At 67.8% G+C, this 56,678-nt stretch carries 56 protein-coding genes and 3 tRNA genes (1 of these 59 running past the window's edge); 23 read left to right on the top strand and 36 right to left on the bottom strand.

The window, feature by feature from the left end; genetic code table 11:
- The 3 genes from RWO82_RS04000 to pdhA form a co-directional block, all read right to left on the bottom strand.
- On the bottom strand, positions 1–343 hold a 343-nt coding region (locus tag RWO82_RS04000; protein WP_314423662.1), incomplete at its 3' end, for a biotin/lipoyl-containing protein.
- The gene (locus RWO82_RS04005; RefSeq protein ID WP_314423665.1) at positions 340–1,350 is read right to left on the bottom strand and encodes an alpha-ketoacid dehydrogenase subunit beta; all 1,011 of its coding nucleotides are present in this window, start codon (positions 1,348–1,350) and stop codon (positions 340–342) included. The genes RWO82_RS04005 and RWO82_RS04000, both read right to left, overlap by 4 nt.
- Before the next feature lies 1 nt (position 1,351).
- Positions 1,352–2,467, bottom strand: a complete 1,116-nt coding sequence (pdhA, locus tag RWO82_RS04010) for a pyruvate dehydrogenase (acetyl-transferring) E1 component subunit alpha (protein ID WP_399540711.1) — start codon at positions 2,465–2,467, stop codon at positions 1,352–1,354.
- 170 nt (positions 2,468–2,637) lie between these two features.
- Between pdhA and RWO82_RS04015 the strand changes: the two genes are divergently transcribed.
- Positions 2,638–3,111 (top strand): Lrp/AsnC family transcriptional regulator, encoded by a 474-nt coding sequence (locus RWO82_RS04015; RefSeq protein WP_314423670.1) that lies wholly within the window; start codon positions 2,638–2,640, stop codon positions 3,109–3,111.
- Here the strand turns inward: RWO82_RS04015 and RWO82_RS04020 are convergent.
- The gene (locus tag RWO82_RS04020) at positions 3,083–3,982 is read right to left on the bottom strand and encodes an alpha/beta hydrolase (protein WP_314423674.1); all 900 of its coding nucleotides are present in this window, start codon (positions 3,980–3,982) and stop codon (positions 3,083–3,085) included. The genes RWO82_RS04015 and RWO82_RS04020 overlap by 29 nt on opposite strands.
- A gap of 80 nt (positions 3,983–4,062) precedes the next feature.
- On the opposite strand from RWO82_RS04020, the gene RWO82_RS04025 reads away from it, so the two are divergent.
- The 3 genes from RWO82_RS04025 to RWO82_RS04035 all read left to right on the top strand — a co-directional run bounded on the left by RWO82_RS04025 (position 4,063) and on the right by RWO82_RS04035 (position 6,141).
- Positions 4,063–4,800: an exonuclease domain-containing protein gene (locus RWO82_RS04025; RefSeq protein WP_314423677.1), complete on the top strand. Its 738-nt coding sequence runs from the start codon at positions 4,063–4,065 to the stop codon at positions 4,798–4,800.
- Positions 4,797–5,726: an AraC family transcriptional regulator gene (locus RWO82_RS04030; RefSeq protein WP_314423680.1), complete on the top strand. Its 930-nt coding sequence runs from the start codon at positions 4,797–4,799 to the stop codon at positions 5,724–5,726. Before RWO82_RS04025 ends, RWO82_RS04030 begins: the two co-directional genes overlap by 4 nt.
- Before the next feature lie 85 nt (positions 5,727–5,811).
- Positions 5,812–6,141 carry a hypothetical protein gene (locus RWO82_RS04035; protein WP_314423682.1) on the top strand — a complete coding sequence of 110 codons (330 nt, stop codon included), beginning with the start codon at positions 5,812–5,814 and terminating at the stop codon, positions 6,139–6,141.
- 83 nt (positions 6,142–6,224) lie between these two features.
- Here RWO82_RS04035 and RWO82_RS04040 read toward each other — a convergent pair.
- Positions 6,225–6,298: transfer RNA gene (locus RWO82_RS04040), tRNA-Ile, on the bottom strand.
- A 32-nt stretch (positions 6,299–6,330) separates the two neighbouring features.
- A complete protein-coding gene (locus RWO82_RS04045) occupies positions 6,331–6,867 on the bottom strand; it encodes a gamma carbonic anhydrase family protein (RefSeq protein ID WP_314423684.1) in 537 nt (178 codons plus the stop codon).
- Between the two features lie 140 nt (positions 6,868–7,007).
- On the opposite strand from RWO82_RS04045, the gene RWO82_RS04050 reads away from it, so the two are divergent.
- Positions 7,008–7,493, top strand: a complete 486-nt coding sequence (locus RWO82_RS04050) for a DNA starvation/stationary phase protection protein (RefSeq protein ID WP_314423687.1) — start codon at positions 7,008–7,010, stop codon at positions 7,491–7,493.
- A 66-nt stretch (positions 7,494–7,559) separates the two neighbouring features.
- Here the strand turns inward: RWO82_RS04050 and RWO82_RS04055 are convergent, their stop codons facing one another.
- The 5 genes from RWO82_RS04055 to RWO82_RS04075 all read right to left on the bottom strand — a co-directional run bounded on the left by RWO82_RS04055 (position 7,560) and on the right by RWO82_RS04075 (position 12,424).
- The gene (locus tag RWO82_RS04055) at positions 7,560–8,984 is read right to left on the bottom strand and encodes an amidohydrolase family protein (protein WP_314423813.1); all 1,425 of its coding nucleotides are present in this window, start codon (positions 8,982–8,984) and stop codon (positions 7,560–7,562) included.
- A 68-nt stretch (positions 8,985–9,052) separates the two neighbouring features.
- The gene (locus RWO82_RS04060) at positions 9,053–9,694 is read right to left on the bottom strand and encodes an FMN-binding negative transcriptional regulator (RefSeq protein WP_314423690.1); all 642 of its coding nucleotides are present in this window, start codon (positions 9,692–9,694) and stop codon (positions 9,053–9,055) included.
- A 23-nt stretch (positions 9,695–9,717) separates the two neighbouring features.
- On the bottom strand, positions 9,718–10,716 hold the full coding sequence (locus RWO82_RS04065; RefSeq protein ID WP_314423693.1) for a DNA-formamidopyrimidine glycosylase family protein: 999 nt from the start codon (positions 10,714–10,716) through the stop codon (positions 9,718–9,720).
- 1 nt (position 10,717) lies between these two features.
- Positions 10,718–11,203, bottom strand: a complete 486-nt coding sequence (locus RWO82_RS04070) for a ribose-5-phosphate isomerase (RefSeq protein WP_314423696.1) — start codon at positions 11,201–11,203, stop codon at positions 10,718–10,720.
- A 36-nt stretch (positions 11,204–11,239) separates the two neighbouring features.
- Positions 11,240–12,424 carry a ferrochelatase gene (locus RWO82_RS04075; RefSeq protein WP_314423699.1) on the bottom strand — a complete coding sequence of 395 codons (1,185 nt, stop codon included), beginning with the start codon at positions 12,422–12,424 and terminating at the stop codon, positions 11,240–11,242.
- Between the two features lie 124 nt (positions 12,425–12,548).
- Between RWO82_RS04075 and pepN the strand changes: the two genes are divergently transcribed.
- The 4 genes from pepN (at position 12,549) to RWO82_RS04095 (ending at position 18,352) form a co-directional block, all read left to right on the top strand.
- The gene (gene pepN, locus RWO82_RS04080) at positions 12,549–15,101 is read left to right on the top strand and encodes an aminopeptidase N (RefSeq protein ID WP_314423702.1); all 2,553 of its coding nucleotides are present in this window, start codon (positions 12,549–12,551) and stop codon (positions 15,099–15,101) included.
- Positions 15,102–15,174: 73 nt separating this feature from the next.
- Positions 15,175–16,251: a mechanosensitive ion channel family protein gene (locus RWO82_RS04085; protein WP_399540710.1), complete on the top strand. Its 1,077-nt coding sequence runs from the start codon at positions 15,175–15,177 to the stop codon at positions 16,249–16,251.
- Positions 16,248–16,697 (top strand): globin, encoded by a 450-nt coding sequence (locus tag RWO82_RS04090; protein WP_314423705.1) that lies wholly within the window; start codon positions 16,248–16,250, stop codon positions 16,695–16,697. Before RWO82_RS04085 ends, RWO82_RS04090 begins: the two co-directional genes overlap by 4 nt.
- Positions 16,694–18,352 (top strand): FAD-binding dehydrogenase, encoded by a 1,659-nt coding sequence (locus RWO82_RS04095; RefSeq protein WP_314423708.1) that lies wholly within the window; start codon positions 16,694–16,696, stop codon positions 18,350–18,352. The genes RWO82_RS04090 and RWO82_RS04095 overlap by 4 nt, the downstream gene beginning before the upstream one ends.
- A 7-nt stretch (positions 18,353–18,359) precedes the next feature.
- Here RWO82_RS04095 and RWO82_RS04100 read toward each other — a convergent pair whose 3' ends face one another.
- Complete coding sequence (locus tag RWO82_RS04100) at positions 18,360–19,025, bottom strand: hypothetical protein (RefSeq protein ID WP_314423711.1); 666 nt, start codon at positions 19,023–19,025, stop codon at positions 18,360–18,362.
- A 51-nt stretch (positions 19,026–19,076) separates the two neighbouring features.
- Between RWO82_RS04100 and RWO82_RS04105 the strand changes: the two genes are divergently transcribed.
- Positions 19,077–19,964, top strand: a complete 888-nt coding sequence (locus RWO82_RS04105) for an acyl-CoA thioesterase II (RefSeq protein ID WP_314423714.1) — start codon at positions 19,077–19,079, stop codon at positions 19,962–19,964.
- Positions 19,965–19,980: 16 nt separating this feature from the next.
- Here the strand turns inward: RWO82_RS04105 and RWO82_RS04110 are convergent, their stop codons facing one another.
- The 4 genes from RWO82_RS04110 to RWO82_RS04125 all read right to left on the bottom strand — a co-directional run bounded on the left by RWO82_RS04110 (position 19,981) and on the right by RWO82_RS04125 (position 23,367).
- Complete coding sequence (locus RWO82_RS04110; protein ID WP_314423715.1) at positions 19,981–20,469, bottom strand: thioesterase family protein; 489 nt, start codon at positions 20,467–20,469, stop codon at positions 19,981–19,983.
- Positions 20,470–20,477: 8 nt separating this feature from the next.
- Positions 20,478–22,157, bottom strand: coding sequence for an energy-dependent translational throttle protein EttA (ettA, locus tag RWO82_RS04115; RefSeq protein WP_314423718.1), 1,680 nt, complete (start codon positions 22,155–22,157; stop codon positions 20,478–20,480).
- Positions 22,158–22,258: 101 nt separating this feature from the next.
- Positions 22,259–22,762 carry a DUF6993 domain-containing protein gene (locus tag RWO82_RS04120; RefSeq protein ID WP_314423720.1) on the bottom strand — a complete coding sequence of 168 codons (504 nt, stop codon included), beginning with the start codon at positions 22,760–22,762 and terminating at the stop codon, positions 22,259–22,261.
- A gap of 71 nt (positions 22,763–22,833) precedes the next feature.
- Entirely contained in the window at positions 22,834–23,367 is a 534-nt protein-coding gene (locus RWO82_RS04125; RefSeq protein ID WP_314423723.1) for a single-stranded DNA-binding protein, read from the bottom strand.
- 195 nt (positions 23,368–23,562) lie between these two features.
- Here RWO82_RS04125 and RWO82_RS04130 point away from each other — a divergent pair, with 195 nt between their 5' ends.
- A complete protein-coding gene (locus RWO82_RS04130) occupies positions 23,563–23,832 on the top strand; it encodes a hypothetical protein (RefSeq protein ID WP_314423725.1) in 270 nt (89 codons plus the stop codon).
- Positions 23,833–23,860: 28 nt separating this feature from the next.
- Here RWO82_RS04130 and RWO82_RS04135 read toward each other — a convergent pair.
- Positions 23,861–23,936, bottom strand: a tRNA-Arg gene (locus RWO82_RS04135).
- A 60-nt stretch (positions 23,937–23,996) separates the two neighbouring features.
- On the opposite strand from RWO82_RS04135, the gene orn reads away from it, so the two are divergent.
- The 6 genes from orn (at position 23,997) to RWO82_RS04165 (ending at position 26,621) form a co-directional block, all read left to right on the top strand.
- Positions 23,997–24,623, top strand: coding sequence for an oligoribonuclease (orn, locus tag RWO82_RS04140; protein ID WP_314423728.1), 627 nt, complete (start codon positions 23,997–23,999; stop codon positions 24,621–24,623).
- Between the two features lie 36 nt (positions 24,624–24,659).
- Positions 24,660–24,735 (top strand) — tRNA-His (locus tag RWO82_RS04145).
- Between the two features lie 94 nt (positions 24,736–24,829).
- Positions 24,830–25,459 (top strand): LysE family transporter, encoded by a 630-nt coding sequence (locus RWO82_RS04150; RefSeq protein WP_314423730.1) that lies wholly within the window; start codon positions 24,830–24,832, stop codon positions 25,457–25,459.
- A gap of 36 nt (positions 25,460–25,495) precedes the next feature.
- The gene (locus RWO82_RS04155) at positions 25,496–25,843 is read left to right on the top strand and encodes a metallopeptidase family protein (RefSeq protein WP_314423732.1); all 348 of its coding nucleotides are present in this window, start codon (positions 25,496–25,498) and stop codon (positions 25,841–25,843) included.
- Positions 25,840–26,133 carry an ATP-dependent Clp protease adapter ClpS gene (gene clpS / locus RWO82_RS04160; protein WP_314423735.1) on the top strand — a complete coding sequence of 98 codons (294 nt, stop codon included), beginning with the start codon at positions 25,840–25,842 and terminating at the stop codon, positions 26,131–26,133. The genes RWO82_RS04155 and clpS overlap by 4 nt, the downstream gene beginning before the upstream one ends.
- Positions 26,130–26,621: a DUF2017 family protein gene (locus RWO82_RS04165; RefSeq protein ID WP_314423738.1), complete on the top strand. Its 492-nt coding sequence runs from the start codon at positions 26,130–26,132 to the stop codon at positions 26,619–26,621. The genes clpS and RWO82_RS04165 overlap by 4 nt, the downstream gene beginning before the upstream one ends.
- A 4-nt stretch (positions 26,622–26,625) precedes the next feature.
- Here the strand turns inward: RWO82_RS04165 and RWO82_RS04170 are convergent, their stop codons facing one another.
- The 6 genes from RWO82_RS04170 to gatC are packed head-to-tail and all read right to left on the bottom strand — an operon-like array spanning position 26,626 to position 32,177.
- Positions 26,626–27,207, bottom strand: a complete 582-nt coding sequence (locus RWO82_RS04170) for a hypothetical protein (RefSeq protein WP_314423741.1) — start codon at positions 27,205–27,207, stop codon at positions 26,626–26,628.
- Positions 27,191–27,508: a hypothetical protein gene (locus tag RWO82_RS04175; protein WP_314423743.1), complete on the bottom strand. Its 318-nt coding sequence runs from the start codon at positions 27,506–27,508 to the stop codon at positions 27,191–27,193. The genes RWO82_RS04170 and RWO82_RS04175 overlap by 17 nt, the downstream gene beginning before the upstream one ends.
- A gap of 37 nt (positions 27,509–27,545) precedes the next feature.
- The gene (dinB, locus tag RWO82_RS04180; protein WP_314423746.1) at positions 27,546–28,802 is read right to left on the bottom strand and encodes a DNA polymerase IV; all 1,257 of its coding nucleotides are present in this window, start codon (positions 28,800–28,802) and stop codon (positions 27,546–27,548) included.
- Between the two features lie 47 nt (positions 28,803–28,849).
- Positions 28,850–30,364, bottom strand: a complete 1,515-nt coding sequence (gatB, locus tag RWO82_RS04185) for an Asp-tRNA(Asn)/Glu-tRNA(Gln) amidotransferase subunit GatB (protein WP_314423748.1) — start codon at positions 30,362–30,364, stop codon at positions 28,850–28,852.
- Positions 30,364–31,881: an Asp-tRNA(Asn)/Glu-tRNA(Gln) amidotransferase subunit GatA gene (gatA, locus tag RWO82_RS04190; protein WP_314423751.1), complete on the bottom strand. Its 1,518-nt coding sequence runs from the start codon at positions 31,879–31,881 to the stop codon at positions 30,364–30,366. The genes gatB and gatA overlap by 1 nt, the downstream gene beginning before the upstream one ends.
- Complete coding sequence (gatC, locus tag RWO82_RS04195; protein WP_201469672.1) at positions 31,878–32,177, bottom strand: Asp-tRNA(Asn)/Glu-tRNA(Gln) amidotransferase subunit GatC; 300 nt, start codon at positions 32,175–32,177, stop codon at positions 31,878–31,880. Before gatC ends, gatA begins: the two co-directional genes overlap by 4 nt.
- A gap of 68 nt (positions 32,178–32,245) precedes the next feature.
- Here gatC and RWO82_RS04200 point away from each other — a divergent pair, with 68 nt between their 5' ends.
- Positions 32,246–33,946 (top strand): long-chain-fatty-acid--CoA ligase, encoded by a 1,701-nt coding sequence (locus tag RWO82_RS04200; RefSeq protein ID WP_314423755.1) that lies wholly within the window; start codon positions 32,246–32,248, stop codon positions 33,944–33,946.
- Positions 33,947–33,993: 47 nt separating this feature from the next.
- Positions 33,994–35,826: a DEAD/DEAH box helicase gene (locus RWO82_RS04205; RefSeq protein WP_314423757.1), complete on the top strand. Its 1,833-nt coding sequence runs from the start codon at positions 33,994–33,996 to the stop codon at positions 35,824–35,826.
- 178 nt (positions 35,827–36,004) lie between these two features.
- Here the strand turns inward: RWO82_RS04205 and ligA are convergent, their stop codons facing one another.
- From ligA to RWO82_RS04220, 3 genes are read right to left on the bottom strand one after another with little or no spacing between them, the layout of a single operon-like run.
- A complete protein-coding gene (gene ligA, locus RWO82_RS04210) occupies positions 36,005–38,320 on the bottom strand; it encodes an NAD-dependent DNA ligase LigA (protein ID WP_314423759.1) in 2,316 nt (771 codons plus the stop codon).
- Between the two features lie 42 nt (positions 38,321–38,362).
- A complete protein-coding gene (gene mnmA, locus RWO82_RS04215; RefSeq protein ID WP_314423761.1) occupies positions 38,363–39,460 on the bottom strand; it encodes a tRNA 2-thiouridine(34) synthase MnmA in 1,098 nt (365 codons plus the stop codon).
- A 9-nt stretch (positions 39,461–39,469) separates the two neighbouring features.
- Complete coding sequence (locus RWO82_RS04220) at positions 39,470–40,645, bottom strand: cysteine desulfurase family protein (RefSeq protein WP_314423763.1); 1,176 nt, start codon at positions 40,643–40,645, stop codon at positions 39,470–39,472.
- A gap of 94 nt (positions 40,646–40,739) precedes the next feature.
- Between RWO82_RS04220 and glgX the strand changes: the two genes are divergently transcribed.
- The 3 genes from glgX (at position 40,740) to glgB (ending at position 47,153) form a co-directional block, all read left to right on the top strand.
- Positions 40,740–42,812 carry a glycogen debranching protein GlgX gene (gene glgX, locus RWO82_RS04225; RefSeq protein ID WP_314423766.1) on the top strand — a complete coding sequence of 691 codons (2,073 nt, stop codon included), beginning with the start codon at positions 40,740–40,742 and terminating at the stop codon, positions 42,810–42,812.
- Between the two features lie 76 nt (positions 42,813–42,888).
- A complete protein-coding gene (locus tag RWO82_RS04230) occupies positions 42,889–44,952 on the top strand; it encodes an alpha-1,4-glucan--maltose-1-phosphate maltosyltransferase (protein WP_314423769.1) in 2,064 nt (687 codons plus the stop codon).
- Positions 44,949–47,153, top strand: coding sequence for a 1,4-alpha-glucan branching protein GlgB (gene glgB, locus RWO82_RS04235; protein WP_314423771.1), 2,205 nt, complete (start codon positions 44,949–44,951; stop codon positions 47,151–47,153). The genes RWO82_RS04230 and glgB overlap by 4 nt, the downstream gene beginning before the upstream one ends.
- A gap of 64 nt (positions 47,154–47,217) precedes the next feature.
- On the opposite strand, the gene RWO82_RS04240 is transcribed toward glgB, so the two are convergent.
- Positions 47,218–48,144 (bottom strand): tetratricopeptide repeat protein, encoded by a 927-nt coding sequence (locus tag RWO82_RS04240; RefSeq protein WP_314423774.1) that lies wholly within the window; start codon positions 48,142–48,144, stop codon positions 47,218–47,220.
- Positions 48,141–50,108, bottom strand: coding sequence for a glycosyl transferase (locus tag RWO82_RS04245; protein WP_314423777.1), 1,968 nt, complete (start codon positions 50,106–50,108; stop codon positions 48,141–48,143). Before RWO82_RS04245 ends, RWO82_RS04240 begins: the two co-directional genes overlap by 4 nt.
- Positions 50,109–50,282: 174 nt before the next feature.
- Between RWO82_RS04245 and RWO82_RS04250 the strand changes: the two genes are divergently transcribed.
- Positions 50,283–51,344, top strand: a complete 1,062-nt coding sequence (locus tag RWO82_RS04250; protein ID WP_314423778.1) for an AI-2E family transporter — start codon at positions 50,283–50,285, stop codon at positions 51,342–51,344.
- Here the strand turns inward: RWO82_RS04250 and RWO82_RS04255 are convergent.
- From RWO82_RS04255 to tsf, 8 genes are all read right to left on the bottom strand, one after another.
- Positions 51,341–52,060 carry an alpha/beta hydrolase gene (locus RWO82_RS04255; RefSeq protein ID WP_314423781.1) on the bottom strand — a complete coding sequence of 240 codons (720 nt, stop codon included), beginning with the start codon at positions 52,058–52,060 and terminating at the stop codon, positions 51,341–51,343. The genes RWO82_RS04250 and RWO82_RS04255 overlap by 4 nt on opposite strands.
- Positions 52,057–52,344, bottom strand: coding sequence for a hypothetical protein (locus RWO82_RS04260; protein WP_314423784.1), 288 nt, complete (start codon positions 52,342–52,344; stop codon positions 52,057–52,059). The genes RWO82_RS04255 and RWO82_RS04260 overlap by 4 nt, the downstream gene beginning before the upstream one ends.
- 9 nt (positions 52,345–52,353) lie before the next feature.
- The gene (locus RWO82_RS04265) at positions 52,354–53,034 is read right to left on the bottom strand and encodes a transglycosylase SLT domain-containing protein (protein ID WP_314423787.1); all 681 of its coding nucleotides are present in this window, start codon (positions 53,032–53,034) and stop codon (positions 52,354–52,356) included.
- Between the two features lie 49 nt (positions 53,035–53,083).
- Positions 53,084–53,668 (bottom strand): DivIVA domain-containing protein, encoded by a 585-nt coding sequence (locus tag RWO82_RS04270; RefSeq protein WP_314423790.1) that lies wholly within the window; start codon positions 53,666–53,668, stop codon positions 53,084–53,086.
- Positions 53,668–54,807: a phosphatidate cytidylyltransferase gene (locus RWO82_RS04275; RefSeq protein ID WP_314423793.1), complete on the bottom strand. Its 1,140-nt coding sequence runs from the start codon at positions 54,805–54,807 to the stop codon at positions 53,668–53,670. The genes RWO82_RS04270 and RWO82_RS04275 overlap by 1 nt, the downstream gene beginning before the upstream one ends.
- Positions 54,808–54,812: 5 nt before the next feature.
- On the bottom strand, positions 54,813–55,367 hold the full coding sequence (frr, locus tag RWO82_RS04280) for a ribosome recycling factor (protein WP_314423795.1): 555 nt from the start codon (positions 55,365–55,367) through the stop codon (positions 54,813–54,815).
- A 66-nt stretch (positions 55,368–55,433) separates the two neighbouring features.
- Entirely contained in the window at positions 55,434–56,150 is a 717-nt protein-coding gene (gene pyrH / locus RWO82_RS04285; RefSeq protein WP_314423797.1) for a UMP kinase, read from the bottom strand.
- Between the two features lie 91 nt (positions 56,151–56,241).
- A protein-coding gene (gene tsf, locus RWO82_RS04290; protein ID WP_314423800.1) for a translation elongation factor Ts crosses the window boundary here: on the bottom strand, positions 56,242–56,678 show its 3' portion. 391 nt of this gene lie beyond the right edge of the window; 437 of the gene's 828 nt are visible here — the last part of the coding sequence; the start codon falls outside the window, past its right edge; the stop codon is at positions 56,242–56,244.

The raw sequence follows: 56,678 nt of genomic DNA on the forward strand, positions 1-56,678 counted from the left end.
GGGCGGGGCGGCCTGTGGCTGCCGGAGCAGCCCCGTAGCCGACGAGGTTGGGCTCACTGGCGCCACTGCTCCCACTCGCCGAGTCCGGCGCGGCCGAGCCCGCGTCGTCGACATCGAACGCGATCAGCGGCGCCCCCACCGCCACGGTCTCGCCTGCCGCGGCATGCAGCGTGGAGACGGTGCCCTCGAAGGGTGAGGGGAGCTCGACGATCGCTTTGGCGGTCTCCACTTCGGCGAGCGTCTGATTGAGCGAGACGCTGTCGCCCGGCGAGACCAGCCACTGAACGACCTCCGCCTCCATGAGGCCCTCGCCGAGGTCGGGAAGGCGGAACTCGGCGATCATGCGTCCGCTCCGGTGAGGCTGTTCGGTCGGTCGAGCACACGGTCGACCGCATCCAGGATCCGATCGAGATCGGGCAGATGGTATCTCTCGAGCTTCGCGGGCGGATAGGGCACGTCGTGCCCCGTCACGCGCAGCGGCGCGGCCTCCAGGTACTCGAAGCAGAGCTCGGTGAGACTCGCGATGACCTCGGCCGCCACACCGGCCTCGCGCGAGGCCTCGTGGGCGACGACGACTCGACCGGTCTTGCGGACCGACGCTGCGACGGAGCCGTAATCGACGGGCGAGAGGGAGCGCAGGTCGATCACCTCGATCGAGATCCCCTCGTCCTCGGCGGCCTCCGCCGCATCGAGGGCCGTCGTCGTCATGGCACCGTAGGTGATGAGTGTCACGTCGCTCCCCTGGCGCACCGTGCGTGCGAGACCCATGGGCGGTGCATCGGCGAGCGGTGCCTGGAGGTCGACCTCGCCCTTGTGGTGATAGAGCCGCTTCGGTTCGAAGAAGATCACCGGATCGTCCGATGCGATGGCCTGACGAAGGCTCCGATAGGCGTCTTCCGCGTTGGAGACGGCGATCACACGCAGTCCCGCGGTGTGCACGAAGTAGGCTTCCGGCGACTCGGAGTGATGCTCTGCCGCGCCGATCCCACCCGCCCACGGGATCCTGATCGTGATCGGCATCTTCACCCGACCCTGGGTTCGATAGTGCAGCTTGGCCACCTGAGCCACGATCTGGTCGAAGGCCGGATACACGAAGCCGTCGAACTGGATCTCCACCACGGGGCGATAGCCGCGGAATGCGAGCCCCACCGCGGTGCCGACGATCCCCGACTCCGCGAGCGGCGTGTCGATCACGCGCTGCGCGCCGAACTCGTCGAGGAGCCCATCGGTGATCCTGAACACGCCGCCCAGACGGCCGATGTCCTCGCCCAGCAGCACGACGCGGTCGTCGTCTCGCATCGCCTGTCGGAGTCCTGCTCCGAGAGCTTTGCCCACCGTCAGTTCGGTCATCTCAGCGCTCCCCGTCGAAGGATGCGAGGTAGGTCGCGTACTCGGAGCGCTGACGCTCGATGCCCGAGTGCGGTTCGGCGTAGACGCCGTCGAACACGGCGAGGGGCGGACGCGTGACCATCCCCAGGCACTGCGATCGCATCTCCTTCGCCATCGCGTCCGCCGCGGCCTGCACCTCGGACATGTGCTCGTCGCTGAGTTCACCGAGGGAGCGCAGGTGCGCCTCGACGCGCGCGATCGGATCGCGACGTCGCCAGGCGTCCAGTTCTTCGTCTGCGCGGTACCTGGTCGGGTCGTCGGCCGTCGTGTGCGGGCCCATGCGATACGTCACCGCCTCGATGTACGCCGGGCCCTTGCCAGACCGCGCATGTTCCAGGGCCCAGCGCATCGCCGCCATGCATGCGAGCACGTCGTTGCCGTCGACCCTCAGGCTGGGGATGCCGAACCCCGGAGCGCGTCCGGCGATCGGGAACTGCGACTGCACCGCGACGGGTTCCGAGATGGCCCAGTGATTGTTCTGGCAGACGAACACCACGGGCGCACGATAGGACGAGGCGAAGACCATCGCCTCATTGACATCGCCCTGACTGGTCGCGCCGTCTCCGAAATACGTGACGGCGACCTCGTCGGCTCCGTCGTGCCGGATGCCGAGCGCGTAGCCCACCGCGTGCAGGGTCTGGGCGCCGATGATTATCTGGAGCGGGGCGACGCGGAGGGCCGCGGGATCATGCCCTGCCCCCTCCTCACCGCGCCACATCCTGACGAAGTCGGCGGGCTGAGCGCCCCGCGCGTAGATGACTCCCGTCTCGCGATAACTCGGGAAGACGTAGTCCCGAGGGGCAAGGGCCCGGGCGGTGCCGATCTGAGTGGCTTCCTGGCCCTGACACGGTGCCCACAGCCCGAGCTGGCCCTGACGCTGCAGGGCGACGCCCTCTGCATCGATCCGCCGCAGGATGATCATGTCGCGCAGCAGGCTCCTCAACATCGCTGCATCGACGTCCGCGACGTAGGGGTCGAGCTCCGGGTGCGCGACCCGCGCGCCGTCCGGTGCCAGGATCCGCTCGGTGAGCTCGAGATCCTGAGCGGTATCGACTGTCGGAGTGCTCTGCGGTGACATCATCGTCCTCCTCGTTCGTGGACGCCCTCGTGAGGCGACGCACGCGTCCGCCGGCGTCATCGCCGGGCACTTCGAGAGTACGTCCGGTCAGCAGCCCGCTCAAGCAATGGGCATGCCATTGAGCATGTTGCCAAATCAACGAGCTCAGAGCGCTGCTACTCTTTGGCACTATGGCCGGACTAGACCGCATCGATCTGGAATTGCTCGCCGCGCTCGCGGACGATCCGCGAATCACGATAGTCGCGCTCGCCGAGAACCTCGGCCTCTCGCGCAACACCATCCAGGCGCGAATGGCGCGTCTCGAGGAGACGGGCATCTTCCTCTCCTACGAGAGATCCTTCTCGCCCGATGTCCTCGGTTTCCCACTCCAGGCCTTCGTGAGCATCGGTGTGCGGCAGACCGAGCTGCCGCGCATCATCAACGAGCTCGCCCGGATCCCCGAGATCGTGCAGGCGCACGGCCTCAGCGGATCAGTCGATCTGCTCGCACGAGTGGCGTGCCGCGACGCTCGTCACCTGTTCGACACCGATGCGCGGATCCTCTCGGTCGACGGGGTCGAGCGCACCGAGACGTCTCTCGCGATGGGCGAGGTCATCCCGTTCCGCGTGGCCGGTCTCATGGGTGTCGCTCGACGGGAATCCTGAGGAAACGGCGGATCGCACCGGCGGCCTCAGCCGGCGTCTCGTAGTGGATCAGGTGGCCGACATGGGCGATCTCCACGAGGGAGGCATCCGAGAAACGCGTCGCGAGCACGCGCTCGACCTCGATCGGCGTGATGTCGTCGCGCTGCGCGGCGATGAGCAGAGTCGGCACATCTATGGCGTCGGCCACTTCGCTCACGTCGTGCGACACACTCGCCACGAAGGCGTCGCGCAGCACATCCCGATCCGAGAACCGCGAGAAGTAGGTGTCGTGCTGGTCGTGGATGAAGCGCCGAAGCTCGGGGTCCGTGGTCTTGGCCATGGTGATGCTCATCACGCGGACGATCAGCCGGTTCCGCAGCAGAGCGGTGCCCACCCTCTCGGGAAGTCGTGCGCCGAGTGCGTAGTACAGCACGGCGAGCTTCGTCATGATCCCCTTGGGGCCTTCGAGAGCGGGCGCGCCTATCGGGTTGATCAGGATCAGTCGCGGCGTCTCCAGTCCGCGAGCGACAGCCGCCGAGGTGACGATGGATCCGAAGGAGTGCCCGAGGATCACGGCTCCCGGCGCCGCTTCGGCTGCGAACTCGGAGAGCCACGCGACGTACTCGTCGAGATCGTAGGTGCGTCCCGGTACGGGCTCCGACTCGCCGAAACCGGGCAGATCGGGCGCGAGCACCCTGACCTCGGGGAGGAAGGCGAGAACGGGCTCGAGGCCGTGATGATCCCCTCGGAATCCATGGACGGCGATCACCGTGGTCTCGGCGTCGGCCGGTCCGTACTCCCAGAACGCGGTCTTGCCCCCGCGCACCTCGACCTCGCGGCGGACGACCGGCAGGCGGCTCAGGCGGTCGGCATACGGCGAGGGCACGGTCATGCCTCCAGTGTAGGAGCGCTCGATCGACGATCACCGTGAGCCTGCGCGCACATGTCGGAAGGTGACTCTAGCCTGAACCCATGACCGCGGTTTCCGACGCTCCCCCATGGACACGACGAGTGGGCGTCTTCGATCTCGAGACGACGGGAGTGGACGTCGAGACGGATCGGATCGTCTCCGCACACGTCGGTCTTCTCGACGGCGACGGGCGGGAGATCGTCTCCAAGACCTGGCTGGTGGATCCGGGAGTGGACATTCCGGAAGGCGCGACCGCCATCCACGGGATCACCACCGAGCATGCCCGGCGCAACGGCCGTCCATCCGTCCTCGCGGTCACCGAGATCATCGCCGCGCTGCGCGCTCTCCTGACGCAGGGCGTCCCCGTCGTCGCCTACAACGCCTCGTACGATTTCTCCCTCCTCGCGCACGAGGCGCGCCGCTGCGGCATCGTCCCTCTGCTCGACCCCCAGCCGATCATCGATCCGCTCGTGATCGACAAGGCTTACGATCGATACCGTCCAGGCAAACGCACGCTGGCGGTCGTCGCCGCGTTGTACGCGGTCACCCTCGATGCCGCGCACGACGCCTCCGCAGATGCCGTCGCAGCGGGGCGGATCGCACAGGCGCTCGCCCGGCAGTTCGCGCTGCCGGAGAGGCTGACCGATCTGCACACCCGTCAGATCGGTTGGGCACGTTCCCAAGCGGCGAGCCTGACAGAGTATTTCATCAGAGTCGGGCGCTTGGATCCCGAAGAGCGACTCGACGGGAGCTGGCCTGTGCGCTCCCCCCGTGTACAAGGAGACAGTCAGAGCAGATGAGGTTCCGTACTCGCGACGTGGCTCGAGTCGAGAGCACCTGGAAGCAGTTCGTGGCAGGGGCGGTGCTGCACGATGTGGATCCCGAACGCTTCCACTTCGACTGGCATTCGACGGATTTCGACGGCGTCAGTCTCGTGCGATACGACATGGCAGCCGAGATCCTCTCCACCGCCATCCCCTCCGACCAGTTCCTCGCCTGCAGGGTGGAGGGGCCGGATGCCTCGGTGTGGTCCGACCGCCACGACCTCGACCCGACGCGGCCGTGGATCTCCGACGGACCGAGCGTGCACGCCCGGTGGCATGACGGCGCGCGGGTGACCGCCCTGATCTTCGAACGCGATCGGCTCCAGCGTCTCGCGCAGCAGATCAGCGGGCTGGACACGATGTCGCTGCATGTCGAGGAGTTCTCCGCCCGCTCCGCCGATGCGGCCGCGCGCTGGATGCGGACATTCGCGTACCTCGAGCAGAACGCCGGGTCCCTGAGCGACGATGATGCGCTCCTCAGGGCAGAGCTCGCACGACACGCGGGCGTGACGACCCTGTCGACCTTTGCGACGTCCATGTCCCAGGTGCCCCACAGGGCGGCGCAGTCGACCCCGGCTCCGGCGACCGTGCGGCGGGCACTCGCCTACATCGCCGAGAATGCGCATCGCCCCATCACGGTCGACGACGTCGCGGCGTCCGTGCACATCTCGACCAGGGGACTCCAATACGCCTTCCGGCGCGCTCTCGATGTGACTCCCGCCGAGTGCCTCCGTCAAGCGCGCCTCGATGGCGCACACCGCGAACTGCGGTCGGGAGCACCGACGTCCGTCGCTGCGGTCGCCCGCCGGTGGGGCTTCTCCCACCCCTCGCGCTTCGCCGCGGTGTACCGGGACGCATTCGGCGTCCTGCCCTCCGTCACGGCCGCCAGACACCGCAGATGACACCACGCGCACAGGATGTTCGCACCGAGCGCGCGTCGCGTGCGGGTGGCGCGGCGACATGATCCGAACGCCGTAGATTCCGATCATGGGTTCCCTGTATTACGGCGCCTCCGCGCCGATCTCGATAGAGGATCGTGCGCTCGCGCACCTCAAGGTGGTCGTCGCCACCAAGTTGCGTCGCAACGAGAGCTTCACGCTCTCGTGGCAGCACGACGACGGTGACCAGCAGGGGCGTTCCACCGTGTGGCTGCACCCCTCGATCCCGCTGCGCTTCGTCTTCGACGAGCCCGAAGCACCGGAGCTGAGCCGACGCTGGATCGAGGAGCTCGCACACTCGGCGAACTCGAGCGGCGGGATCACCCTCATCGCCGAACACGTGGAATCGTCCGTTCCGGCCGACTCAGCCACCCCCTGAGCGTCGAGCACGTCCCCGCACGCGGCGGACTGCTGGATTCGATCGATACGCGCCGGGGCCGGCCGTGACCGGAAGAGTTCGAGTAGGGCGGGCGGGACTTGAACCCGCGATCGTTGGGTTATGAGCCCACTGCCTTAACCAGCTTGGCCACCGCCCCGTGGAACCAGCCTAGCGCGAGCCCGTCGAGCCTCAGAGCGGACGCGCCTGGGTGTGAGTCTCCAAGTGGGCCAGATACGTGTCCGCGTTCCTGATCAGTCCCGCACGCTCCTCCTCGGTCAGCGCGCGACGCACCGTGGCGGGAACGCCGGCGACGAGAGAACCGTCGGGGATCACCGATCCCCCCAGCACCACGGCGCCGCCGGCGACGAGGCAACCCGCTCCGATCACTGCCCCGCTGAGAATCACTGCCCCCATTCCGATGAGCGATCCATCGCCGATCGAGCATCCGTGCACCACGGCGTTATGGCCGATGGAGACCTTGGTCCCGACGACGACAGGGTGCCCTGCGTCGACATGGATCGACACATTGTCCTGGACGTTGCTGTGCGGTCCGATCCGAATGCCCGCCGAGTCCGCCCGCAGCACGGCGTTGTACCAGACGCTCGATCCTTCCGCCAGCGTCACGTCGCCGACGATCCTCGCACCGTCGGCGACGTAGGCGTGGTCGTCGATCGACGGCACGGCTGCAGGAAGGGCCAACAGGGATGCTCCGGGTGCGATCGGCATGACGCGAGACTACCCTGCAATCGCCGTTCAGCCGCGTGATTCCGCGGGACTAAGCCGAGCCTTCGCTTGCTTGCGGAATGTTTCACGCTGAGTAACGTTGTCATCATCAGGCACGAAGCACACCACTCGGAGGAGCCAAGATGAGCAAGGCACACATCGTTTCCACCACCGCCAGCGACCCGACCGTCGCAGCCGCAGCGGCCCAGTTCCTCTCCCCCGTCGTCCTCGGTCTCCAGGCGCTGACGATCGATGGCAAGCAGGCGCACTGGCATGTCCGCGGCGCCAACTTCGTCGGGGTTCACGAGTTGCTCGACACCATCGTGGCGCACGCCGGCGACTTCGCCGACACCGCAGCCGAGCGGATCGTGGCCCTGGGCCTTCCGATCGACGCTCGCATCAGCGCCGTGGCGGCGAAGGGCGGATCGACCTCGGTCCCGGCCGGCTTCACTCAGTCGGACGAGCTCGTTCGCGCCGTCATCTCCGACATCGACGCGATCCTCGTCGACGTGAAGGCTGCGATCGACGGCCTCGACGAGGTCGACCTCACCAGCCAGGACGTCGCGATCGAGATCATGCGCGGACTCGAGAAGGACCGCTGGTTCCTCGTCTCCCACATCGCCGCCTGATCCACCACCGCGATCTCGCAGAAGGGCACCGGGTCATCCCGGTGCCCTTCTCTGCGTCCCCGACGATCAGACGCCGTGGGTGAGACGCCCCGCGAGCAGGGTGGCCACGACCGGCGTCCCGCGTAACTCGGGCCCGGCGGCGACGAGCGGGTCCAGACCGCACAGCGCGATGTCGGCCGGTTCTCCCGGTCGCAGAGCCGTGCGCACGCTGGCCCGCAGCGCCTGCTCGCGCGTGAGCCGCTCCTCGGGATGCCATGGCTCCCGCTCGTCATCCGTCCGCGTGACAGCCGCAGAGATGGCCTGCCACGGATCCAGCGGCGCCACCGGTGCGTCGGATCCGAACCGCAGCTCCACTCCGGCGTCGCGCAGGGCCCCGAGCGGATAGCCGATCGAGGTCTGTCCCGCCCAGTGGCGTCCCACCAGGTCGCGGTCGTCGAGGGCGTGCTGCGGCTGCACACTCGCCACCACGCCTAGCCGCCCGAAGCGGGCGAGATCCGCGTGCCGCACGAGCTGCGCGTGTTCGATCGTGCCCACTGCGCCCGACGTCGTGAAGGCGTCGAGTGCGCCCGTCACCGCGCGGTCGCCGATGGCGTGGACGGCGACCGCCAGGCCCGCACCGGTCGCGATGGTCAGCAGCTCGCTGAGCTCCGCCGGCGGGACGGTCAGGACACCGAAGTTGCCGGGGTCGCCGGGGTACGAGTGAGAGCACGCTGCTGTCCTCGTGCCGAGGGACCCGTCACTGATGATCTTCAGCGGCCCGACCCGGATGAGCCCGGCGGCCGCCGTCGGAACGTCCGGGGCTTCGTGGAGGTCTCCCGTCTGCAGTCCTGCGCCGATCGCACGGTCGAGATCGAACGGATAGATCGCGAACTCCACGCGGTGCGCCGCGAAGCCCGCCGCGACTCGCCGGGGCCACGCGTCAGCGTTCCACGCCATGTCGAAGTCGACGAGACCGGTGACGCCGCGTGAGGCTGCGCGCTCCCCCGCTGCTCGCACTGCGATGTCGCCGCGTTCCGGATCGACGGCGTTGAGGCGACGAGAGATCTCGAACGCGTCCTCCTCCCTCAGCATGCCGTCCACACTGTCGAACCCCTCCAGCCGCAGGGCTGCGGAGTTCAGCCAGGTGCTGTGGACGTCGGCGTTGATGAGGTACGTCGGCACGCCACCCGTCGCCGCATCGAGCAGCTCGAGGCTCGGGGCGTCCGGCCACATCGCATCGCGGAACCCGCTGCCGACCCTGCGCCCGTCCGGCAGTGGTGCCGCAGCGGCCATGATCGCCGCCGCCTCGCTCGCGGAGGAGGCGCTCCCGAGCGTCACCCGCTCGGTCGCGAGCGCCCACTGCACCGTGTGCACGTGGTTGTCCCAGAGACCGGGCACCGCCCAGGTGCCGCCGCCATCGAGCACCTCGCCTCTCGGTGCGAGCGCGCCCGCGGGTGCGATGTCGACGATGCGACCGTCATCGATGAAGATGTCGACCGGCTCGTCGTCCATGAGGAACTCGCACCCCGGACCCGACACGCGAACGCCCGCGACTGTGCCGATCCGGGTTCCGACGGCGGTCACGGGGTCGCTCCGGCTCGCTGCTGCTGTGCGCGACGCATCTCCGCCGCCAGCTCGGGCTGCGCGTACGGCCCTTCTCCCTCGAGCTCTGCGATCACGGCATCCACCGTCTCACCCGGCTTGTTCTGACTCAGCTTCCGCTTAGCGACCACGCGGCTCGGGGTGAGTCGGAAGCCGACTGTCCCCGCCGCGAGCCGCGCGATGAACGCCGGGTCGTTGGGTCGCTCCCACATGCGGCGGGGTTCGGGCATGCGCCCCTCGAAGCGGTCGACCAGCCTGTCGAGCACAGCGAGGTTCTCCTCGTCGGTGAGGATCTCGGGAACACCCGCGAGGTGCACCGCGGTGTAGTTCCACGTGGGGACCGAGGGCACGTCACCGTACCAGCCGGGAGAGATGTAGCCGTGCGGACCCTGGAAGACGACCAGGAGTTCCCGCTCGCCCAGGCCGTGGATCAGGTCGTCCGGGCGGCCGACATGACCGACCACAGTGAGGTCGTCTCGCTCGTCGTCGAGCAGCACGACGTAGTGCGAGGACACAAGACCCTCGGGGCCGTGGCTCGTGATGGTCGCCCAGGGATTCGCATCGACGACCCGGCGGATCTCGGCGACATCAGCGAGCGTGAAACTGGGGTTCTGACGCATCCTCTTAGCCTAGGGTCGACCGATCACGCCTGACAGCGCGGGCACCAGTACAACTTGCGGGCGCCGATCTCCTCCAGAGCGATCTCGGTTCCGCAGACACGACAGGGAAGCCCGGCGCGGTGGTAGACCCAGTGCCGATCGTCGCGGCTGGCCATCGCGGCCCGATACGCGTCGGGCGCGAGGTCGTCCATGGTCATCATCTGACCGGTCTCCACGCCGATCGCGAGCAGCCGGACCCAGTCGTGCCACAGAGCCCGCACGATCTCCTCGGGGATCTCGCGACCGGGCGTGTGCGGGTTCAGCCGCTGCCGGAACAGCATCTCGGCCCGGTACACGTTGCCGATGCCGCTCACCACAGCCTGGTCCATGAGCAGCAGTGCGATCACCGTCTGCTTCTTGCGGACCGCCGCGACGAACCGCTCCTCGTTCTGCACGGGATCCCCCACCAGCGGGTCGGGTCCGAGCCGTGCGACGCTCGCGAGCATCTCCTCGGGGGTCTGCAGCACGCACGCCGTCGGGCCGCGCAGGTCTGCAGCGGTGATGTCGGTCATCAGACGGAGCCTGACCTGCCCGACCACGGGCGGAGGCCACTCGAGCCCCTCGTCGGCGAGTCCCTTCGTCTGTTCTGACATGCGCACGTGCACGCGCGTGCGACGCGGCGCGCCGATCGAGGCGAGCGAGTTCTCTCCGGCGTCGTCGAGGATCTCCTCGTCGACCACGGTGCCCCGCTGATTCGTCTGTCCCATGCGCCCGTTCGCCGAGGCGATCGTGGGGTCCACCAGGATCTCCCCGGCGAAGTCCCACGCACCGTAGAGACCGAGGTGAACGCGCAGCCAGACATCGCCCTCGGCCTCGAGGAACATCTGCTTCCCCACGGCCTGCACGCTGACGGCCTCGCGTCCGTCCAGCACTGCCGCGCCCTCGGCGAATCGTCCCTGCGGGCTCGAGGCCGACATGGTCTTGCCGACGAAGTTCCGATCGAACTGCCGGGCGATGCGATGGACGGAGTGGCCCTCGGGCATGTCAGGCCCGAGGATCCGGGAGGAGCGAGCCGTCGCGCTCGTAGTCCGCGATCTGACCGATACGACGGACATGGCGCTCGTCGTGCGAGAACGGCGTCGCGATGAACGTGTCGATGAACGAGGTGACCTCGTCGAACGTGTGCTGACGCGCCCCGATCGAGATGACGTTCGCATCGTTGTGCTCGCGGGCGAGTTGCGCCGTCGAGATGTTCCACACCAGTGCCGCGCGCACGCCGCGGACCTTGTTCGCGGCGATCTGCTCTCCGTTCCCGGAGCCCCCGAACACCACGCCCAGCGTCTCGACGCCGGACGCCTGATCCGCGACAACGGCCTGCGCCGCACGGATGCAGAACGCGGGGTAATCGTCGAGGGCGTCGTACTCCACCGGCCCGTGATCGACGACCTCATGGCCTGCGCTGCGCAGATGGTCCTGCAGCTGGGTCGAGAAATCGAGACCGGCGTGATCGGTGGCGATATGGATGCGCATGGCATCCATCCTAGAAGCGACGGGGTGAGCGAATGCTCACGGAGCGACACCCGCCGCTGCGGGCTTGAAACCGGCACGCACGTTCTCGCAGCAACCGGGACGGCACACGTCGAACGCGCCGGGGAGGGACGTCACATGGGGACGCTCCTCGTTGGGGCGCCCCTCGAGCCGCTCGACGATGAGGTCGACGATCCCTGTGACGAAGGACGGCGCCACCCCGGGGGTCGGCGTGCGTGTGAACGCGAGCCCGGCCTCCTCTGCGGCCTCCGCCGCTTCGGTGTCGAGATCCCAGAGCACTTCCATGTGGTCGCTCATGAACCCGACCGGGACCACCGCCACTGCCCGGCGGCCGCGCTCGGGGAGCTCGGCGATGACGTCGCACACGTCCGGCTCGAGCCACGGCTGAGAGGCCGGGCCCGAACGCGACTGGTAGACGAGCTCCCACGAGATCTCGGCGGCCTCGGGGATGCTCGCGCGCACCCGATCCATCACCCAGGCGGCGACGGCGAGGTGCTGAGCGGCATACGCTCCGCCCTCGCCCCACTCGATGTCTCGCGCCCCCGAGCGCTCGGCGTCCGCCGTGGGGATGCTGTGGGTCGAGAACAGGATCTGGATCTCGGCCGGGGCGATCCCCTCGCTCAGGAAGTTCTGAACGGCCTCACGGACGCCGGTCTCGAACGACTCGACGAAGCCCGGGTGATCGTAGAAGGGGCGGATCTTGTCGATCGTGACCGTGTCGCCCAGCTTCGTCTCCTCGAGCACGCGAGCGAAGTCCTCCCGGTACTGCCTGCAGCTGGAGAAGGAGCTGTACGCACTCGTGGCGAACGCGAGCAACGTCGTGTTGCCGTCCGCGGCCGCCTCGGTGACGACCTCTTCGAGGTAGGGGCTCCAGTTGCGGTTGCCCCAGTACACGGGAAGGTCGATCCCGCGACGCGCGAGCTCGCCCTCCAGCGCCTCCTTGAGGATCCGGTTCTGACCGTTGATCGGGCTCACACCCCCGAAGTGGCGGTAGTGATGGGCGACCTCCTCGAGGCGTTCATCGGGGATCCCTCGCCCGCGCGTCACGTTGCGCAGGAACGGGATGACGTCGTCCTGCCCCTCCGGGCCTCCGAACCCGGCGAGAAGGATCGCGTCATATGCCGTGGGCGCCGTCACATAGGGCACGCCGGTGGCGGCAGCCGGAGAGGCGAAGAGGACGTGGTTCGGCTCGATTGCGGTCACGACTCCATCCTTTCACCTTCCGGACGTGAGACAGGCCGCATGGCTGGCGTAGGCTGTCATGGTTGCCGTGGGCGCCAACTGCGCCGGGTTGCGGCAACATCCCCTCACCCCTGGGAGTACCGCTGTGCCTGGAGAGAACCTCACCCGCATCGAAGCGCAGGAGCGCCGTGACGTCGTCGACACCCAGTCGTACGAGGTCTCGCTCGACCTGACGAAGGGTGCGGAGGTCTTCGGCTCCCGCAGCGTCGTGCGATTCACCGCGACGCCGGAGAGCACCACCTTCATCGACCTCATCGCACGCGACGTGCGCGAGATCTCGTTGAACGGCGAACAGCTCGACCCCGATGACGTCTTCGCGGACTCGCGCATCGCACTGCACGGCCTGCACGCCGAGAACGTCCTCGTGGTGGATGCCGACTGCGAGTACACGAACACCGGCGAGGGGCTGCACCGCTTCGTCGACCCCGTCGACGGCGAGGTCTATCTGTACTCCCAGTTCGAGGTGCCCGATTCCCGACGGGTGTTCGCTGTGTTCGAGCAGCCCGACCTCAAGGCCACGTTCCAGTTCACGGTCACGGCACCGGCCTCGTGGAAGGTGATCTCGAACTCCCCCACTCCCGAGCCGATCGTCCACGACGACGACACGGTCGCGACGTGGGGATTCGACCCCACGCCTCGCATCTCCTCGTACATCACTGCTCTGGTCGCCGGCCCCTACGAATCGACCTTCTCGGAGCTCACCAGCGCCTCGGGCCGTGTGATCCCCCTCGGGGTCTACGGCCGCAAGAGCCTCTGGCAGCACCTCGACGCCGACTACATCTTCGACAAGACGCGTGAGGGCTTCGCCTACTACGAGGCGAAGTTCGGCGTTCCCTATCCGTTCGCGAAGTACGACCAGCTCTTCGTCCCCGAGTTCAACGCGGGGGCCATGGAGAACGCGGGCGCCGTGACCTTCACCGAGACCTACGTGTTCCGCAGCAAGGTCACCGACGCGGTCAAGGAGCGCCGCGTGGTCACGATCCTCCACGAGCTCGCGCACATGTGGTTCGGCGACCTCGTCACCATGAAGTGGTGGAACGACCTGTGGCTGAACGAATCGTTCGCCGAGTGGGCGTCCACGATCGCCACCGCGGAGGCCACCGAGTGGACCGAGGCGTGGACGACGTTCAATGCGATGGAGAAGACCTGGGCGTACCGTCAGGACCAGCTCCCCTCGACCCACCCGATCGTCGCCGAGATCAACGACCTCGAAGACGTGCAGGTGAACTTCGACGGCATCACCTACGCCAAGGGCGGCTCGGTCCTCAAGCAGCTCGCTGCCTGGGTCGGCATCGAGGCGTTCTTCGCCGGTGTGTCGCAGTACTTCCAGAAGCACTCCTGGGGCAACACCGAGCTCAGCGACCTGCTCACGGAGCTCGAAGCCACCAGTGGCCGGGATCTGAGCACCTGGTCGAAGAAGTGGCTCGAGACAGCAGGCGTCAACACCCTCGAGCCGGTGATCGCCGACGACGCGGACGGCACCATCACGCGCTTCGCCGTGACCCAGACCGCTCCGGCCGACTACCCGACGATCCGTCCCCACCGCCTCGGCATCGGCTTCTACGACCTGAAGGACGGCGCACTCGTCCGCTCGCACTACGCCGAGGTCGATGTCGACGGAGACCGCACCGAGGTCCCCGAGCTGCACGGCCTGAAGCGTCCCGACCTCGTGCTCCTCAACGACAACGACCTCGCCTACGCCAAGATCCGCCTCGACGAGCGCTCCCTCGCCACCGCGATCTCGCACCTCGCGGACATCAGCGACCCTCTCGCCCGCTCCCTGGTATGGGGCGCGGCATGGGACCAGACGCGCGACGCCGAGACCGCCGCATCGGACTACATCGACCTGGTCCTGGGCAACATCGGACGCGAGACCGAGTCGACCACGGTCCGCACCACGCTCGCACAGCTGCGCACCGCTGCGACACTGTACGTTCGCCCCGATGCCCGTCTCGCCGCCCGCCAGAAGGTCGCCGACGGCCTGTGGGCGCTCGCCGAGGCCGCGGAATCGGGCAGCGACAGCCAGCTGCAGTTCGTGACGGCGTTCGCGAATGCGCTGGTCACCCCGGAGCACGCGGGCATCGTCGGTCGCCTGCGCTCGGGAGAAGAGACGCTGCCAGGGCTCGAGATCGACGCGGACCTCAACTGGCAGCTGCTGGTCGGTCTTGCCACCATCGGCGCCACGGACGCGGCATCCATCGACGCGGCCCTCGCGTCCGACAACACCTCGAAGGGCGGCGAGTTCGCGGCGCAGGCCAGGGCCGCGTTGCCGGATGCCGACTCGAAGAAGGCGGCGTGGGCCTCGCTCATCGAGAGCGACGATGCCCCGAACACGATCGTGCGCTCCGCCGCACTCGGCTTCGTGCACCCGGCCGGCGTCGACGCTCTGCGGCCGTTCGTGCCCGCGTACTTCGACATGCTCGAGCGGATCTGGGAGTCCCGGACCTACCAGATCGCCCAGTACCTCATCGTCGGTCTGTTCCCCACCGCGATCGCGGATGTCGAGCTGCGCGACGCGACCCGTGCCTGGCTGTCGGCACACCAGGATGCAGCGCCGGCACTGCGTCGCCTCGTGCTCGAGAACCTCGCCGACGTCGAGCGTTCGCTCGCGGCGCAGGCGCGCGACGCGGAGGACTGAGCCCGCTTCTCCGATCAGGCCTCTGTGCGGCGCATGCAGCCCGCACAGAGGCCTGATCGCTACTCTGGAGGGGATGATCATGCTCCCGTTCGAAGTGTCTCCCGCGCCGACCGTCGCCGAGGTGCCGAAGTGGTGGGCGGACGTCCTCAACATCCTCGGCATCGTGGGCCTGAAGGCTCTTCATGTCGCGGTGATCATCGTGTCGTGCGTGGTCATCGCCCTCGTCCTGCGCGTGGTGATCCGCAGGGTCGTGCATCGGATCGTCGACTCGGCCAAGAACAAGGCCGACGTCGACGACACTCAGGCGCTCGAGCGTTCACCTCTCGCCGACATGCGACTCGTGCAGCGCACCCGCACGCTGGGCACGATTCTGCAGAACATCGTCAACGTGATGCTCGTCGTCATCGCCCTGGTCCTGATCGTGAACGCCCTGGATAACAGCCTGCTCGGATCGCTGACGCTGCTGACCGCCGCCGTCGGTGCGGGCCTCGGCTTCGGCGCGCAGAACATCGTCAAGGATGTGTTGAACGGCATGTTCATCGTCGCAGAAGACCAGATCGGCATCGGCGACGTCGTCGATCTCGGCCTCGCCTCAGGTGTGGTCGAGTACGTCAGCGTGCGCATCACCCAGGTGCGCGACGTGAACGGAACGCTCTGGTACGTGAGGAACGGCGAGGTGCTCCGGATCGGCAACATGTCCCAGGGGTGGGCGCGCGCGATCATCGATCTCGGCGTCCCCGCGGACTGCGATCTCGAGAAGGTCGAGCAGATAATGCTCGATACCGCTCAGAGCCTCGCGAAGGATCCCAAGTGGCGCACCCGCATCATCGAGAAGCCCGAGCTGTGGGGCCTCGAGTCGATCGACGGCGACGCCCTCGTGGTCCGTGTCGTGATCAAGGCCCGTGCCAACGCCAAGGACGATGTCGCGCAAGAGCTCCGCAAGCGCCTCCGGGCGGCCATGCTCGAGAATGAGATCACGCTGCCGAGCATGACCACGGTGATCCCCACGGGTCTCGACGGCGCTCGTCGAGTCCGCGGGGCGAACCCGCCGAGGACCAGGCCGAACGCCGTGACGGGCGTGCCGGTGATACCGGACCGCGGGATCTGGCGCCGCAAGAAGACGAACGACGACGGGAGCACCAAGAAGTGACGTTCTACGACGAAGTCGGCGGTCGCGAGACCTTCGCGAAGATCGTCTCGGTGTTCTATCGCGAGGTCGCACTCGATCCGGTCCTGAAACCCATGTACCCCGAAGACGACCTCGGTCCTGCGGAAGAACGCCTGCTGATGTTCCTCGAGCAGTACTGGGGCGGCCCCACCACCTACGGAGAGACGCGCGGGCATCCGCGCCTGCGGATGCGCCACATGCCGTTCCATGTGGACCCCGACGCGCGCGACCGATGGCTCCGGCACATGCGGACGGCTGTGGACGAAGCCCAGTTGTCGCCCCTCCACGAATCGACCCTGTGGGACTACCTCGAACGCGCCGCGTATGCCATGGTGAACACATTCGAGCCGTCGGGCATCGGTGCACCGTCTGCCGGGCGCCCCACGCTCGAGACGCGATCACGTCAGGAATCAACGGAGAAGACATGACGAACACGCCCGTGTCCGCAGACGTACTGGTCATCGGATGGGGGCTCGCCGGTCTCGTCGCCGCCGGCGAGGCTCTCGCCGCCGGACGGCGTGTGATCCTGATCGACCAGGAACCGCGCACGAACCTCGGTGGACAGGCGTGGTGGTCGTTCGGGGGGCTGTTCCTCATCGACTCCCCTGAGCAGAGACGGATGGGCATTCGCGATTCGCTCGCCCTCGCCACGCAGGACTGGTTCGGAACGGCCACGTTCGACCGCCCCGAAGACCACTGGCCGCGACGGTGGGCAGAGGCCTATCTGCAGTTCGCGGCGGGAGAGAAACGCTCCTGGTTGCGGGAACGGGGCGTCGGGTTCTTCCCGGTGGTCGGGTGGGCGGAACGAGGCGGCTACGGAGCGCTCGGTCCCGGGAACTCCGTCCCTCGGTTCCACATCACATGGGGCACCGGGCCCGGCGTCGTCGCACCGTTCGCGGCGGCGATCGAGCAGGGCGAGCGCGAGGGTCGGATCACGGTCCTCCCCCGCCATCGCGTGACGGAGCTCATCACGAGCGACGGAGCCGTCAGCGGCGCACGCGGGGTGATCCTCGAGTCGAGTCCCGCCGAGCGGGGGGTCGAATCGTCGCGCCGCGCGATCGGCGACTTCGAGATCAGCGCCGGCGCGACCGTCGTGGCCTCCGGCGGCATCGGGGGAAACCACGAACTCGTGCGCGCGGCGTGGCCCGCGCGGCTCGGCGCACCGCCGGAGCACATGCTCACGGGAGTACCGGCGTACGTGGACGGATCGATGCATGCCGTCTCCGAGTCCGCCGGTGCCCGACTCATCAACGGCGACCGCATGTGGCACTACGTCGAGGGCATCACGAACTGGGATCCGGTGTGGCCGTCGCACGGGATCCGCATCCTCCCCGGCCCCTCGTCGCTCTGGCTCGACGCGACCGGCAGACGACTGCCTGTGCCCCTCTTCCCGGGCTTCGACACGCTGGGCACACTGGCCCACCTTCGAGGCACAGGTCACGACCACTCCTGGTTCGTCACCTCACGCCGGATCGTCGAGAAGGAGTTCGCGCTGTCCGGAAGCGAGCAGAACCCGGATCTCACGGGGAAGGACATCGGACTGCTCGTCAGATCGCGTCTCGCCAAGGGACCGACGGGTCCCGTCCAGGCGTTCCTCGACGAGGGCGAGGACTTCATCGTCGAGAACGACCTCGAGTCCCTGCTCGAGCAGATGCAGCGGCATCCCGGCGGGGAATCGCTCGACATCGATCACGTGCGCCGGGAGATCGTGGCCCGAGACCTGGAGATGGAGAACGAGTTCACCAAGGACGCTCAGATCGGAATGCTGCGTTCGATGCGCGGATACCGGGGTGACAGACTGATCCGCACGGCGGCCCCTCATCGTCTCCAGGATCCGGCGGCCGGCCCGCTCATCGCTGTGAAGCTGCACGTTCTCACGCGCAAGTCGCTCGGCGGGATCAACACCGATCTCGAGGGCCGCGTCCTCGCGGACGACGGGGATCCGATCCCCGGTCTGTACGCCGCGGGTGAGGCGAGTGGCTTCGGCGGCGGCGGCATGCACGGCTATCGGGCTCTCGAAGGCACGTTCCTCGGCGGCTGCCTCTTCTCGGGTCGTCAGGCAGGGCGCGCTGCGAGCACCTGAGCGGAGGCTACGCGGCGGCGCCGGTTCCTCTGACGGCAGTGAGCCCCGAGGCCACGGGTCCACGAGCGAGAACATGGCCCCGACGAAACGCCAGCCGCGTCCACCGACCGGACTGCATCACGGGGACGTCCTCTTCCCCGGAGATGAAGCCGAAGGCGTCGGCCGCGAACGCGACGCCGCGCGGCAGCCCGCCGAGGTCTTCATCCGGCTCTCCCCAGATGGCGGCACGGAGCGCTCTGACGGCCTCTTCACCTGACCCCGGTGTCGCTCCCCGCGCCACCGCGCTGATCCCCCACTGCGCGCGCTGAGCGATCGCGGACGCCGCCAGCGTCGACGTCGCCTGCCACTCCCCCCGAGGCGGGGCGACGCCTGCCCACGCGGGCGAGAGCCCCGTCTCGGGCAGGGTCAGCGCCCGCTCGTCGTCGGTGGGAGAGAGCGCGGAGACGACGATGTCGCACTCGAGCTCGGGGTCGGCCTGCACGACGCGCATGGCCAGCACCGTGGGCGTCTGATCGAACAGGCCGTGGGGCGCCAGCGCAGCACTCGTCAGTGCGAGAACGCCACGCGCCGCCTGCAGCCGGACCCCCTCGTCGGAGATGCGGGTCGCTCGTCCCACGAAGGTCAGGACGTCCTTCGCCGTCTCGGCGTCTGCAAGAAGAAGCTGGTGTGGCACACCCTCTAAACTAGCAACGCCAGATGCCTCCGCTGTCGCGGGAAGGAAGTCATGACCGCCGACGCCCACGCGATCCGCACCGTCGAACAGCTCCTCGATGTTCTCGACCTCGATTCGACGCAGGCGCGCACCACAGAGGACATCTTCACCGGTTCATCGCATCCCATGCCCTCGGGGCGGATCTACGGCGGCCAGGTGCTCGCGCAGAGCCTCCTCGCCGCGGAGCGGACGCTTCCGGAGGATCGCGCCGTGCACTCCATGCACGGCTACTTCCTGCGGCCCGGCGATGCGAGTCAGGGAATCACGATCGCGGTGGATCGCATCCACGACGGACGCTCGTTCTCGACCCGTCGCTCGCAGGCGTACCAGAACGGCGTGCCGATCTTCTCGATGATCGCCTCCTTCCAAGACGACGATCCTGGCCTCGAACACGCCGTCCCGATGCCTGACGATGTTCCCGGACCGGACTCGCTGCTCCCGGACGAACAGCGCATCGACGGGGTCCCGTCCGGGGTGGTGCGGATGCTCAGCGATCGCGCCGCGGACGTGCGACATGTCGACTCTCCGCTGTTCCTTCCGAGCGACGACGCCCGCGTCCCCCAGCAGGGCGTCTGGATGCGCATGAAGGCACCGCTCCCCGACGACCAGCGCATCCACCGGGCCGCTCTCGCCTACCTGAGCGACATGACGATCCAGGAGTCCATCCTCCGCGCGCACGGTGTGCACTGGGGGCTCCCGGGACTCAAGGTCGCGAGTCTCGACCACGCGATGTGGTGGCATCGTCCCGCTCGCGTCGACGAGTGGCTGCTCTACCTGCAGGAATCGCCGAACGCGCGGGGCGGACGCGGTCTGGCTCAGGGACGGATCTACACGCAGACCGGCGATCTCATCGCCTCGGTGGCACAGGAGATCATGGTGAGGGTGCCGACGCCGGAGTGACGAGTCGCGCTTCTGCTCAGCGGTGTGCGTACTCGATCGAGGGTCCCATGTACGGTTCCCACGCGTCACGCATCTCCTGTGTCAGCCGCGTGGGTCGCCCCGTGGCGGCATCGACCAGGACGATGACCGCCGTCGAACGCGCGTAGACGACTCGGGGCTCAACCTCGGGATCGTTGTGGACCTCGTAGCAGACCTCGACGCTCGAGCCGCCGAGTTTGCCGAACCACATCTGGACCTCGAGCGGACGCCGCTGGTAGGGCACAGGAGCCAGGTACTCGATCTCCTGCCGTGCGATCAGTGTGAGGATGCCCTCGTCCAGCCCTGAATCCAGGACGGCCGTCGACGGGGCCTCCTCACCGGGGCCCGCACGCCAGAACGCGCGCACGCGCGCTTCCTCGAGCAGCTTGAGCATCGAGGTGTTGTTGACGTGGTTGAACGCATCCAGATCCCCCCAGCGGAGGTGGATCGGGATGTGCAGCCGGGCTCCCGGTGATGATTCCGACACGACGAGGATCAGTCGCGGGTCAGCTTGCGGTGCGTGGAGCGGTGCGGCTTGGCGGCATCCGCTCCGAGACGCTGGATCTTGTTCTCCTCGTAGGCCTCGAAGTTGCCCTCGAACCAGTACCACTGGTCGGGCTTCTCGTCCGTGCCCTCGTAGGCCAGGATGTGGGTCGCGATGCGATCGAGGAACCATCGATCGTGCGTGATGACCACGGCGCACCCGGGGAACTCGAGAAGGGCGTTCTCGAGCGAGCTCAGAGTCTCGACGTCGAGGTCGTTCGTGGGCTCGTCGAGCAGGAGCAGGTTGCCGCCCTCTTTGAGGGTCAGCGCGAGGTTCAGGCGGTTGCGCTCACCGCCCGAGAGCACTCCTGCCTTCTTCTGCTGGTCGGGTCCCTTGAAGCCGAACTTGGACACGTACGCGCGCGACGGGATCTCGGTCTTGCCCACAGTGATGAAGTCGAGCCCGTCGGACACGACCTCCCACAGCGTCTTGTCGGGGTCGATGTTCGAGCGCGACTGGTCGACGTAGCTGATCTTGACCGTCTCACCGATCTTCAGATCTCCGCCGTCGAGCGGCTCGAGACCGACGATGGTCTTGAAGAGCGTCGTCTTTCCCACACCGTTGGGTCCGATCACGCCCACGATGCCGTTGGGCGGCAGGCTGAAGCTGAGGCCGTCGATGAGCGAGCGTCCGTCGAAGCCCTTCTGCAGCTTCTTCGCCTCGATCACGACGCTGCCCAGACGCGGACCGGCAGGAATCTGGATCTCCTCGAAGTCGAGCTTCCTCGTGCGCTCGGCCTCCGTCGCCATCTCCTCGTAACGGGCGAGACGCGCCTTCGACTTCGTCTGACGCCCCTTCGCGCTCGACCGCACCCACTCCAGCTCCTCCTTGAGGCGCTTGGCGAGCTTGGCGTCCTTCTTCCCCTGGATCTCGAGGCGTTCGCCCTTCTTCTCCAGGTAGGTCGAGTAGTTGCCCTCGTAGCCGATCAGACGACCACGGTCGACCTCTGCGATCCATTCCGCGACGTGGTCGAGGAAGTACCGGTCGTGGGTGATGGCGATGACTGCACCCTTGTACGCCTGCAGGTGCTGCTCGAGCCAGAGCACGCTTTCGGCGTCGAGGTGGTTGGTCGGCTCGTCGAGCAGCAGCAGATCGGGCTTCTGGAGAAGCAGCTTCGCGAGCGCGACACGGCGCTTCTCACCACCCGAGAGAGGCGCGATCGCCGCGTCTCCGGGAGGCGTGCGCAGCGCGTCCATCGCCTGCTCCAGCTGTGAATCGAGGTCCCAGCCGTCAGCAGCGTCGATCTCCTCCTGCAGGGCTCCCATCTCGGCGAGGAGCGAATCGAAGTCCGCGTCCGGATCGGCCATCAGCATCGAGATCTCGTTGAAACGGTCGACCTTCGCCTTGATCGCGATGCCGTCCTGGATGTTCTCGATGACGGTCTTGGACTCGTCGAGCTCGGGCTCCTGCATGAGGATCCCGACGGAGAATCCCGGCGTCAGCTTCGCCTCGCCGTTCGAGGGCGTGTCGAGACCCGCCATGATCTTGAGGATCGTGGACTTACCCGCGCCGTTGGGCCCGACCATGCCGATCTTCGCGCCCGGGAGGAACGACATCGTCACGTCGTCGAGGATGAGCTTCTCGCCCACCGCCTTGCGCGCTCGGACCATCGAGTAGATGTACTCAGCCACCGAAAAAACTCCTTCTGTTGGCGTCGAGGATCGACACTCCAGCCTACCGGCCCCGTATCGGACTCCCGCCGTAAGCGATCACAGCTTCGACCCCGTCCGGATCACCAGTCGATGGCGCGGGTCGTTCCCACCAGGCACCGGCCCTCCGCCAGCTGCGGCAGCACAGCAGTGACGGGTTCTCCTGTCGACGGGCCCACTTGTCCGATCAGGCAGTCCGCCTCGCCCCATCGCACCGAGAACTGCAGACTCTCGACCGGGTTGCCCACGGTCGTGACATCCTGCGTGACCTGCATCGCCGCGCGATCGAATCCTGCAGCGATCAGCGCATCCACGTACGCGCGACCGGAACCACGGGATTCGGACGACCACACCTGAGCGGTCACCGCGCTGAAGAGAGGCAGATTGTCCTCCGCGGTCCCGTCGGGGACGAGCGCAGGGCCCGCGTCGGACGGGGTCGGCGTCTGCCCCGCAGCGGGAGCGCTCCCCTCCGGAGTAGGACCGGATGGATCCGCCGGCGAGCAGGAGGCGAGCGTCAGAATGAGTGCCGCTGCGGCGGCGCACGCGGTCGCATGACGGAGGACGGAGGAGCCCGAGGGTCGAAACACGGGTCGAGTCTACGGGCCGACTCCCCGGCCGCCGCCGTCGGGCTCCTCCGCCCGTCATGCGCTGACGGGGTTCAGCGGGCTCCGGTCGCCGCCGCGAAATCGGTGTCGAAGTCAGGGGTGCGCTCATCCACCGTCGCCCACGACGTGTCGATCTCCATACGATCGTCGGGTCCCTCCCGGTGCCCAGCGCCCCCTTCATCCGGCTGCTCAGGGGGTGCCTGGTCGCGCGCTCGCTCAGAGCCGGCAGCTCGCGGGCTCCGACGGTAGGCGGTCATCCCCCACCGCAGATCGTGGCCGATCGCATCCGCATCGATGTCCACGCTCGTCCCCTGCTTGCCGTTGTTCTCCCAGGACCGGATCTTCAACCGGCCCGTGACGATCACGCTGTCGCCGGACCTCAACGATGCCTTCGCGTTCTCCGCGAGCTGGCGGAACGCCGCGACCGAATACCAGTTCGTGATGACATCGACCCATGTCTGGGTCGCGTCATCGAACCGCCGGTGCGTGCTCGCCAATCGGAAATTCGTGACCGGGATGCCGCTCGCGGTCCGCCCCTGAGTCGGGTCGGTCGCGACGTTGCCGATGATCGTGACGGTGTCGTGCATTGCTCGTCTCCTCTGTGTGCCGGGCCCGCGCCCGGATGTACCCAGAGTGCGCGCACGGGCGACGCGGCTGCGCCCGCAGAGGCGCAGGTCGTGGACGGATTCTCACAACCCGTCGGCTGTGCAGGACGGCCCGCGAACGTCGGCGCGCCGGATGTCGGTGGTCGCCCATATGTTCGAATCGAGAGGAGAAAACCGATGTCCGACACCCTGATCAGTCCCCGCCCCGAGGCTCCCTACGCCGCGCCGAAACTCGCCTCACCGCGAGAGCGTCTCATCCGCGCCGCCGCTCACCTGTGGCGGGTCCAGAATTCGTCCGGCCGCACTATCGGCCATCTCCGCCTCATGAGCGACCCTCTGGGCGTCAGATACCGTGCAGAGCGACTTCACCTCGCGAGCGCGTCGTTCCGACTCGTCGGCGACTTCTGGCGGGCCGACGACGCGGTGGCGGCGCTGCGCAACGGCTGAGCGCGGCCACTTCGGTACGCCGCGCCGATGGTGCCCCCGGCAGGATTCGAACCTGCGACCAAGAGATTAGAAGGCTCCTGCTCTATCCCCTGAGCTACGGAGGCGGGGCACTTCTACCGTACCGCGCCAGAGGCTGATGTCTGTGCCGTCGATAGTATGGCCGCATGGTATCTGCGTCAGAGAACGACCGCCTCGTCTGGATCGACTGCGAGATGACGGGGCTCGACCTCGCCGTGGACGAGCTCGTGGAGATCGCGGTGGTCATCACCGATTTCGAGTTGCAGCCCGTCGATCCGGGCTTCCAGATCGTGATCCGACCTGGTGCGGCCGCCCTCGAGAACATGAACGACTTCGTGGCGAAGATGCACGAGACCTCCGGGCTGATCACCGAGATCCCCGACGGTGTATCGCTCGAGGACGCGCAGGCGCAGACTCTCGCCTACATCAAGCGGTTCGTTCCGCTCGAGCGAAAGGCACCGCTCGCCGGAAACACCATCGGCACCGACCGGATGTTCCTCGCGAAGTACATGCCGGAGGTCGACCAGTGGCTGCACTACCGGAACGTCGATGTCTCGAGCATCAAGGAGCTGTCTCGCCGGTGGTACCCCCGAGTGTTCTTCCAGGCGCCGGCGAAGGATGGGGGCCATCGCGCGCTCGCGGACATCCTCGAATCGATCCGAGAGCTTCGCTACTACCGGGAAGCTGTCTTCGTCGACGAGCCGGGGCCGAGCAGTGACGATGCGCGCGACATCGCGACCCGCACCGTGTCAGAGTTCACTCCGAACATGTAATACACTTGTCAGGTCGCCAACCCAGGTTGGTACATGGTGGGTATAGCTCAGCTGGTAGAGCGCTGGCTTGTGGTGCCGGATGTCGCGGGTTCGAGTCCCGTTACTCACCCCAGCTCATAAGAGGCCCGAGTCATGTGACTCGGGCCTCTTCTGCATCTGTGCGCGATCGGTCCGGACGACGGTGCCTTCGCCTCTAGGATTGCGGAGTGTCACTCGCCGTATGGTTCTCGCTCCTGACCGCCTGCGTCGTGATCAGCTTCACTCCGGGCGCCGGCGCCATCAATACGATGTCGAACGCCCTCAGCCAGGGGTGGCGCCGTTCCATCTGGGGAATCGTGGGCCAGCAGCTCGCCCTCATCGTCCACGTCGCCATCGTCGCGGCCGGGCTCGGACTCGTCGTCTCGCAGTCCGAGGTGCTGTTCACCGTCATCCGCTATGCCGGTGCCGCCTACCTCTTGTTCCTCGGACTACGGCTGATCCTGACCAAGCCCGCCTCCGCGGAGCTCGACGTCGATCCCGACATCGACCTGCGTGAGGGCCACTGGTCGATGATCCGACGAGGGTTCTGGGTGAATCTGCTCAACCCGAAGGCCATCGTGTTCTTCCTGGCGTTCATCCCGCAGTTCATACGCCTGGACGAGCCCCAGTTGCCGCAGTACCTCACGCTGATCCTCACCGTGACGGTCGTCGACGTGCTCGTGATGTGGGGATTTTTCGCGACCGCGGCTCGCCCGTTCCGTCGATTGACCCGGTCGGCGACGGGTCAGCGAACGTTGAACAGCATCTTCGGCGCGCTCTTCATCGCGGTTGCCGCGCTCCTGGTCTTCCTTCACTGACGCGTCGCCCGCTCTCGCGGCAATAGGCTGGAGGAGATGGAGATGGATGCCGCACGCTTCGAGGAACTCGTGATCGACGAGCTCGATCGACTGCCCGACGAGATGGTCGACGGGCTCGAGAATGTGGTCTTCGTCGTCGAAGATCGCCCTGAGGACGGGAGCCTCGACCTCCTCGGACTCTACGACGGGCTGGCACTCACCGAGAGGATGCAGTACGGCTCCGGCGAGCTGCCCGACCGGATCGTCGTGTATCGCGAGCCGCATCTCGCGGCCTGCGAGGACGAGACCGAGCTTCGCGACGAGGTGCACACGACCCTGGTGCACGAGATCGCGCACTTCTACGGCATCGACGACGCGCAGTTGCACGAGCTGGGGTGGGCATGACTCCCCTTGCGACGCCCGATGTCGAGGAGATCGTCGAGCTCACGGCTGCGCCCCTCGAACCCTGGGAGGTGGTCGTGTGGAACGACCCCGTCAACCTGATGAGCTACGTCGTGCGTGTGTTCCGCACCTACTTCGGGTACTCGCTCGAACGGGCGACACAGCTCATGCGCGCCGTTCATCATGACGGGCACGCCGTCGTCGCCAGCGGTCCACGCGAGACGATGGAGGTCCACGCCCAGGCCATGCACGACTACGGTCTCTGGGCGACCGTGCGAAAGGCCTCACGATGACCGATGCGATCGTGCGCGTGCGGATGGCGCGGCTGGAAGCCGCCCAGCTCGCCCAGCTCGTCGACGACTTCCGTGAGCTCGTCGGCTCGGACCGGGATGCCTCCGATCCGGCCATCAGGCGTCTGGTCCCCGACCCGTACCCCGATGACGACGAGGCTTCGCGCTCCTTCCGACAGGCGACGCAGGAGGACACTCTCGACCGACGGGCACTCGATGCGGATGTCGTTCGAGCCGCACTCGCCGATCTCCGCGGCGACGTGGCCTCCATGTCTCAGGTCGACGCATTCACCGAACATTCGCTGGACATCCCGGATTCCGATGTCGACTCCTGGCTGCGCACGCTCACGGCGCTGCGGCTCGTGATCGCTGAGCGTCTGGGCATCGAGAGCGACGACGACAACGATCCTGACGACGCCAGGTTCGGCGTCTACGACTGGCTCGGCTACCGGCTCGAACTCATCATCGAAGCGGCCGACGAGATCTTGTGAGCCCTCAGGGCACGTCGATGACGCGCGTGGCGAGGGATCGCGGATCGTCCCGAGCGATGTGAGCGTTCTCCTGCGCCGCCCACCTGTCCCAATGCGGGCGGTAGGCGTCGCCATCCCGATCGAGTGCCCGCGCCTTGCGCCCCGGCTCGGCGGACTCGAGCCAGACGCGCACGTCCGCGATAGCCGCGGTCGCCGGTGTCAGGATTCCGCTGCCTTCTATGAGCACTCCGAGCGACGGGTCCACGGCATGGCTCTCCGCCTCGACATTCCGTTCCCAGTCCCAGCGGCGCCATTCTCCGAGATACCCGCGGCCGTGGGGCCTCAGGATGCCGTCGAGGGCGTGCTCGACGCCGCTCTCCAGCCCGTCCCACCCCGGATAGATCGAGTCCAGGGCGACGACCTGCACCCTGCCGACGATCGGCCAGCGTTCGACGAGCATGCGCGCGAGCGTGGTCTTTCCTGCTCCGCTGCGTCCGTCGACGATGACGACCGGATTGGCCGCCGCGAGACCGCGGATATCAGCGGCGATCAGCGTCGCGGCGCGCTCGAGCGCGACCGCGACCGGGTCATCACTTCTTGAGGGCACGGATGATGCGCGAGAGTGCTCGCCCTGCCACCCAGACGAACGGTACGGCGACGACCAGCAGAGTGACGATATTGGGCTCGAATCGAAGGCCCTCCTCGCGACGCACGTACACGCCGACGGGCACGGAGACTCCCCCGCCGCCACCGCCTTCGGCACCGTCGCCGCTTCCGCCGCCGAAGCCCGAGTATGTGAAGGCCACAGGGGTGATGCTCACGCCATCGACATCCTGCGGTTCTCCGTACGCGCTCTTCACGCCGAACGAGGCGGTCTGCTTTCCGAGTTCCAGTGCAATGTTGGGCATGGCTCCACGCTAGCCCAGGAATCGATCGGCGGAGAGGTCAATCCAGGCCGTGCGTTCTCGGATGCTGCGCGGCACCGCGGCCTTCGCCCCGTCCGATATGCCGGGCTCGACCGATCATCGCCGATCCGAAACGTGCGACGGCGTCGTCCACCGCGCCCTCGACGCGACGCCAGTCCTCATCATCGTCCCAGAGACCGATGCCGCCGCCGCCCGCAGGCCGGAGCTTCTCGGCGCGCACACCGACGAGACGCACGGGATCGCGGCGTTCGATCTGGTCGAACAACGTCTGTGCGGCTTCGCCGATTCGCTGGCCGACGGCGGTCGGCTCCGGCAGGGTCTGGGAGCGGCTCACCGTGCGGAAGTCGTCGAAGCGGACTTTGATCGCCACCGTGGCGGCCTCCCACTCGGCCTTCCGCAGCCGGGCGGCGACACGATCGGCGAGTCTGAGCAGCTCTGCCCGGAGGTACGTGCGATCGGAGACGTCGGTGTCGAAGGTCTCTTCGTGGCCGATGCTCTTCTCGATCCGTTCGGTCTCGACCGCTCGCGCGTCCTCCCCGCGGGCGAGCTGCGCGAGGCGGGCGCTCAGGGCGGGACCGACCGCGCGATCGAGCATCTCCGCCGATGACGTGCGGATGTCGCGGACCGTACGTATTCCGCGCCCTTCCAGCGCCTCCGCGGCTTTCGGGCCCACACCCCACATCGCCCGCACGGGTCGCGGGTCGAGGAATGCCTGCGTATCGGAGGCAGCGACCACGAGCATGCCGTTCGGCTTCGAGATCGTCGACGCCATCTTGGCGACGTGCTTGGTCGCCGCCACGCCGACGCTGCAGGTGATGCCGACCTCGTCGCTCACGCGCTCACGCACCAGCTGGGCGATCTGTGCCGGGCTGCCCCACAGGCGCCGCACGCCCCGGACATCGAGGAATGCCTCGTCGACCGACAGCGGCTCGACCAGCGGTGTGATCGACTCGAAGATCGCCATCACCTGACGGGAGACCGCCCGGTAGCGGTGGAAGTGCGGAGGCACGATCTTCGCCGAGGGACACAGCCTGAGCGCCTGCGACACCGGCATGGCGGCGCGCACTCCGTATCGGCGCGCCTCGTAGGAAGCGCTGGAGACGACCGACCGACCGTCCGGAGCCCCGATGATCAACGGGAGACCGCGAAGCCCGGGGTCGTCGAGCACCTCGACCGCCGCATAGAACGCATCCATGTCGACATGAAGGATGCTCGTCCCCGTGTCGTCGGCATCGGCGGACGACACGATGCGCCCTCTGCCGTCGCCGTGTCCCATGAGACCATTCTCCCCCGGACCTCGGACACGAGGCCCGGGGGCGGGGGTTACTGCGCAGCGCGCTCGAGGACGAGTTCCCGGACCCTGGCGGCATCCGCCTGGCCCTTCATGGCCTTCATCACCGCGCCGATCACGGCACCGGCGGCCTGGACCTTCCCGTCCTTGATCTTCGCGAGCACGTCGGGCTGCGCGGCGAGGGCCTCGTCGATAGCGGCGATCAGCGCTCCGTCATCCGAGACGACCGCGAGTCCGCGGCCGTCGACGACCTCCTGAGGCGTCCCCTCCCCGGCGATGACTCCCTCGAGCACCTGACGTGCCAGCTTGTCCGTGAGCGTTCCCGCGTCGACGAGCTTCTGCAGTGCGGCGACGTTCTCCGGCGACACCAGCTCGGTGACATCCTTCTCCTGTGCGTTGGCGAGGCGCGTGATCTCGCCCGTCCACCACTTGCGCGCCGTCGCCGGAGTCGCTCCGGCGGCGATGGTCGCCTCGACGACCTCGGTCAGACCACCGTTGCGCACATCCTGGAACTCGAGGTCGGTGAACCCCCACTCGGCCATCAGACGCCGACGGCGAGCCACCGGCTGCTCCGGCAGCTCGGCGCGCAGCGACTCGATCAGCTCCGCCGTGGGCTCCACGGGGACCAGATCCGGTTCGGGGAAGTAGCGGTAGTCGTCTGCATCCGACTTCGGGCGACCCGGCGAGGTCGTTCCGGTGTCCTCATGCCAGTGCCGGGTCTCCTGCGTGATCGTGCCGCCGTCGGCGAGGATCTGCGCCTGACGCTGGATCTCGTACCGCACGGCACGCTCGACCGAACGCATGGAGTTGACGTTCTTCGTCTCGGTCCGGATGCCGAGCTTCTCCTGACCGCGGGGGCGCAGCGAGACGTTGGCGTCGCAGCGGAGGTTGCCGCGCTCCAGGCGTGCCTCGGAGATGCCGAGGCTGCGCACGATGTCACGGATCGTCGCAACGTAGGCTTTCGCCACCTCGGGAGCGCGGTGCTCGGTGCCGAAGATCGTCTTGGTCACGATCTCGACGAGAGGAACACCCGCACGGTTGTAGTCGACGAGGGAGTACTCGGCTCCCTGGATGCGTCCGGTCGCGCCACCCATGTGGGTCAGCTTGCCGGCATCCTCCTCCATGTGGGCGCGCTCGATCGGGATCTGCACGATCGTGCCGTCCTCGAGCTCCACCTCGACGGATCCCTCGAACGCGATCGGCTCGTCGTACTGCGAGATCTGATAGTTCTTGCCGAGGTCCGGGTAGAAGTAGTTCTTCCGCGCGAATCGGCTCGACGGGGCGATCGAGCAGCCGAGGGCGAGGCCCAGGCTGATCGACGAACGGATCGCGGTCTCGTTCACGACAGGCAGTGAACCGGGCAGCCCGAGGTCGACCGGGGCGATCAGCGTGTTCGGCTCGGCGGCGTGATACAGCTCGTTCGCGGGGTTCGGCGCGTCCGAGAACATCTTCGTGTGCGTGTTGAGCTCGACATGCACCTCGAACCCGAGCACGGGCTCGAACATCTCCAGGGCCTTGTCGAAGTCCATGAGCTTGGCGGTGGCCATCAGCGGGTCCCTCCCACGAGCTGGGGTGCACGCGTGAGGAGCGGTGCTCCCCACGAATCGACGAGCAGCGTCTCGACCGCGGCGCCGACTCTGTAGAGCCGCGCGTCCTCACGCGCGGGGGCGATGAACTGGATGCCGACCGGCAGCCCGTCCTCCGCTGCCAGTCCGCTGGGAACCGAGATCCCGGGGACGCCGGCGAGGTTCACGGGGATCGTCGTGATGTCGTTCAGGTACATCTGCAGCGGATCGTCGATCTTCTCGCCGATCTTGAACGCCGTGGTCGGGGCCGACGGCGTCGCGATGACGTCGACATCGGCGAAGGCGTTCGCGAAGTCCTGCTGAATGAGCGTGCGGACCTTCTGCGCGCTGCCGTAGTACGCGTCGTAGTACCCGGCCGACAGCGCGTACGTACCGAGGATGATGCGACGCTTCACCTCATCGCCGAAACCGGCGTCACGCGTCGCGGACATCACGTCCTCGACCGTCGGAGTGCCGTTCGGCGTGACGCGGAGGCCGAAGCGCACCGAGTCGAACTTCGCGAGGTTGCTGGACGCCTCGGCGGGCAGGATCAGGTAATAGGCAGCCACGCCGTACTCGAAGTGCGGCGCGCCGATCTCGACGATCTCTGCGCCGTGAGCCTCCATCAGCGCAAGTGCGCTGCGGAACGACTCGGCGACGCCGGGCTGGAAGCCGCTGTCGGGCAGCTCCCGGATGACGCCGACCTTGAGCCCCTTGAGGACATCTCCGCGCGCACCCTCCCGGGCGGCCTCCGCGAACGACGGCCACTCATCGCGGAGCGAGGTGGAGTCCTTCGGGTCATGGCCGCCGATCGCGTCGTGCAGGAGACCGGCGTCGAGCACGGTGCGCGTGACCGGTCCGACCTGGTCGAGGCTCGAGGCGAGCGCGATGGCGCCGTAGCGGCTCACGCCGCCGTAGGTCGGCTTGACGCCGACGGTGCCGGTCACGTGCGCGGGCTGACGGATCGAGCCGCCGGTGTCGGAGCCCAGTGCGAGAGGCGCCTCGAACGCGGCGACGGCCGCTGCCGACCCCCCGCCCGAACCGCCGGGGATCCGATCGAGGTCCCACGGGTTGCGGGTGGGGCCGTATGCGGAGTGCTCGGTGGAGGATCCCATGGCGAACTCGTCCATGTTGGTCTTGCCGAGCGGGATCATGCCTGCGGCGCGTGATCGCGCGACGACCGTGGCGTCGTAGGGCGAGCGGTAGCCCTCGAGGATCCGCGAGCCGCTCGTCGTCGGCTGATCCGTCGTGACCAGAACGTCCTTGATGGCCAACGGCACGCCTGCGATCGGGCCGAGAGGTTCGCCCGCTGCGCGCTGAGCGTCGACGGCGGCAGCAGCCGCGAGAGCACCGTCGTTGACGTGCAGGAAGGCATGGACATCGCCGTCGACGGCCGCGATCCGGTCGAGGTGCGCGCGAGTCGCCTCGACGCTCGAGATCTCGCGGCTGACGAGCTTCTCGGCGAGTTCGGCGGCGGTCAGGCGGATGATGTCGCTCACTGCTCTTCTCCCAGGATCGCGGTGACGCGGAACCGGCCGTCTGCCTGGTCCGGCGCATTCTGAAGGACCTGCTCGTGCGTGAGAGGTTCGCCGACGACGTCGGGCCGATACACATTGCTCAGCGGTATGGGATGACTCGTCGCGGCCACGTCGGGGCTTGCGACCTCCGACACCTTCGCGATGTTGTCGACGATGGCGTCGAGCTGGCCCGTCAGCCGGGTCACCTCGTCGTCGTTGAGCTGGATGCGCGCGAGCACGCCGAGATGACGCACGAGATCAGGGGTGATTTCAGACACGCTCTCAAGTCTAGTTGCCGCGCTGGCAGGGTCCCTGCGGTCCGGTGACGCCGCCCTATGCTGGGCGGGTGAGCTCGTATCAGCCTCCTCGCCCATGGGTCACCAGCTACGCCGCGGGAGTCCCCCAGGACCTCTCCCCCGTGTCCGGCTCGTTGATCGACATCGTCGCCGCCTCGGCGCGCGACTACCCGGATGCACCCGCGCTGCAGTTCTTCGGGCGCGAGACGACATACTCCGATCTGCAGGATGCGATCACCCGGGCAGCATCGGGACTGCGTGACCTCGGCGTGCGCGCTGGTGATCCTGTCGCGATCGTGTTGCCGAACTGCCCGCAGCACATCGTCGCCTTCTACGCCGTGCTCCGCCTCGGGGCCGTCGTGGTCGAGCACAATCCGCTCTACACCCCGCGGGAACTGCGCAAGCAGTTCGAGGACCACGGCGCGAAGCACGCGATCGTGTGGAACAAGGTCGTCTCCACCGTGCAGGAGTTCCCGGCCGACCTCGCGGTGACGAATCTGATCTCCGTCGACGTGACCCGCGCCATGCCCCTCTTCACGCGCGCCGCGCTGCGGCTGCCGATAGCCAAGGCGCGGGAGTCGCGCGCCGCGCTGACGGAGAAGGTGCGGGGAACGATCACGTGGGATTCGGTGACGCGATCGACCCCGCTTCCGGACACGCATCCCCGGCCGGCCACCGAAGATCTCGCGATCATCCAGTACACGTCGGGGACCACCGGAACTCCGAAGGGCGCGGCACTCACGCACGGCAACCTGCTCGCGAACGCCGCGCAGTCGCAGGCCTGGGTGCCGTCGATCCAGCGCGGCAAGGGCTGCGTCGTGTACGCCGTGCTGCCGATGTTCCACGCGTACGGACTCACGCTGTGCTTGACGTTCGCGATGTCGATGGGCGCGCGGCTCGTGCTGTTCCCGAAGTTCGATCCGGATCTCGTTCTCGACGTGGTGAAGAAGCATCCGGCCACTTTCCTCCCGCTCGTCCCGCCCATCGCCGATCGCCTGTTGGCAGCCGCGAACGCCAAGGGAGTCTCGCTCGACGGCATCGAGGTCGCGATCTCGGGAGCGATGGCCCTGCCGCATGAGCTCGTCGTGCCGTTCGAGGCCGCGACGAACGGTTTCCTGGTCGAGGGATACGGGCTCAGCGAATGCTCCCCCGTGCTGATGGCGAACCCCGTGGCAGACAACCGGGTACCGGGAACGGTCGGACTGCCGCTGCCCGGGACGGAGTGCCGCGTGGTCGACCCCGATGATCCGACGCGGGATGTGACCCCCGGCACCGCGGGTGAACTTCTGGTGCGAGGGCCGCAGGTCTTTTCCGGCTACTACGGCAAGCCGGAGGAGACCGAGGCCGTCTTCGTCGACGGCTGGTTCCGCACCGGCGACATCGTGACGGTCGACGATGCAGGTTTCATCAGAATCGTCGACCGCATCAAAGAGCTCATCATCACCGGCGGCTTCAACGTGGCCCCGACCGAGGTCGAGAATGCTCTGCGGCAGCATCCGCAGGTGGCGGACGCCGCGGTGGTCGGTCTTCCGAGCGACCACTCGGGCGAAGAGGTCGTCGCGGCTATCGTGATCGCCGCGGGAGCCGAGGTCGACGTCGAGGCGGTGCGCGACCATGCCCGCGGCATCCTCACGCCCTATAAGGTTCCCCGCCGCATCTTCATCGTCGACGAGCTCCCCACTTCGCTGATCGGCAAGGTGCTCAGACGACAGGTGAAGGAGAAGCTCGTCGCGCTGACTTCGGGTGAGTGAAGACGCTCTCACAGGCACGGGCGACTGCGACGCGCTACCCTTGGTCAGTGACTCCTGAAGACGCTGTGCCCACCGACGCCCCCGAGACCCCTGGATTCGAGGCGCTCGGCATCACCGGCCCCGTCCTCAAGGCCATCAAGGATCTCGGCTACGAGACCCCCTCCCCCATCCAAGCCGCGACGATCCCGACCCTGCTGTCCGGTCGCGATGTCGTCGGCATGGCCCAGACCGGCACGGGAAAGACCGCGGCCTTCGCGCTCCCCGTCCTGGAGCGCCTCGACGTGTCGCAGAAGACTCCGCAGGCTCTCGTGCTCGCACCGACGCGCGAGCTCGCCCTGCAGGTGTGCGAGGCCTTCGAGTCCTACGCATCGAAGATGAAGGGCGTCCATGTCCTCCCGGTCTACGGAGGGCAGGGCTACGGCGTTCAGCTGTCGGCGCTCCGCCGCGGTGTGCACGTGATCGTCGGAACCCCCGGCCGCATCATGGATCACCTCGCCAAGGGCACTCTCGACCTTTCGCAGCTGCAGTACCTGGTGCTCGACGAGGCCGACGAGATGCTCAAGATGGGCTTCGCGGAAGACGTGGAGCAGATCCTCGCGCAGACGCCCGAAGAGAAGCAGGTCGCCCTGTTCTCGGCGACGATGCCTCCTCAGATCCGTCGTCTGGCGCAGAAGTACCTGCGCGAGCCCGAAGAGATCAGCATCAAGTCGAAGACCGCGACCGGCACGAACATCACGCAGCGCTACCTCGTCGTGTCGTACGCGCAGAAGGTCGATGCGCTCACGCGCATCCTCGAGGTCGAGAACTTCGACGGCATGATCGTGTTCGTGCGGACGAAGAACGAGACCGAGACGCTCGCCGAGAAGCTGCGCGCCCGCGGATACTCCGCCGCCGCGATCAACGGCGACGTGCCTCAGGTGCAGCGCGAGCGCAGCGTCAACCAGCTCAAGGCGAGCAAGCTCGACATCCTCGTCGCGACCGACGTGGCCGCTCGAGGTCTGGACGTCGAGCGCATCAGCCACGTCATCAACTTCGACATCCCCACCGACACCGAGTCGTACGTGCACCGCATCGGCCGCACGGGGCGTGCCGGGCGCACGGGAGATGCGATCAGCTTCATCACCCCGCGCGAGCGCTACCTGCTGAAGTCCATCGAGAAGGCCACGCGTCAGCAGCCCACCCAGATGCAGCTGCCGAGCCTCGACGACGTGAACACCACGCGTCTCGCCCGCTTCGACGACGCGATCACCACGGCGCTCAGCGACGCCGCGCGCATCGAGAAGTTCCGCGACATCATCGACCACTACGTGCGCAACCACGACGTGCCCGAGGCGGATGTCGCAGCGGCACTCGCGGTCGTCGCACAGGGAGAGACTCCGTTGCTGCTCGACCCCGCCGACGATGCACTGTCGAAGGCCGTCGAGTACGACAACCGGCCGCCGCGCGAGAGCAACACCCGTGACCGCCGCGAGACCCGCGAACCGCGGGAGCGCCGTGGCCGCGGCGACTACAAGCCGTACCGCATCGAGGTCGGCCGCCGCCACCGGGTCGAGCCCCGGCAGATCGTCGGAGCGCTCGCGAACGAGGGCGGCCTGGGTCGCGACGACTTCGGCGCGATCAACATCCGCCCGGACTTCACCGTGGTCGAACTGCCCGCGAACCTCGACTCGTCTGTCCTCGACAAGCTGAAGGACACGCGCATCTCGGGTCGTCTGATCGAGATCAAGCCCGACCGCGGACCCGCGAACCGCCGTACCGACGGCCCCCGCGGAGGCTTCGATCGACGCGACGACCGCCCTCGCTACGACCGCGACGAGCGTCCGGCGCGGAGTGACGAGCGTGCGGAGAAGCCGTTCCGCAAGCCGCGCCACAAGGGCTGATCAGCAGTACCGCATCGAACGCGCCGCACCCCCGACGATGTCAGGATGCGGCGCGTTCTGCGTATCCGGTCGAACCGCCCGAGAAGACCGCGGCAGCGAGCGTCAGCGGAAGGCGGTGGTTCCGCCTCGGATCACCGACGGCCAGAGTGCCGGCGAGGGCGACCGGCGGACGTGACGGTCATCCGAGAGCGTCGGGCCCTTCTGTCACGAGGATGTGGAACTGCGCCGCGTCGAGGATGCGGATGCCGAGCTCCTCGGCCTTGCCGAGCTTCGACCCCGCGCCCGGACCGGCGGCGACGAAATCGGTCTTCTTCGAGACGCTCGACGCCGCTTTGCCTCCCGCTCTGATGATCGCCTCCTGCGCTCCGTCGCGCGTGTAGCCGTCGAGCGACCCCGTCGCCACGACGGTCAATCCGTCGAGCACGCCGCCCTCCGCCACCGCGGCACCCGGACCGGGGTGCCCGGGCGTGGCCCACTGCACGCCGGCCTCGGCCCATTGCCGCACGATCTCCTGGTGCCAGTCGACCTCGAACCAGTCGAGCAGCGAATCGGCGATGATCGCTCCGACCCCTTCCACGGCGGCGAGCTCGTCACGAGTCGCCGCGCGGATCGCCTCGAGCGACCCGAACCACTGCGCGAGCGCTCGCGCCGCAACGGGTCCGACGTGACGGATGTTCAGCGAGACCAGCAGTCGCCACAGGTCCTTCGTCTTCGCCTTCTCGAGCTCGGCGAGGAGAGTCACCGCCTGCGATGACGGTTGCGGCCCTTCGAGACCGGACTTCTTCTCGGCGGCTGTGGGATTGCGGCGGAACGGAGCTCTGGTCTTGACCAAGCCCTCGTCGTCCTCCTTCGGCAGCCCGGTCTCGGAGTCGCGCACGACGACTTCGATCGGCACGATCTCGTCGAGGGTCAGCGCGAACAGACCGGCCTCCGTCTCGAGCGGCGGAACGGCAGGCGACGTGGGTTGGGTGAGCGCCGCGGCCGTGACCTCCCCGAGCGCTTCGATGTCGAGAGCGCCGCGCGACCCGATGTGCTCGACCCGTCCTCGCACCTGTGCCGGACACGAGCGGGCGTTGGGGCATCGCAGATCGATGTCGCCCTCCTTCATGGGGCGCAGGGGTGTCCCGCACTCCGGACACTCGGCAGGCATGACGAACTCACGCTCTGTGCCGTCGCGTTTCTCGACGACCGGACCCAGGACCTCGGGAATCACGTCGCCCGCCTTGCGGAGCACCACCGTGTCTCCGATCAGCACGCCCTTGGCCTTCACCACGTCCTTATTGTGGAGCGTCGCCTGCCGCACCACCGACCCCGCGACATGCGCAGGCGCCATCACGGCGAACGGAGTGGCTCGTCCTGTGCGGCCGACCGAGACGACGATGTCGAGGAGCTTCGTCTGCACCTCTTCGGGCGGGTACTTGTATGCGATCGCCCATCGTGGGGCGCGACTGGTCGCGCCGAGCTCGTCGTGCAGCGACAGTTCGTCAACCTTCACCACGATGCCGTCGAGCTCGTGTTCGATGTCGTGCCGGTGCTCCCCGAAGTGCTCGACGAACGACGTGACCTCATCGATGCTCGTGCAGACCTTCGTGTGCGGGCTCGTCGGCAGACCCCACTCCGCGAGCAGCTCGTAGACCTGGCTCTGCGCGGCGACCGGCGGATTCGACCATGCCCCGACTCCGTGCACGTACAGCGCGAGCGACTCGATGCGCAGCAGACCCGCCTCGAGTTCGAGCCCGTTCTTCTTCTCGATCTGCTGACGAAGCCCGCCACTCGCGGCGTTGCGTGGATTCGCGAAGGACGGGAAGCGTCGCGCTGCGGCCGTGCGGGCCTTCTCTTCGTCGAAGGGCTTCTTGGCCCCCGCGCGAGCCTCCCATCGCGCCAGAGCGTCCGCGTAGGCGCGATCGCGGAACTCCGCCTGCGCGGCGTTCAGGCGCTCGAAAGCGGCCACGGGAATGAAGACCTCCCCGCGCACTTCGACGATCTCGGGGTGTCCGGAGCCCGACAGCTCGCGTGGGATCTCCGGGAGTCGGAGCGCGTTCTCGGTGACTATCTCCCCCACGCGTCCGTCGCCTCGCGTGGCCGCAGACGTGAGGCGGCCGTTCTCATAGCGCAGGTTGATCGCGAGCCCGTCGATCTTCAACTCGGTGAGCCAATCGACATCACGCCCTGCCGCGGCCCGGGTCTTCGCCGCCCACTCCCGCAGCTCGTCGATCGAGAACACGTTGTCGAGACTGAGCATCCGCTCGGCGTGCTCGATGGTCGCGAGACCGGTCGCCTCCGCGGCACCGACCATCTGCGTCGGCGAATCCTGCCCCTGGAGTTCGGGATGGAGGCGCTCGAGCTCTTCGAGCCGGTGCATCCACCCGTCGTACGTGAAGTCGTCCACCAGCGACGTGTCGCGTCCGTAATACGCGTCCTTCGCCTCGAGGATGCGGGTGGTCAGCTCCTCCGCTTCGACACGGGCGTCTTCCAACGAGATGTTCTCCGGCACCCCGCCAGTCTACGAGCGGGCACCGACATCGAGAGCGAGGCGCTACGCGTCGACTGGGACTGCCGACACCGTGCGATCGATCGTGAACTGGCCCAGCACCCGCGTGCCCACGTACAGCACTGCGGTCTGTCCGGGGGCGACGCCGTCCAGAGGCCGCTCCGGCACGACCCGCACGCCTTCCGACGACACGAACGCCCTGGCCGGCTCGGGATCCGCGTGAGCGCGGATCTGCACCTCGCAGTCGAAGTCGGGCTCCTCGGGTGCGGCGCCCGCCCAGCTGAAGCGCTCACCGGAGATCTCACGCGTCGCCAGCGCCTCCTTCGGGCCGACGACGACCGTGTTCGAGACGGGACGCACCTCCAGGACGAAGCGGGGCTTGCCGTCTGCCGCAGGGACGCCCAGCTTGAGTCCGCGCCGCTGACCGACCGTGAAGGCGTGCGCGCCCTCATGCGACCCCACGACCTCGCCCGCGCGATCGACGATCTCACCGGTGGCCGTGCCGACCTTCTCGGCGAGCCATCCTCGGGTGTCGCCGTCGGGGATGAAGCAGATGTCGTGACTGTCGGGCTTCTGCGCGACGCTGAGCCCGCGTGCCTCCGCCTCGGCACGGACCACGGCCTTGGAGGGTGTGGTGCCGAGCGGGAAGTAGGTGTGAGCGAGCTGCTCGGCGGTGAGCACACCCAGCACGTAGGACTGGTCCTTCGCGTTGTCGGCCGCCCTGTGCAGTTCGAGGCCGGCATCCGTGGGGATGAGCGTCGCGTAATGCCCTGTGCAGACGGCGTCGAAGCCGAGCTCGATCGCCCTCTCGAGGAGGGCGGCGAACTTGATCTTCTCGTTGCAGCGCATGCACGGATTCGGAGTGCGCCCCGCCTGATACTCCGAGACGAAGTCCGCGATCACATCCTCGCGGAACCGCTCGGAGAAGTCCCACACGTAGAAGGGGATGCCCAGCAGGTCGGCTGCCCGTCGGGCGTCGAGAGCGTCCTCGATCGTGCAGCAGCCCCTGCTTCCGGTCCGCAGAGTCCCGCCGGCCCGCGAGAGCGCGAGATGGACACCGACGACGTCGTGGCCCGCCTCGACGGCGCGCGCAGCCGCCACGGCGGAGTCCACCCCGCCACTCATGGCCGCAAGAATCCTCATGCAGCCAGTCTACGAGCGCTCGGCTGAGCCGGAGCCGGATGCCCTCGCGTACGCATCGGCTATCGAGGAGAGCACGGCGTCGACATCCGCGTCGGTGGAGGTGCGGCCGAGCGAGAACCGCAGCACGCTGCGTGCATCCTGTTCGCTGCGGCCCATGGCCATCACGACGTGCGAGGGTTCCGCGACACCCGCCTGACAGGCCGAGCCGGTCGACGCGGCGATGCCCGCCATGTCGAGCAGGAACAGCAGACTCTCACCCACCGCCCCCGGGAACAGGATGTGCGCATTGCCTGGAAGCCGCTCCGCGCGGTCGCCCAGCACTTCCGCGCTCGGAACACGTCGGAGGATGCCGTCGATGAGGCGATCCCGCAGCGCGCTGAGGCGGGCGTTCTCCGAGTGGCGTTCCTTCTCCGCGAGCTCGAGCGCCGTGGCGAACGCGGCTGCTCCGGGGACGTCCTGTGTTCCGGCCCGGAGCCCCCGCTGCTGCGCGCCTCCGCGCAGGATCGCCGAGATCCGGGCGGTGCGCGCGCTGATCAGGGCACCGACCCCGACGGGCGCCCCGATCTTGTGTCCGGCGACGCTCATCGCCACGAGTCCCACAGCGTCGGGGGCGTCTCCCCTCAGGCCCCGGAAGGACAGCGCCACATGACCGAGCGCCGAGACGGCATCGAGGTGCAGCGGAACGCGCGCGGCAGCGGCCGACGACGACAGAGCCTCGGCGTCGTTGATCGTCCCGGCCTCGTTGTTGGCCACGAGCGCGGTCGCCAGAGCCGCGCCGGGCAGCTGTGCCGCGAATTCGGTCAGATCGATCGCCGCTGTGCGATATACCGGAACAGAGCGTAGCGTCGCTCCGGATGCGATCAGGGCCTCGACAGTGTCCACCGTCGCGTGGTGCTCGGCGTCCGGCATGACGATCGCGTCGGTCCCCTCGGGTCGCGAGTGCCACAGCCCCTGCAGCGCCAGGTTGATCGACTCCGTCCCGCCGGAGGTGAAGACCACCTCGATCGGATCGCACCCGAGCACCGCTGCGGCGCGCTCCCGCGACTCCTCCAGCAGACGGCGCGCGTCCTGGCCGGCTCCGTGCGTCGACGAGGCGTTGCCGACGACTGCGCTCGCGTCGAGCCAGGCCTCGCGCGCCTCGGGGCGCAGCGGAGTGGTCGCGGCGTGATCGAGGTAGTGCTGCATCCTTCCACTCTCCCCCATTTCCGCGCGCCGGGACGCACATGGAACTGAGTGCACGCTGTCCTGAGACCCGAGCGCAGACCTCTATGGTGTACTCATGCCCGCGATCCGAGACATCACCGTGCCCGGCGGTACTGCACTCGACAACCTCGGCGTCCGCCTCCATGACGGCGTCGGAACCCTTCGCGTCTGGTCGCAGAACGCCTCGTCCATCGAGCTCGTCGTCTTCGACGCCACAGACCTCGACTGGGTCATCGATCAGGTCGACCTGGAACGACTGCCCGGCGGCGTCTGGGAGGTCACGACCGAGTTGCTGCAGCCCGGCACCAGATACGCGATCCGTGTCGGAGGCCCTCACGGACCAGGGAACACGTTCAATCCTGAGACGCTGCTGCTCGACCCCTATGCCCGCGGACTGGCCCAGGGCGACGGCTACGAGGAGTGGCGCTCCGTGGTGATCGTCGACGGCTTCGACTGGGGTCAGTCCACGAAGCCGCGTATCCCGCTCGACCGCACCGTCATCTACGAGGGCCATCTCAAGGGGCTCACGAAGCGCCACCCTGACGTTCCCCCCGCTCTCCACGGGACCTACGCGGGGCTCGCCCACCCGGCGATGATCGAGTACTTCCACTCGCTCGGGATCACGTCGATCGAGCTGCTGCCCGTGCAGGCCTTCGTCCCCGAGCCCCGGCTGCTCGAGCGCGGTCTCACGAACTACTGGGGCTACAACACCCTCAACTTCTTCACTCCCCACAACGCATATGCGACGGAGGAGGCGCGCAAAGGCGGCCCCGAGGCGGTTCTCGCAGAGTTCAAGGGCATGGTGCGCCTGCTGCATGAAGCAGGGCTCGAGGTCATCCTCGACGTCGTGTACAACCACACCTCCGAAGAGGGGCTCGGCGGTCCTCGCTCGAGTCTCCGCGGCATCGACAACGCGAGCTACTACCGACAGGAGGCCTCGGGGGCGTACATCGACACCACAGGGTGCGGCAACACCCTCGACACCTCGACGGATGCCGGCGCTCGTCTCGTGCTCGACTCGCTGCGCTACTGGGCGCAGGAGATGCAGATCGACGGATTCCGTTTCGACCTCGCCACGGCGATCGCACGCGACGGCTCGCATGCCTACACTCCCGAGCACCCGCTGCTCACCGCGATCGCGAACGATCCGATCCTCCGGGAGACCAAGCTCATCGCCGAGCCATGGGACGTCGGCATGGGCGGATGGCAGACGGGCAACTTCCCCAAGGGCTGGATGGAGTGGAACGACCGCTACCGCGATCGGGTGCGCAACTTCTGGCTGAGTGACATCGACTACGCGCGACGCGCGTCCGCTCCGGTCGGCATCGGCGGCTTCGCCACGCGACTCGCCGGGTCATCGAACACCTTCGCGGACGAACGAGGGCCGCTCGCGAGCATCAACTTCGTGACGGCGCACGACGGATTCACCCTCCACGACCTCGTGTCGTACGACGTGAAGCACAATGAGGCGAACGGCGAGCAGAACCGCGACGGCGCCGACATGAACCGCGCGTTCAATCACGGCATCGAGGGTCCGACCGACGACCCGCGCATCCTCGCGGCCCGACGCAAGGCGATGCGCAACCTGCTGGGCACTCTCCTGCTGTCGGCGGGGATCCCGATGCTCACGGCGGGCGACGAGGTCGGCCGCACACAACGAGGCAACAACAATGCCTATGCGCAGGACTCGTCCTTGACCTGGCTCGGCTGGGACCCCGCTCCGTGGCAGGAGGACCTGCGCGCCCACGTAGCCCGACTCATCGCGCTCCGTGCCGAGAACCCTGCGCTGCGGCCGAGTCGCTATGCCCGCCTCGGCGAGCACATCCCCAACGCCTCCGTCATGGACTGGTTCGACCAGAACGGCGAGACCATGGAGAGCGAGCAGTGGGCGGACCCCGGCAACCGCACGCTGCAGTACGTGGCCGCCTCCACGCCCGACCGCGAGCCCGCCAACCGGATCCTGCTCATCGTGCACGGCACGGAGTCGCCGATCGACGTCAGACTCCCGGAGGAGCTCGAGGACGCGACGCGCTTCATCTCGCTGTGGTCGAGTGCCGACGATCGTCCCGAAGCCGGTGGAGAGGTCTTCGCACCGGGCGACATCCTGCCCATCGCGGGGACCTCCATGCGACTCTTCCGCGTCGAATGACGAGCGGCGCGCCGGTGCCTTCCGCGAGCTACCCGCGGTACGGCCGTCGCGGTACATTCGGGTAGTGGCCGCACGTATGAGCAGCATCCGTCCGAAGGCTCTTCGGAGCCCCTCTCAGATCCCGACGCGCCCGTGGGGCCCCGTCTCCGACGGCGAGGCGCTCGTCGCGACGCGCATCCCCCTCCTCGCCGGCACTCCGTCCGTTCCGGGCGGCTTCGCTCCGAAGGCCTTCGTCGGCGAGGTGGTGCCGTTCAGTGTCGTCGCTTTCCGCGAAGGGCACGACCTGATCGGCGTACAGCTCCGGTTGACGTCGCCCGACGGGGAGGAGACGCTGCACCGCCTCGCCCCGTTCCTCGACGGGACCGATCGCTGGGGCGCGGAGCTCGCCGTCGACCTGCAGGGGCGCTGGACGTTCCGCTTCGAGGCCTTCTCCGACGACTACGCGACCTGGGCCCACGCAGCCGAGGTGAAGGTCGCGGTCGGAGTCGATGTGCCGGTCATGGCGGCCCTCGGCGCAGAGCTGTTCACCCGCGCCGCGCGCGAGAAGGACCGCCCGGCCGCTCAGCGCCGACGTCTCGGCGAGGTCGCGACGGCATTGGCGACCGGTGATGCGGCGATGACCACTGCGGCGGCCACCGATCCGGAGCTCGCGCAGATCTTCCACGATCGCCCACTGACGACGCTGCGCTCGGCGGCTCCCGCACGCTCTCTCCTCGTCGAACGGACCGCTGCCGGGGTGGGAGCGTGGTACGAGTTCTTCCCGCGCTCGGAGGGCGCCCGGCGTCTCAAGGACGGCTCTATCAAGAGCGGCACGTTCCGCACTGCGGCCAAGCGCCTCCCCGCGGTCGCCGCGATGGGGTTCGACGTCATCTACCTCGTGCCGATCCATCCGATCGGCACGACCAACCGCAAGGGCCGCAACAACACGCTCACGACCGAGCCCGGTGATCCCGGCTCGCCCTACGCGATCGGCTCCGCCGACGGAGGGCACGACGCGATCCATCCCGAGCTCGGCAAGCCTGCCGACTTCCGCGCGTTCGTCCGCGCCGCCCGCAACGAAGGCCTGGAAGTCGCGCTCGACATCGCTCTGCAGGCGTCGCCCGACCACCCGTGGGTCGCCGAGCACCCGGAGTGGTTCACCACTCTCCCCGACGGCACCATCGCCTACGCCGAGAACCCTCCCAAGAAGTACCAGGACATCTATCCCCTGAACTTCGACAACGACCCCGCCGGCATCTATCAGGAGATGTTGCGCATCGTGCAGCACTGGGTGCGCGAGGGCGTCAAGATCTTCCGCGTCGACAATCCGCACACGAAGCCGCTGCAGTTCTGGGAGTGGCTCATCGCGACGGTGAACGCCCAGGACCCCGATGTGATCTTCCTCGCCGAGGCATTCACGCGACCCGCGGTGATGCGGGCGCTCGCGGCCGTCGGGTTCCAGCAGAGCTACAGCTACTTCACCTGGCGCAACACGAAGGCCGAGCTCGAGGAGTTCCTCACCAGCGTCGCCCATGAGACCAGCGACTACATGCGGCCGAACCTGTTCGTGAACACGCATGACATCCTCACCGAGTACCTGCAGTTCGGCGGACGTGCGGCCTACCGGATCCGCGCCTGCATCGCCGCCACCGCGGCCCCGATCTACGGCGTGTACGCCGGATACGAGCTCTTCGAGAACGTGGCGCGGCCCGGTTCCGAGGAGAACATCGACAACGAGAAGTACGAGTTCAAGTTCCGCGACTGGGAAGGCGCGGAGGCATCGGGTGACTCGCTCGCACCGCTTCTGCGTCGGCTGAACGAGATCCGTCGCGATCACCCGGCTCTTCGGCAACTCCGCAACCTCTCCGTGCACTGGAGCGACGACGACTCGGTGCTCGTCTACAGCAAGCACCTCGACGCCGCGTTCACGGGCACGGGCCACGACGACACGATCCTCGTCGTCGCCAACGTCGATCCGCACTCCGTCCGCGAGACCACCGTCCACCTCGACACCACGATCTGGGGCGTGCCGCCCGGCGAGCCCTTCGAGGTGGAGGACCTGCTGACCGGGGCCGTGTGGACGTGGGCCGATCACAACTACGTGCGCCTCGACGCCTTCGCCGAGCCTGTGCACATCCTGAAGGTGAGGAGACGAGCATGAGCTACGTCGAAGATGCCGCAACATCGTCGGATTGGGCAGCTGTCGCCGCCGGCGCCCACCACGACCCGCACGCGGTGCTCGGCTCGCATCCCGCCAAGGACGGGAGCAACCGCACGGTGACCGTGATCCGTGCGCGCCGCCCTCTCGCCTCCTCGGTCGCCGCTGTCTTCGAAGATGGGAGCCGGCTGCCGCTCGATCATGTCGCGCACGGCATCTGGGAAGCGCAGCATGACGGCGCCCCCGTGGCGTATCGGATCGCCGCCGCGTACGGCGACGATGACGAGACCATCACCGGCGACCCGTATCGGCACCTCCCCACGCTGGGCGACATCGACCTGCACCTGATCGCGGAGGGGCGTCACGAGCGGCTCTGGCAGGTGCTGGGAGCGCATCCACGAGTGAGCGGCGGCGAGAGCGGGGTGGCCTTCGCCGTCTGGGCCCCCAATGCCACGGCCGTCCGCGTGGTCGGCGATCACAACGGCTGGAGCGGCGAATCGCACGCCATGCGCTCGATGGGTGTGAGCGGGGTCTGGGAGCTGTTCATCCCCGATCTGGCTGTCGGCACGCGCTACAAGTACGAGATCCGCACCCGCGGCGGCGCGTGGATCTTCAAGGCCGACCCGATGGCCCAGGCGGCGCAGACACCGCCCGAGACGGCATCCGTCGTGACCGCATCCACCTACGCCTGGTCGGACGGTGCGTGGATGACCCGCCGCGCGGCGACGCATGCCGTCGCGCAGCCGCTGTCGGTGTACGAGATCCATCTCGGCTCGTGGCGCGGGGGCCTGGGCTACCGCGAAGCCGCCGACCCGCTCATCGCACACGTGACCGAGGCCGGCTTCACGCACGTCGAGTTCATGCCGCTCGCCGAGCACCCGTTCGGTGGCTCGTGGGGCTACCAGGTCAGCGGATACTACGCGGCGACCAGCCGCTTCGGCAGCCCCGACGACCTGCGGTACCTGATCGACCGGCTCCATCAGGCGGGCATCGGCGTGATCATGGACTGGGTGCCCGGGCACTTCCCCAAGGACGCCTTCGCCCTCGCGAAGTTCGACGGACAGCCGCTCTACGAGCACCCCGACCCCCGCCGCGGCGAGCACCAGGACTGGGGAACCCTCATCTTCGACTACGGCCGCCCCGAAGTGCGAGGCTTCCTGGTGGCCAACGCGCTGTTCTGGCTGAGCGAGTTCCACGTCGACGGCCTCCGGGTCGACGCCGTCGCCTCCATGCTCTACCTCGACTACTCGCGCAACGCCGGCGAGTGGGAGCCGAACATCCACGGAGGCAGGGAGAACCTCGAGGCGATCCGGTTCCTCCAAGAGGTCAACGCGACCGCCTATCGCCTGCACCCCGGCGTGCTCATGATCGCCGAGGAGTCGACGAGCTTCCCCGGAGTGACGGCGACGACCGACCATGCCGGTCTCGGCTTCGGGTTCAAGTGGAACATGGGCTGGATGAACGACTCCCTCCAGTACATCGAACGCGATCCGATGTACCGTGCCCACCACGAGGGTGAGATGACGTTCTCGTTCGTGTACGCGTTCGGGGAGAACTACCTGCTCCCCATCAGCCATGACGAGGTCGTGCACGGCAAGGGCAGCCTGCTCTCGAAGATGCCCGGCGACCATTGGCACAAGCTCGCGAACGCCCGCGCCTACCTGGGATACATGTGGGGCCACCCGGGCAAGAAGCTGCTCTTCATGGGGCAGGAGTTCGGACAGCTGGCGGAGTGGTCCGAGTCCCGCGAACTCGACTGGTGGCTGCTCGACCAGCCGTCGCACGCGCAGCTGCAGAGCTTCGTCGGCCAGCTCAATCACACGTATCGTGCTCAGGCTCCGCTGTGGGAGCGGGACAACGACGGGTCCGCGTTCTCCCGTCTCGGCGCCCCCACCTGGGACCCGAACGTGATCGTGTTCGAGCGCCGTGACGCTCATGGTGGTCGACTCGTCGTGATCAGCAACTTCGCCGGAGTCGAGCGCAGCGGATATCGGCTCGCGATGCCGGTCGCCGGCGTATGGCAGGAGATCCTGAACACGGATGCCGCGGAGTTCGGCGGACGAGGGTCGGGAAACCTCGGAATGGTCGTCGCCCACTCGGACGACGAGGGACCTGCGACGGCGACCCTCACGATACCTGCGTTGTCGACCATCTGGCTTCGCTACGAGAGCGACCCGCACGTGCCCACGATCAGCCACGGCTGATCCGGCACCCCACGCACCAGACAGCCCCGGCCATCGTGAGCCGGGGCTGTGAGGTGCGGTCGGCTCAGAAGAGCAGGGACGACAGCCTGTTGCGTGCCGCGATCACTCGCGGATCTGCCGCGCCGATCAGCCCGAACAGCTCGACGAGACGCTCCCTCACAGGTGTCCGCTGATCCGAGGGCAGCTGAGCGAACAGGTCGAGCAGTCGACCGAAGGCGTCGTCGACGTGGCCACCCGCGAGATCGAGGTCCGCGACGTCGAACTGCGCCTGGATGTCGAGCGGCCCCGCGGCGGCCGCCGCCCTGGCATCCTGAAGATCGAGCTTCTGCACACGGTCGAGCAGTCGCACCTGGCCCAGGCCCGCGAGCGCATCCTCATCGCGAGGATTCTCTGCGAGGGCCTTCTCGTAGGCCACGACCGCTGCGGCGTAGTCTCCGCTCTCGATGGCGGCGAAGGCCTCGGCGTGCAGCGGCGGCATGGGCGGCTCCTCAGCCGCCGGCTGCGACTCGGGCGCCTCACCGACGTCGAGCGTGCCCGTCACGCCGTTCTGGGCGGCGAGCTGCAGCAGCTGGGCGAAGACCTCTCGCACCTGCTGTTCGGGGACAGCACCGGTGAACATGGGCACGGGCTGGCCGGCGATGAGGGCGACCACCATCGGGATCGACTGCGCACGGAAACCCTGCGCCAACTGAGGGTTGGCATCGACGTCGACCTTCGCCAGGAGGACCTTGCCGTTGAGCTCACGCGTCACCTTCTCGATGATGGGGCTCAGCTGCTTGCACGGACCGCACCACTCGGCCCACAGGTCGACGACCACCGGCACCGTCCGCGAGATCTCGAGGATCTGCCCGAACGTCTCGTCCGTGGCATCGACCACGAGGTCCGGTGTTGCGGCCGCCGCCTCAGAACCGGAAGGGGGCGCGGTAGGTCGGTTGCGGAGACTGGAGAGATCGACGGCGCCTCGGAGGGCCGCAGGAGAGATATCGGTCACTTGAGCACCTCTGCGGAGAGAAGGTCCTGGCGGACAGCCAGGAGGCGGATCTGTTCGGACGACCCCTGAGCAGGGACCGAGAAGAACAGCTGGAACTCGTAACGCGTGGTCACGCCCTTGGCCGACTCGGTGACGCCCGTGAGCGCCTTCACCTGGGCGTTCTCACCGAAGCGGATGACGGCGTCCGCCGATGTCGGGGTCACCGTCTCATTGTCGATGAGCGACACCGCGACGATCGCTCCGCTGCCGAGGGTGGCCATCGAGACGGGCGCCGTGTCTGCAGGGGCGATGTCGAAGGCGGTCTGCGAGGTCTCTGCAGCCCCGTTGTCGGCGAGGTTCTGGACCACGGCCTGGCGGCTGTCGCGGATGGACTTCGCGAGGTTGAGCGCCAGATCGTCGAAGAGACCGTAGGCCGCGCTCTGCTCCCCCGCATCGACCACGTCAGCGAACGTCTCGGCGAGCTCAGCCGGGGGGATGCTGAGGAACGCCGAATCGTCCGGGACGAGCGAAGTTCCGAGCCAGGTGGCTGCGACATCGGGGAACACCGCATCGGCCGACATCTCGGCCATGTTGGTGATCCGGTAGTTCGACCATGGATCCTGCTGCGTCATCGTGAGGATCACAGGTGGCACGGTGTCATCGCCCTCGCTCTTCGAGAGCATGAGCACTGTGCGCGGCCAGCGATCGGTCGCCTCGGGCAGCACGACCTCGACGTCCTCAGTGGGGATCGCAGCCGGAGGTGCGGTCTCGGGCAGCGCGGTCCGCAGCGCGTACTCGGTCGTGCGCGCCGTCAGCGCCGGCCCGTCCAGCCGCGTTCCGGCGAGGTCGAGGTTCATCGTGGCATCCGCTTCACCGATGGTCGCGGCCGCACTCTGCAGGATCTTCTTCGCCTGCGCCTCGGTCACTGCCGGGGGCTTCTGATTGTCGGGGGCGATCACCGTCTCCGTGGGCGTCGGCGACGGAGACGCCTCACCGATCTGGGGCCAGGAATCAGCCGAGCATCCGGTGGCGAGGAGCGCCGTGAGCGCGATCGCCGGAACTGCGAGGAGTCGTCGTCGAGAAGGTGCGGCGGCGCGCATCTCGCTCGACTTCGCCGCGTTCCCGGTGGGAGTCTCCTCGCTCGCGTCGGCATCGGCGGGCGTCTGCTCCCCGTCGGCAGGATCGGAGGCTGCCGACGAGCCCCTTCCCTCGATCGCGGCGCGCTCCGACGGCGGCAGCTGTGCCAGGTCGATCGGCTCGGTCACCGGGAGCGGTCCAGGACCCTTTCGGCGCGGTCCCCGACCGCGACGCTGGTGGCGGATGCCGAGAACGTAGAGGATCAGCCCCACCACGAGCACGGCGGCTCCCGCCGCCATGAGCGGTCCCGCGAGAGGGGTCGAGTTGTCGAGGGGCCATGACAGGACGATGTCGTCAGGGGCATCCTGCGTGCCGTCGTATGCGATGAGGACGCTGACGCCCTCAGGCAGCTGGAGATCCGTGATCAGGGAGTCCGTCTCCGTGAAGGAGTTGAGCCACAGATCCGAACCGGCCGGGTTGCGGCCCGCGGCCTCGACGGAAGTCCCGTCGCCTTCGACAGCCTCGCCGGTCGCTCCCTCGGCAGGCACCTCTCCCGGCGCGGGCTCGGTCGCAGCGGCATCGACCGAGGGCTCGACGAACTCGACGTCCAGTTCGCCCGCGTCGCCGGCGGTCACGTGGTTGTACTCGGTGTCCGCGAGCCACGCCTCCATGTCCGCCGTGCGGCCATACGCCGCGAAGATGTCGCCCTCGCCCCGGATCAGGAGGGTCTGGGCACCGGGGTTCTCCCGCAGCACCTCGCCGTCCATCAGCACGAAAGGCGCCGGCTCAGCGACGTCGACCGCGACCTTCTCGGTCGACGGTCCTTGGAAGATGGTTCGCTGGGCGATGCCTGCACCGATCAGTCCCGCGGCCAGCACGAAGGCCACCACGGCCCATACGAAACGCACGAATAGTCTCCTCACGCGGCCCGGACGCTCGCCCGAGTCGCAACACTCGACATTTCAGACTAGCGAAACCACCTGTGTGTTGCCCACGAGGCCCTCGCTGCGGCACGTCGCGAACGGTCACGGTCGCCCCGGTGGATACCCTTGCAGCATCCGCTTTTCCCGAGGAGCCGTGAGATGAAGATCCACAACCCCTTCCGCACCGCCCTCGTGGCCACGCTCGGCGTCGGTCTGGGTGTCCTCCTCATCGGGAGCGTGCAGAGCCTCTCGACCGTCCTTCTCTACGTCGGCACGGCCCTGTTCCTCAGCCTCGGACTCGACCCTCTCGTCACCTTCCTCGAGCGCCGTCGTCTTCCGCGCTGGCTTGCGGTCCTGATCACCATCCTCGCCGTGCTCGGCGTGTTCGCGGGAGTGGTGCTGATCGTCCTTCCGGTGCTCGTCGACCAGATCTCCCAGCTGATCGCGCAGATCACCGCCATCGTGCAGAGCGGCACATTCCTCGACGACCTGCGCGAATGGATGGTCGACACCTTCCCCAACCTCAAGGTCGACGAGGTCTTCGCCTACGTCGCGAACTGGCTCGAGACGAATGTGGCGCAGATCGGCGGATCGATCGGCCAGGGAGTGCTCGCGGTGAGCGGCGCGGTCGTGGGCGGGCTGTTCGGTGCCTTCATCGTCCTGATCCTGACGATCTACCTCACGGCGTCGACACCCTCGTTGAAGAGGGCGGTCTATCAGCTCGCCCCCGCCTCCAAGCGCGAACGGTTCATCGATCTGGCCGAGCAGATCACCGACTCGGTCGGCTACTACGTCATGGGACAGGTGTCGCAGGGAGTCATCAACGGCGTGTTGAGCATGGTGTTCCTCACCATCATCGACGCCCCGTTCCCCGCGGTGCTCGCCGTGATCGCGTTCTTCTTCTCGCTCATCCCCCTCGTCGGCACTCTGACGGGATCGACGATCATCGTGCTCGTCTGCCTCATCCCCGGCCTCGGTTCGACCGGGACCGCGATCGCCGCCGCGATCTACTACCTGATCTACATGCAGATCGAGGCGTACGTGATCTCGCCGAGGATCATGAGCCGAGCCGTGTCGGTTCCCGGGGCGGTCGTCGTGGTCGCCGCTCTCGCCGGGGGCAGCCTGCTCGGTCTGCTCGGTGCGCTGATCGCCATCCCTGTGGCCGCGAGCATCCTGATCATCTACCGTCAGGTCCTGATCCCGCGGATGAACGACCTCTAGTCAGCCGGCCACGTCGTCGGGAGCGGGAGAGCAGCCGGATTCACGGCCGCGACGATCTCCGTGAGGACACGGCGGGTCTGAGCCTCCCCCACCCACAGGTGCTTCCCGCCCTCGACGGCGATCAACGTCGCGTGGGGAATCGAGGCGAAGCGCACGCGGGCCTCGTCGGGTCGGAGGTAGTCGTCGAGCTCCGGCACCAGGATGACGACCTCGACACCCGAGTCCGCCCACGCGGCGACCTCCGCATCCGTCGCGCGGTGCAGCGGCGGGGAGAGCAGGATGATGCCCTCGACGTCGTGATCGCGCCCGTACTTGAGGGCGAGCTCCGTGCCGAAGGACCACCCGAGGAGCCAGGGACGCGGAAGGGCTCGGTCTCGGACGAAGTCCATGGCCGCGGCGACGTCGAACTGTTCGGCTCCGCCCCCGTCGAACTGGCCTTCGCTCGTGCCGTGTGGCGAGCTGGTACCGCGCGTGTTGAACCGCAGCACCGCGAGGTCTGCGATGGCAGGAAGTCGTGCTGCGGCCTTGCGGAGGATGTGGGAGTCCATGAATCCGCCGGCCGTCGGCAGCGGATGCAGCGTGACGAGTGTCGCGGCGGGCGCAGCAGACTCGGGCACGGCGAGCTCTCCCACCAGCGTCAGCTCGTCGGCCGTGATGAGCTCGATGGCCTCCCGCCGGGCGGGCAGCTCGATCGGTCCACGGATCTCTGTGCTCATGCCAACCTCCAGCAGTGGGTGTGCCAATGTCTCCGCGCTGCCAGGTCGGCAGCGTCGCCGAGTACCCCGTCTGCGCGCCAGGCGACGACGTGCGGTGTCCCGGGCTCGATCATCCGGCTGCATCCCGGACAGCTGTACTCCTTCTGTGCCTGGACGGCAGACACCGGCTGCACGGTCCATTCGGCCCCCCGGCGCACCTCGGTGCGCTTCCAGGATGCGAGCAGACGGTCGAGGGAGTCCTCAGACTCGGGGCGCGTCTGACGGCGGCGATGTGAGCGGGGCATGACCGCCGCTCACCACCAGTGGTTCTTCGTCCAGAACGCGTGTGCGCCGGCCCAGCTGCCGTAGCGACCGGTGGCGTATCCGGTCGCCCACCTGAGATTGTCGATCGGGTCGTAGCCGTTGCCCGGCACCTTGCTGCAGGGCAGGGCCTGGACGAGTCCGCACGCTCCGGAGGACTTGTTCGTCGCGTTCGGGTTCCAGCCGCTCTCCCGAGAGACGATGTAGTCGACGTATCCCCAGTCACCCTCCGCGATACCCGCGGCCGCCATCCATTCAGCGGGTGCGCCCCCGCCGGTGTAGAACAGCGGTCCCCCTCCGCCGCCGGGCGACGACGGGGCCGACGGAGACTTCTCGGTCGGCGTCGGTGTCGGAGTCGGCGTGGGAGTGACGTAGACGGTGAACGTTCCGCGCTGCACCGGTGCGATCGCCGCACCGTCGGACGCGACCGTGAGGTTCTGCGTGTCCGCGAGAGCGAGAGAGTACGCGGACTCCGGAGCCGCCTCATCGGGCTGCTGCGCGAGGGCCACCCCGGTCGGCGCGACCATGGCGCCCGCGAATCCGATCACCGCGAGCGCGCTCACGATTCCGGCGACGGTGTGCTTGCGCGAGCCCTTGCGCACCGAAAGCGCCGGCGTCGCGCGGACCGGCGTCTCGTCTTCGCGCGTGAGGAGCATGTCGTCTCGGGTGTTCACGATACGAGGGAGTCTACCGGGTGAGCAGGCGCTCGACCACGGAGAACGTTCAGCGAACGGCCAGGATCACGTCGACTGTCGCATCGAGGAGAGCATCCACCTGCTCCTCGCGATACCCGCCGCGTTGCATGCGGAAGGCCGCCGAGCGGAGCTGCTCAGCCGTCAGCGCCTCGCCGTCACGGAGATATCGGACGATGCGGCCTGCGACATGGTCGACCTCGTCGACGCGATAACCGAAGGTGAGGACGTTGGTGCGTGCGAACCTGTGGCGTGCCGGACGAGCCAGGTGATCGAGGATCACCTGCGCGTCACCGCGTGCCTGGTCCACCCAGACCCCCGCCCCCCGCGACCGCACAGCCCGATCACGCTCACGGGCTGCCAGAGCATCCTCGACCCGACCGAGCGCCGCATCGACCTCCGTCACGTCGTACCCCTCCTTCACGAGCGGGAACGACGCGACCCTGACGTCCGCGGCGGTGAGCTCGCCGTCCGAGTTCTCGAACGCGGCGCGGGCCGCAGCGAGGAAGGTGTCGACGGCCGCGCGGTGATATCCCTTGTCGCGTCCGCTCGTCACGGAGAACGCCGGGGTCGTGCGCGCACCGCTCTCTCGGATCGACGCGTTGTCGGAAGTCATCAGAGCACCGTCCAGGAGGAGAAGAGGAAGTAGAGGCAGAGCGCGGGGACCGTGGACGGCAGGATGCTGTCCAGACGATCCAGGAGTCCGCCGTGCCCCGGAAGCCACGAGCTCATGTCCTTGATGCCGAGATCGCGCTTGAGCATGGACTCGCCGAGGTCGCCCAGGGTCGCGGACAGCAGGATCGCGACACCGAAGATGACCCCGATCCACCAGGGCAGGCCGAGCAGGAAGATGGCGAGGAGGACGCCGGCGGTGATGGACCCGACCACGGCGCCGCCGAAACCCTCCCACGTCTTCTTCGGGCTGATCCTCGGCGCCATGGGATGACGACCGAAGGCCAGGCCCGCGGCATAGGCTCCCGTGTCTGCGACGACCGCGATCGCGATGAAGCTCAGCACCCACCATTGCCCGCCGTCCTGCTTCAGCAGGATGAGCGCGACCGCCGCGAGGAAGGGCACGTAGATCTGGACGAATCCGGCGACGACGACATCCGTCAGGACATCGCCGTACGTGCGTCCGTCCTGCGTCATCATCTGCGCGACCAGCCGCCACACGATCACGACAGCCACCGCGATGAAGAGCATGACCCAGACCAGCCACACATCGACGAAGAACGCCGTCAGCACGACCAGAGCAGCGGCGCCCAGTTGCGGTGCGACATCAACTCGCCGTCCGGACGTGCGCAGCGCCAGCGCGAGCTCGTACACGCCGAGGAGCGCCGCCGCGAGGGCGAACGGCACGAAGAGCACCTTGATGAACAGGAGAGACGCGAGAAGAGCGCCCCCGAACGCGAGACCGATCAGAATGGCGAGGACCAGATCGCGACCGGTACGCTCCTTGATCCTCTCGTTCGCCTGATCGAACTGGTCTCGAGCGTAGGAGACGTGTGTGCCGAGCTCGTCCCGCGCCATGCGCCACTGGTCTCTGATGACCTTGTGATCGGCGGTGTCGAGAACCGATGCGGACGCACGTGGCTCGCCGCCGGGCAGAGGCGGCCGGGGCGGAACGCTCCCGGTGTCGAAGACCGGGTCTGTTCCCTCGCCGCCGGTGACGCCGCCGGCCGGCGCCGATGAGTCACGCGCCTCGCGGCGTGTGTTCGGCTGATCGGCACCAGCACCGGTGGAATCGTCTGACATCCCGCCTACACCTCGAGCAGTTCGGCCTCTTTGCGCTTGAGTGCGTCGTCGATCAGGTCGACGTGCTGGCGCGTGAGGGCGTCGAGTTCCTTCTCGCCACGGGCGATCTCGTCCTCGCCGACCTCGTTCTTGAGCGCGTCGAGCTCGTCCTTCGCCTTGCGACGGATGCCGCGCACGTGCACCTTCGCATCCTCACCCTTGGACTTGACGAGCTTGACGTACTCCTTGCGGCGCTCCGCGGTGAGCTCGGGCATCGTGACGCGGACGACATTGCCGTCGTTCGTCGGGTTGGCACCCAGGTTGGGCATGTCGCGCACAGCCTGCTCGATCGCCTTGAGCGCGGACTTGTCATAGGGCGTGATCAGCAGCGAACGAGCTTCGGGATTCGCGAGGGAGGCAAGCTGCGCGAGAGGCGTGGGCGTGCCGTAGTAGTCCACGAGCAGCTTCTGGAACAGCTGCGGGTTCGCCCTCCCCGTGCGCACAGTGGAGAAGTCCTCCTTGGCTGCGTCGACCGCTCGGGCCATACGAGAAGTGGTATCTGCGAGGACATCCGCGATCACGGTGACTCCTATCGTCGGGGTGTGAAGCAATTCTATCGGCCTGGGCACGGGAGCCCAGTCAGGCGCTCAGGCCGTGACGAGAGTTCCGATGGGCTCGCCGAGGAGCGCGCGGGTTACGTTGCCCACCGGCTCCATGCCGAACACCCGCATGTCCATGTTGTTGTCCATGCACAGGCTGAAGGCGGTCGAATCGACGACCTTGAGGCCCTGCTGCAGAGCGTCGCGATAGGTCACGCGCTCGATCCGCTCGGCGTCCGCGTGCTTGTTGGGGTCGGCGGTGTAGATCGCGTCGACGCCGTTCTTGGCGACGAGCACTTCCCGTGCGCCGATCTCGAGTGCGCGCTGCGCGGCGACGGTGTCGGTCGAGAAGTACGGGAGACCCGCGCCTGCGCCGAAGATCACGACGCGTCCCTTCTCCATGTGACGCTCCGCACGCAGCGGGATGTACGGCTCCGCGACCTGAGTCATCGAGATGGCCGACTGCACGCGCGTGGGCGCGCCCGCCTGCTCGAGGAAGTCCTGGAGCGCCAGAGCGTTCATCACGGTGCCGAGCATGCCCATGTAGTCCGCGCGGCCGCGGTCCATGCCGCGCTGGCTGAGTTCCGCTCCTCGGAAGAAATTGCCTCCTCCGACCACGATGGCGATCTCTACGCGGTCGACCGCCGCGGCGATGTCGCGTGCGATCTGGCTGACGACGTCGGGATTGACGCCGAGCTGGCCGGCGCCGAACGCCTCGCCGGAGAGCTTGAGGAGAACGCGGCGGCGTCCTGTGCGGTCGGTCATGGGGGTGATCCTCTCGTCCCGATTCAAGATAGTGCCTTCTGGGCATGAAGAAGGGGTCCGGATCGCGGTGATCCGAACCCCTTCGACGATGTTACGCGCCGACCTTGAAGCGCGCGAAGTCCGTCACGGTGATACCGGCGTCCTTCGCCACCTGGGCGACAGAGAGCTTGTTGTCCTTCGCGTAGTCCTGCTCGAGCAGGGCGACCTGCTTGATGAACGCGGAGACACGGCCCTCGACGATCTTGGGCAGGGCCGCTTCCGGCTTGCCCTCGTTGCGGGAGATCTCGGTCACGATCTCGCGCTCCTTCTCCACAGCCTCAGCCGGGACGTCCTCGCGGGACAGGTACGACGGGTTCGCGAACGAGATGTGCTGCGCGATGCTGCGAGCGGTCTCCGCGTCGTCACCCGTGTAGGCGACGACGACGCCGATCTGCGGCGGCAGGTCCTTGCTCGTGCGGTGCAGGTAGACCTCGACCTTGTCGCCCGAGATCGTGCGTGCACGGCGGAGTTCGACCTTCTCGCCGATGA

Source organism: uncultured Microbacterium sp. (assembly GCF_963521645.1).
GTDB lineage: Bacteria > Actinomycetota > Actinomycetes > Actinomycetales > Microbacteriaceae > Microbacterium.

Bases quoted from the DNA above. Each gene is read 5' to 3' on its own strand.
- RWO82_RS04020 (WP_314423674.1), bottom strand. From the start codon at position 3,982: ATGACCGTGCCCTCGCCGTATGCCGACCGCCTGAGCCGCCTGCCGGTC.
- RWO82_RS04025 (WP_314423677.1), top strand. From the start codon at position 4,063: ATGACCGCGGTTTCCGACGCTCCCCCATGGACACGACGAGTGGGCGTC.
- RWO82_RS04085 (WP_399540710.1), top strand. From the start codon at position 15,175: ATGATCATGCTCCCGTTCGAAGTGTCTCCCGCGCCGACCGTCGCCGAG.
- RWO82_RS04015 (WP_314423670.1), top strand. From the start codon at position 2,638: ATGGCCGGACTAGACCGCATCGATCTGGAATTGCTCGCCGCGCTCGCG.
- RWO82_RS04005 (WP_314423665.1), bottom strand. From the start codon at position 1,350: ATGACCGAACTGACGGTGGGCAAAGCTCTCGGAGCAGGACTCCGACAG.
- RWO82_RS04255 (WP_314423781.1), bottom strand. From the start codon at position 52,060: ATGAGCACAGAGATCCGTGGACCGATCGAGCTGCCCGCCCGGCGGGAG.
- RWO82_RS04095 (WP_314423708.1), top strand. From the start codon at position 16,694: ATGACGAACACGCCCGTGTCCGCAGACGTACTGGTCATCGGATGGGGG.
- clpS (WP_314423735.1), top strand. From the start codon at position 25,840: ATGACTCCCCTTGCGACGCCCGATGTCGAGGAGATCGTCGAGCTCACG.
- mnmA (WP_314423761.1), bottom strand. From the start codon at position 39,460: ATGAGGATTCTTGCGGCCATGAGTGGCGGGGTGGACTCCGCCGTGGCG.
- RWO82_RS04070 (WP_314423696.1), bottom strand. From the start codon at position 11,203: ATGCGCATCCATATCGCCACCGATCACGCCGGTCTCGATTTCTCGACC.
- glgB (WP_314423771.1), top strand. From the start codon at position 44,949: ATGAGCTACGTCGAAGATGCCGCAACATCGTCGGATTGGGCAGCTGTC.
- RWO82_RS04260 (WP_314423784.1), bottom strand. From the start codon at position 52,344: ATGCCCCGCTCACATCGCCGCCGTCAGACGCGCCCCGAGTCTGAGGAC.
- RWO82_RS04035 (WP_314423682.1), top strand. From the start codon at position 5,812: ATGGGTTCCCTGTATTACGGCGCCTCCGCGCCGATCTCGATAGAGGAT.
- RWO82_RS04060 (WP_314423690.1), bottom strand. From the start codon at position 9,694: ATGCGTCAGAACCCCAGTTTCACGCTCGCTGATGTCGCCGAGATCCGC.
- RWO82_RS04270 (WP_314423790.1), bottom strand. From the start codon at position 53,668: ATGACTTCCGACAACGCGTCGATCCGAGAGAGCGGTGCGCGCACGACC.
- RWO82_RS04065 (WP_314423693.1), bottom strand. From the start codon at position 10,716: ATGCCCGAGGGCCACTCCGTCCATCGCATCGCCCGGCAGTTCGATCGG.
- RWO82_RS04050 (WP_314423687.1), top strand. From the start codon at position 7,008: ATGAGCAAGGCACACATCGTTTCCACCACCGCCAGCGACCCGACCGTC.
- RWO82_RS04045 (WP_314423684.1), bottom strand. From the start codon at position 6,867: ATGCCGATCGCACCCGGAGCATCCCTGTTGGCCCTTCCTGCAGCCGTG.
- RWO82_RS04055 (WP_314423813.1), bottom strand. From the start codon at position 8,984: ATGGACGACGAGCCGGTCGACATCTTCATCGATGACGGTCGCATCGTC.
- RWO82_RS04220 (WP_314423763.1), bottom strand. From the start codon at position 40,645: ATGCAGCACTACCTCGATCACGCCGCGACCACTCCGCTGCGCCCCGAG.
- dinB (WP_314423746.1), bottom strand. From the start codon at position 28,802: ATGGGACACGGCGACGGCAGAGGGCGCATCGTGTCGTCCGCCGATGCC.
- RWO82_RS04275 (WP_314423793.1), bottom strand. From the start codon at position 54,807: ATGTCAGACGATTCCACCGGTGCTGGTGCCGATCAGCCGAACACACGC.
- RWO82_RS04030 (WP_314423680.1), top strand. From the start codon at position 4,797: ATGAGGTTCCGTACTCGCGACGTGGCTCGAGTCGAGAGCACCTGGAAG.
- RWO82_RS04105 (WP_314423714.1), top strand. From the start codon at position 19,077: ATGACCGCCGACGCCCACGCGATCCGCACCGTCGAACAGCTCCTCGAT.
- RWO82_RS04230 (WP_314423769.1), top strand. From the start codon at position 42,889: ATGAGCAGCATCCGTCCGAAGGCTCTTCGGAGCCCCTCTCAGATCCCG.
- pdhA (WP_399540711.1), bottom strand. From the start codon at position 2,467: ATGTCACCGCAGAGCACTCCGACAGTCGATACCGCTCAGGATCTCGAG.
- RWO82_RS04155 (WP_314423732.1), top strand. From the start codon at position 25,496: ATGGAGATGGATGCCGCACGCTTCGAGGAACTCGTGATCGACGAGCTC.
- orn (WP_314423728.1), top strand. From the start codon at position 23,997: ATGGTATCTGCGTCAGAGAACGACCGCCTCGTCTGGATCGACTGCGAG.
- RWO82_RS04130 (WP_314423725.1), top strand. From the start codon at position 23,563: ATGTCCGACACCCTGATCAGTCCCCGCCCCGAGGCTCCCTACGCCGCG.
- RWO82_RS04125 (WP_314423723.1), bottom strand. From the start codon at position 23,367: ATGCACGACACCGTCACGATCATCGGCAACGTCGCGACCGACCCGACT.
- gatB (WP_314423748.1), bottom strand. From the start codon at position 30,364: ATGGCCACCGCCAAGCTCATGGACTTCGACAAGGCCCTGGAGATGTTC.
- glgX (WP_314423766.1), top strand. From the start codon at position 40,740: ATGCCCGCGATCCGAGACATCACCGTGCCCGGCGGTACTGCACTCGAC.
- RWO82_RS04165 (WP_314423738.1), top strand. From the start codon at position 26,130: ATGACCGATGCGATCGTGCGCGTGCGGATGGCGCGGCTGGAAGCCGCC.
- pyrH (WP_314423797.1), bottom strand. From the start codon at position 56,150: ATGACCGACCGCACAGGACGCCGCCGCGTTCTCCTCAAGCTCTCCGGC.
- RWO82_RS04250 (WP_314423778.1), top strand. From the start codon at position 50,283: ATGAAGATCCACAACCCCTTCCGCACCGCCCTCGTGGCCACGCTCGGC.
- RWO82_RS04175 (WP_314423743.1), bottom strand. From the start codon at position 27,508: ATGCCCAACATTGCACTGGAACTCGGAAAGCAGACCGCCTCGTTCGGC.